General features: G+C 42.4%; 50 protein-coding genes (1 of these 50 running past the window's edge). 30 read left to right on the forward strand and 20 right to left on the reverse strand.

What is annotated here, in order from left to right:
- From E0485_RS13830 to E0485_RS25925, 3 genes are all read left to right on the forward strand, one after another.
- The coding region (locus E0485_RS13830) for an IS3 family transposase (RefSeq protein ID WP_132418653.1) at window positions 1–203 on the forward strand (203 nt) is incomplete at its 5' end.
- A gap of 6 nt (window positions 204–209) precedes the next feature.
- The gene (locus E0485_RS13835; RefSeq protein WP_132418654.1) at window positions 210–578 is read left to right on the forward strand and encodes a DDE-type integrase/transposase/recombinase; all 369 of its coding nucleotides are present in this window, start codon (window positions 210–212) and stop codon (window positions 576–578) included.
- Between the two features lie 3 nt (window positions 579–581).
- A complete protein-coding gene (locus E0485_RS25925) occupies window positions 582–677 on the forward strand; it encodes an IS3 family transposase (protein ID WP_132418655.1) in 96 nt (31 codons plus the stop codon).
- A 77-nt stretch (window positions 678–754) separates the two neighbouring features.
- Here the strand turns inward: E0485_RS25925 and E0485_RS13845 are convergent, their stop codons facing one another.
- From E0485_RS13845 to E0485_RS13875, 7 genes are all read right to left on the reverse strand, one after another.
- Complete coding sequence (locus E0485_RS13845) at window positions 755–1543, reverse strand: response regulator transcription factor (protein WP_132418656.1); 789 nt, start codon at window positions 1541–1543, stop codon at window positions 755–757.
- Entirely contained in the window at window positions 1536–3239 is a 1704-nt protein-coding gene (locus tag E0485_RS13850; protein WP_132418657.1) for a sensor histidine kinase, read from the reverse strand. The genes E0485_RS13845 and E0485_RS13850 overlap by 8 nt, the downstream gene beginning before the upstream one ends.
- Before the next feature lie 154 nt (window positions 3240–3393).
- The gene (locus E0485_RS13855) at window positions 3394–5049 is read right to left on the reverse strand and encodes an ABC transporter permease (protein WP_132418658.1); all 1656 of its coding nucleotides are present in this window, start codon (window positions 5047–5049) and stop codon (window positions 3394–3396) included.
- Window positions 5046–6146, reverse strand: a complete 1101-nt coding sequence (locus E0485_RS13860; RefSeq protein ID WP_132418659.1) for an ABC transporter ATP-binding protein — start codon at window positions 6144–6146, stop codon at window positions 5046–5048. The genes E0485_RS13855 and E0485_RS13860 overlap by 4 nt, the downstream gene beginning before the upstream one ends.
- Window positions 6147–6174: 28 nt before the next feature.
- The gene (locus E0485_RS13865) at window positions 6175–7194 is read right to left on the reverse strand and encodes an extracellular solute-binding protein (RefSeq protein ID WP_132418660.1); all 1020 of its coding nucleotides are present in this window, start codon (window positions 7192–7194) and stop codon (window positions 6175–6177) included.
- A 194-nt stretch (window positions 7195–7388) separates the two neighbouring features.
- On the reverse strand, window positions 7389–10331 hold the full coding sequence (locus E0485_RS13870) for a DEAD/DEAH box helicase (RefSeq protein ID WP_132418661.1): 2943 nt from the start codon (window positions 10329–10331) through the stop codon (window positions 7389–7391).
- Entirely contained in the window at window positions 10328–11938 is a 1611-nt protein-coding gene (locus E0485_RS13875; RefSeq protein WP_132418662.1) for an SWIM zinc finger family protein, read from the reverse strand. Before E0485_RS13875 ends, E0485_RS13870 begins: the two co-directional genes overlap by 4 nt.
- 138 nt (window positions 11939–12076) lie before the next feature.
- On the opposite strand from E0485_RS13875, the gene E0485_RS13880 reads away from it, so the two are divergent.
- On the forward strand, window positions 12077–13108 hold the full coding sequence (locus E0485_RS13880) for an FUSC family protein (RefSeq protein ID WP_132418663.1): 1032 nt from the start codon (window positions 12077–12079) through the stop codon (window positions 13106–13108).
- 232 nt (window positions 13109–13340) lie between these two features.
- Window positions 13341–14501: an AI-2E family transporter gene (locus E0485_RS13885; RefSeq protein WP_132418664.1), complete on the forward strand. Its 1161-nt coding sequence runs from the start codon at window positions 13341–13343 to the stop codon at window positions 14499–14501.
- A gap of 51 nt (window positions 14502–14552) precedes the next feature.
- Here E0485_RS13885 and E0485_RS13890 read toward each other — a convergent pair whose 3' ends face one another.
- Window positions 14553–15377: a helix-turn-helix domain-containing protein gene (locus E0485_RS13890; RefSeq protein ID WP_235857570.1), complete on the reverse strand. Its 825-nt coding sequence runs from the start codon at window positions 15375–15377 to the stop codon at window positions 14553–14555.
- A gap of 125 nt (window positions 15378–15502) precedes the next feature.
- On the opposite strand from E0485_RS13890, the gene E0485_RS13895 reads away from it, so the two are divergent.
- Window positions 15503–15952, forward strand: coding sequence for an SRPBCC family protein (locus E0485_RS13895; protein ID WP_132418665.1), 450 nt, complete (start codon window positions 15503–15505; stop codon window positions 15950–15952).
- 93 nt (window positions 15953–16045) lie between these two features.
- Here the strand turns inward: E0485_RS13895 and E0485_RS13900 are convergent, their stop codons facing one another.
- Window positions 16046–17056: a S41 family peptidase gene (locus E0485_RS13900; protein WP_132418666.1), complete on the reverse strand. Its 1011-nt coding sequence runs from the start codon at window positions 17054–17056 to the stop codon at window positions 16046–16048.
- Between the two features lie 148 nt (window positions 17057–17204).
- Between E0485_RS13900 and E0485_RS13905 the strand changes: the two genes are divergently transcribed.
- The 3 genes from E0485_RS13905 (at window position 17205) to E0485_RS13915 (ending at window position 20049) form a co-directional block, all read left to right on the forward strand.
- Window positions 17205–18584 (forward strand): tryptophanase, encoded by a 1380-nt coding sequence (locus E0485_RS13905; protein ID WP_132418667.1) that lies wholly within the window; start codon window positions 17205–17207, stop codon window positions 18582–18584.
- Between the two features lie 243 nt (window positions 18585–18827).
- On the forward strand, window positions 18828–19664 hold the full coding sequence (locus tag E0485_RS13910; protein ID WP_132418668.1) for an MBL fold metallo-hydrolase: 837 nt from the start codon (window positions 18828–18830) through the stop codon (window positions 19662–19664).
- A 58-nt stretch (window positions 19665–19722) separates the two neighbouring features.
- On the forward strand, window positions 19723–20049 hold the full coding sequence (locus E0485_RS13915; protein ID WP_132418669.1) for an SCP2 sterol-binding domain-containing protein: 327 nt from the start codon (window positions 19723–19725) through the stop codon (window positions 20047–20049).
- A 2-nt stretch (window positions 20050–20051) separates the two neighbouring features.
- Here E0485_RS13915 and E0485_RS13920 read toward each other — a convergent pair whose 3' ends face one another.
- The gene (locus E0485_RS13920; protein WP_132418670.1) at window positions 20052–22082 is read right to left on the reverse strand and encodes a tetratricopeptide repeat protein; all 2031 of its coding nucleotides are present in this window, start codon (window positions 22080–22082) and stop codon (window positions 20052–20054) included.
- 215 nt (window positions 22083–22297) lie between these two features.
- Here E0485_RS13920 and E0485_RS13925 point away from each other — a divergent pair, with 215 nt between their 5' ends.
- From E0485_RS13925 to kamA, 11 genes are all read left to right on the forward strand, one after another.
- Window positions 22298–22621, forward strand: a complete 324-nt coding sequence (locus E0485_RS13925) for a DUF3870 domain-containing protein (RefSeq protein WP_132418671.1) — start codon at window positions 22298–22300, stop codon at window positions 22619–22621.
- Between the two features lie 171 nt (window positions 22622–22792).
- Window positions 22793–23458: a CoA transferase subunit A gene (locus tag E0485_RS13930; protein ID WP_132418672.1), complete on the forward strand. Its 666-nt coding sequence runs from the start codon at window positions 22793–22795 to the stop codon at window positions 23456–23458.
- The gene (locus E0485_RS13935) at window positions 23451–24101 is read left to right on the forward strand and encodes a 3-oxoacid CoA-transferase subunit B (protein ID WP_132418673.1); all 651 of its coding nucleotides are present in this window, start codon (window positions 23451–23453) and stop codon (window positions 24099–24101) included. The genes E0485_RS13930 and E0485_RS13935 overlap by 8 nt, the downstream gene beginning before the upstream one ends.
- Complete coding sequence (locus E0485_RS13940) at window positions 24092–25282, forward strand: thiolase family protein (RefSeq protein WP_132418674.1); 1191 nt, start codon at window positions 24092–24094, stop codon at window positions 25280–25282. The genes E0485_RS13935 and E0485_RS13940 overlap by 10 nt, the downstream gene beginning before the upstream one ends.
- Window positions 25270–26661, forward strand: a complete 1392-nt coding sequence (locus E0485_RS13945; RefSeq protein WP_132418675.1) for an aminotransferase family protein — start codon at window positions 25270–25272, stop codon at window positions 26659–26661. Before E0485_RS13940 ends, E0485_RS13945 begins: the two co-directional genes overlap by 13 nt.
- A gap of 261 nt (window positions 26662–26922) precedes the next feature.
- Window positions 26923–28227, forward strand: coding sequence for an aspartate aminotransferase family protein (locus E0485_RS13950; protein WP_235857571.1), 1305 nt, complete (start codon window positions 26923–26925; stop codon window positions 28225–28227).
- 8 nt (window positions 28228–28235) lie between these two features.
- Entirely contained in the window at window positions 28236–29666 is a 1431-nt protein-coding gene (locus E0485_RS13955) for an aldehyde dehydrogenase family protein (protein WP_132418676.1), read from the forward strand.
- 24 nt (window positions 29667–29690) lie between these two features.
- Window positions 29691–31184, forward strand: a complete 1494-nt coding sequence (locus tag E0485_RS13960; RefSeq protein ID WP_132418677.1) for a M81 family metallopeptidase — start codon at window positions 29691–29693, stop codon at window positions 31182–31184.
- Between the two features lie 12 nt (window positions 31185–31196).
- Window positions 31197–31673 carry a GNAT family N-acetyltransferase gene (locus E0485_RS13965; RefSeq protein WP_235857572.1) on the forward strand — a complete coding sequence of 159 codons (477 nt, stop codon included), beginning with the start codon at window positions 31197–31199 and terminating at the stop codon, window positions 31671–31673.
- Between the two features lie 139 nt (window positions 31674–31812).
- Window positions 31813–33234 (forward strand): sigma-54 interaction domain-containing protein, encoded by a 1422-nt coding sequence (locus E0485_RS13970; RefSeq protein ID WP_235857573.1) that lies wholly within the window; start codon window positions 31813–31815, stop codon window positions 33232–33234.
- Between the two features lie 216 nt (window positions 33235–33450).
- Entirely contained in the window at window positions 33451–34866 is a 1416-nt protein-coding gene (gene kamA, locus E0485_RS13975; RefSeq protein WP_132418679.1) for a lysine 2,3-aminomutase, read from the forward strand.
- Between the two features lie 22 nt (window positions 34867–34888).
- Here kamA and E0485_RS13980 read toward each other — a convergent pair whose 3' ends face one another.
- Entirely contained in the window at window positions 34889–35698 is an 810-nt protein-coding gene (locus E0485_RS13980) for a hypothetical protein (protein WP_132418680.1), read from the reverse strand.
- Between the two features lie 591 nt (window positions 35699–36289).
- Here E0485_RS13980 and secA2 point away from each other — a divergent pair.
- Together secA2 and hflX are read left to right on the forward strand one after the other, a co-directional pair.
- Window positions 36290–38590, forward strand: coding sequence for an accessory Sec system translocase SecA2 (gene secA2 / locus E0485_RS13985; protein WP_235857574.1), 2301 nt, complete (start codon window positions 36290–36292; stop codon window positions 38588–38590).
- A 579-nt stretch (window positions 38591–39169) separates the two neighbouring features.
- Window positions 39170–40438 (forward strand): GTPase HflX, encoded by a 1269-nt coding sequence (gene hflX / locus E0485_RS13990; protein WP_132418681.1) that lies wholly within the window; start codon window positions 39170–39172, stop codon window positions 40436–40438.
- Window positions 40439–40493: 55 nt separating this feature from the next.
- Here hflX and E0485_RS13995 read toward each other — a convergent pair whose 3' ends face one another.
- Window positions 40494–40916, reverse strand: coding sequence for an SHOCT domain-containing protein (locus E0485_RS13995; protein WP_132418682.1), 423 nt, complete (start codon window positions 40914–40916; stop codon window positions 40494–40496).
- Between the two features lie 391 nt (window positions 40917–41307).
- On the opposite strand from E0485_RS13995, the gene E0485_RS14000 reads away from it, so the two are divergent.
- The 7 genes from E0485_RS14000 (at window position 41308) to E0485_RS14030 (ending at window position 46206) form a co-directional block, all read left to right on the forward strand.
- Entirely contained in the window at window positions 41308–41508 is a 201-nt protein-coding gene (locus E0485_RS14000; RefSeq protein ID WP_132418683.1) for a cold-shock protein, read from the forward strand.
- A gap of 148 nt (window positions 41509–41656) precedes the next feature.
- Window positions 41657–41893 carry a DUF6953 family protein gene (locus E0485_RS14005; RefSeq protein WP_165921181.1) on the forward strand — a complete coding sequence of 79 codons (237 nt, stop codon included), beginning with the start codon at window positions 41657–41659 and terminating at the stop codon, window positions 41891–41893.
- A 148-nt stretch (window positions 41894–42041) separates the two neighbouring features.
- Window positions 42042–42389, forward strand: a complete 348-nt coding sequence (locus E0485_RS14010) for a hypothetical protein (RefSeq protein WP_132418684.1) — start codon at window positions 42042–42044, stop codon at window positions 42387–42389.
- A 112-nt stretch (window positions 42390–42501) separates the two neighbouring features.
- Window positions 42502–42996, forward strand: coding sequence for a cation:proton antiporter regulatory subunit (locus tag E0485_RS14015; protein ID WP_132418685.1), 495 nt, complete (start codon window positions 42502–42504; stop codon window positions 42994–42996).
- A gap of 3 nt (window positions 42997–42999) precedes the next feature.
- Window positions 43000–44241, forward strand: a complete 1242-nt coding sequence (locus E0485_RS14020; RefSeq protein ID WP_132418686.1) for a cation:proton antiporter — start codon at window positions 43000–43002, stop codon at window positions 44239–44241.
- Between the two features lie 18 nt (window positions 44242–44259).
- Window positions 44260–45066: a YitT family protein gene (locus E0485_RS14025; protein ID WP_132418687.1), complete on the forward strand. Its 807-nt coding sequence runs from the start codon at window positions 44260–44262 to the stop codon at window positions 45064–45066.
- 81 nt (window positions 45067–45147) lie between these two features.
- Window positions 45148–46206, forward strand: coding sequence for a nucleoid-associated protein (locus E0485_RS14030; protein ID WP_132418688.1), 1059 nt, complete (start codon window positions 45148–45150; stop codon window positions 46204–46206).
- 53 nt (window positions 46207–46259) lie between these two features.
- Here E0485_RS14030 and E0485_RS14035 read toward each other — a convergent pair whose 3' ends face one another.
- The 4 genes from E0485_RS14035 to E0485_RS14050 all read right to left on the reverse strand — a co-directional run bounded on the left by E0485_RS14035 (window position 46260) and on the right by E0485_RS14050 (window position 52325).
- Window positions 46260–48383 carry a methyl-accepting chemotaxis protein gene (locus E0485_RS14035; RefSeq protein WP_132418689.1) on the reverse strand — a complete coding sequence of 708 codons (2124 nt, stop codon included), beginning with the start codon at window positions 48381–48383 and terminating at the stop codon, window positions 46260–46262.
- 112 nt (window positions 48384–48495) lie between these two features.
- Window positions 48496–49029, reverse strand: a complete 534-nt coding sequence (locus E0485_RS14040; protein ID WP_132418690.1) for a hypothetical protein — start codon at window positions 49027–49029, stop codon at window positions 48496–48498.
- A 244-nt stretch (window positions 49030–49273) separates the two neighbouring features.
- Complete coding sequence (locus E0485_RS14045) at window positions 49274–51397, reverse strand: UvrD-helicase domain-containing protein (RefSeq protein ID WP_235857575.1); 2124 nt, start codon at window positions 51395–51397, stop codon at window positions 49274–49276.
- Between the two features lie 256 nt (window positions 51398–51653).
- On the reverse strand, window positions 51654–52325 hold the full coding sequence (locus tag E0485_RS14050) for a M50 family metallopeptidase (protein ID WP_132418692.1): 672 nt from the start codon (window positions 52323–52325) through the stop codon (window positions 51654–51656).
- A 164-nt stretch (window positions 52326–52489) separates the two neighbouring features.
- Here E0485_RS14050 and E0485_RS14055 point away from each other — a divergent pair, with 164 nt between their 5' ends.
- Window positions 52490–53221 (forward strand): C40 family peptidase, encoded by a 732-nt coding sequence (locus E0485_RS14055; protein ID WP_132418693.1) that lies wholly within the window; start codon window positions 52490–52492, stop codon window positions 53219–53221.
- Between the two features lie 227 nt (window positions 53222–53448).
- Here E0485_RS14055 and opp4C read toward each other — a convergent pair whose 3' ends face one another.
- The 4 genes in view from opp4C to E0485_RS14075 are tightly spaced (at most 29 nt apart) and all read right to left on the reverse strand, a layout consistent with a single transcriptional unit that may run on beyond the window.
- Window positions 53449–54357: an oligopeptide ABC transporter permease gene (gene opp4C, locus E0485_RS14060; protein WP_407944850.1), complete on the reverse strand. Its 909-nt coding sequence runs from the start codon at window positions 54355–54357 to the stop codon at window positions 53449–53451.
- A gap of 19 nt (window positions 54358–54376) precedes the next feature.
- A complete protein-coding gene (gene opp4B / locus E0485_RS14065) occupies window positions 54377–55342 on the reverse strand; it encodes an oligopeptide ABC transporter permease (protein ID WP_132418694.1) in 966 nt (321 codons plus the stop codon).
- An 18-nt stretch (window positions 55343–55360) separates the two neighbouring features.
- Complete coding sequence (gene opp4A, locus E0485_RS14070) at window positions 55361–57124, reverse strand: oligopeptide ABC transporter substrate-binding protein (RefSeq protein ID WP_235857576.1); 1764 nt, start codon at window positions 57122–57124, stop codon at window positions 55361–55363.
- A 29-nt stretch (window positions 57125–57153) separates the two neighbouring features.
- Window positions 57154–57671: the 3' portion of an ABC transporter ATP-binding protein gene (locus tag E0485_RS14075; protein WP_132418695.1), read on the reverse strand. Its footprint extends 478 nt past the window's final position; 518 of the gene's 996 nt are visible here — the last part of the coding sequence; the start codon falls outside the window, past its right edge — the gene reads right to left on this strand; its stop codon occupies window positions 57154–57156.

Genomic DNA, 57671 nt, shown 5'->3' on the forward strand with positions numbered 1-57671 from the left:
CTCATCCCTACTTCGGGTATATTCGCATGGTGGATGCCTTAGCAGAGGCTGGTCACCTCGTGAATCACAAGAAAGTATGGCGCCTCATGAAGGATTTAAAAATCCAATCGGTCATTCGAAGGAAGCGAAGAACATCCAATTACACGCCTTCTGTCGTGTATCCAAATCGTTTAAAACGCAAGTTTCATGCAACAGCACCCTAGCAAAAAATGGTTACGGATATTACTTACATTTCAGATGGTTCGAAGTTCTATTATCTGTCTGTTATTCAAGATCTATTTAACAATGAAATTGTCGCTTGGCAATTATCTGAAAGAAACGACGTGGAACTTGTGCTTGATACTGTTGAACGGTGGACAAGAAAAAGAGACGTAGCGGAAGCTGTTCTCCATTCGGATCAAGGCTTCCAGTATACGTCTCAGGCGTACAACACGCGATTAGAAGCATTCGGCGTTAAAGGCAGCCACTCTCGCAAAGCAACCTGCCTGGATAACGCATGCATCGAATCCTTTTTTTCGCATCTCAAGACAGAGAAGTTGTATCTTAAACAGTGTAAATCAGGAACTAACATTCATTAAGCCGTGGAAGATTATATTTACTTTTATAACTACCAACGGTTTCAATCTAAACTGAAAAAACGCGCACCGATTGAGTATCGATGCGCGCTGGCAGCATAGCTTTTTTCATCTGTCTACTTGACAGGGGTATGACCAAGTAGACAGGGTTTTGTCATACTTTTTACGTAGGAATGCGTCTAATAGTTCTTCGTACTGTAATGCTCCTGATATTGACTCGGGGTGCAATTTGTGTACTTTTTAAAAATGCTAATGAAGTACTTGTAATCGCTAAAGCCTGTATCCAGAGCGATTGTGTATACTTTGCCATTGCCTTCTTTGAGCAGTTCCATCGCTTTATGGATGCGGTAGCGGTTCACGAATTCATTGAAGGTATAGCTGGTTTCAGCTTTGAACTTGTGATTTAAATAATAGGCGCTCAGTTCAAGCGGCTCAACGAGATCATGAATGCTGATTTTCTGAGCGTAATTCTCCTGCACATAGGAAATCATGCGTGCAATATTTTTGGAAGTCTTCGTTTCTTTGCCGAGAAGCTGACTGCTAATCACCTCTTCTTGCTCCTCAGTGTGATTAGAAATAATCTCATATTTACGGATGAGATCAACCTTAGACTTAGCGGATTCAAGTGCTTCAATCAGCTGATCATCCTCTAACGGTTTGACGAGGAATTCGGTCACACCTAAGTGGATGGCCTGCTTCGCTAAGTGAAATTCACTGTAGCCCGAAATAATGATACTGCTAAAAGTATGCTTTGACTGCGCCTCCCGAATCATCGAGATTCCATCCATAATCGGCATGTTGATATCTGTAATGACAATATCCGGTTTAAGCTCAGCAATTTTCTCTAAGCCATCTTGTCCATTAATAGCTTCTTCCACAACGATGCAATCGTATTTCACCCAATCGATACTATATTTAATTCCTCTACGGATCATATCTTCATCTTCTACCAGCAAGATCTTAAACATGGTCATCACTCCGTTCATAAGGAATGGTTAGTGTAACACATGTGCCTTGACCATGCGCACTGCTGATCTGAATTCCTGAATCCTCACCATATAGCAGCACTAAGCGGCGATGGACATTATAGAGTCCGATATGTGATGTGGTGTTGCTCTGACTTTGTAAAATGTGATTCACTTCCTTAAGCTTGTCCTCACTCATCCCTTGGCCGTTATCATGAACCTCCAGAATGAGATTGTCTTCTGATATATAAATCCGAATTTCGATCATCAAATTGTTCTGGTTCTGATAACCATACTTAATCGAATTCTCAATAATCGATTGCAGCAGGAGTTTGGGAACGTATACATGATAGGTTTCCTCATCCATCATAATTTGGTATTTTAATCTATCATTGAATCGAATATGCTGGAGCTTGAGATAATCGCGCACATAATTCATATCATCCTTCAGCTTAACGCTGCGATCATGTCCGATGCTGTATCGAAGCAATCTGGATAGAATCATAACAATTTCCTGCGCTTGATTCACATCGATCTTAATGGCATAACGAAGCGTCTCTAGAACGTTGAAAATAAAATGTGGATGGAATTGAGACTGCAGCTGCTTCACTTCGATAATCGTGCTTAACTCGGAAAGCTCTCTGTTTCTCTTCAGCAAATGCTGTAATCGATAGAGCATCGTATTATATTCATGGCTCAGAGTTTCAAACTCGTCTCCTGTCTTGATATCGACATAACTATCGAGCTTGCCTTTTCTCAGGCTATCTAACGAGTTAACGAATTTAATGATCGATTCCGAGTTACGCGAGGACATTTTATTCGACAGGTATTGGATCATGAACCAGAGTAATAAACATGTCGCAACAATAAAAAGTGTCACCGAATAGTAGGAATACTGCTCTGCTTTATAGGAATTCAGTGTAAATACTTGAAGCGGCGTGTTCGCTATACGTTTATTGAACATGTAGTAGGACCCTTTATTTAACTGAACATGTCCCTGGTTATCGAGCTTAGGCTGAAATTTATTCAGCACACCCTTCGTAATATTGCTTGTAGTGGCAATAATGCTATTATGCTCATCGGTAATCATCGCAATTTCATTGTTTTGTTCGAAAATCACTTTCTGAAAATCAGATTCAAATAACTGATAAATGAGGTAGCCAATCGTTTGATTATCCTTTAAGATGGCTTTGCTGAACGTATAGCTTGTAGTGCGGTCATGTGAGTAACGAAAGCTGTTCATTTCGGTTATCGTCTCAGTCGGCTTAAGCTCCATGCGATGAATAAGATTGCTAAACGAAAAGTCTGAATTTAAAGCATCAGGAGGGGCGGTTGTCGCAAGGAAGACCCCATTTTTATCAACGATATGAAAAATACTTTTGACCGTTTGCTGATTGTTGAAATCGTAGAATTCGGAGTATACCTTCTCACCATCTAAATGTGTGCTAACATAATTCACGACTGATGGAGCGGCTGCCATACGATTTACTTCATCATCATATTGATGATAAACATCGGCAATCGTGCGGCTAATCTTTTGCGCGGCTAAATTTGTTTTTTGGGTTAAGTTTATTCTTTCATTCACAATTGTGAAAATAACAAACAAGATAATTAATATGGCAAAAGGAATCATCGTATAGATGCGAAACAAGTGACGGGTTGATTCTTTAAAATTCCTTTTTTTCTTTTTATTAAACATGTTGCCTCCACTTACAATTAGGCTTTGTGTACATTATACCTATCTCTGAGCTCGGAGTAAGTTAAGCTAAACACAGTTGTCAATAAGTTCCACAAATTAAAACAAGTCGGTCCTCATGCAATAAGGTACCGACTTGAATGTGTTGAGATAGCAATTAGAGTGATACTTCTTTTTGCCCGGAAAGCTTGAGGAAGACGAGAAGTGAAATGACGGTAATGACGGTTAGGATCGTTGATAATGCTGCCGCGACGCCATAGTTTCCTCGAATAACCTCGGTATAGATAGCAACTGTAACGGTTTTCGTTTTACCCGTATATAAGATAATGGATGTACTTAATTCGGTAATGATTGTAACCCAGCTAAGGATTGCACCTGAGACGACACCTGCTAACATCATCGGAAGCGTAATCTTGAAGAATGTTCTCATCTGAGAAGCTCCAAGGCTGATCGCCGCTTCCTCAATCCCACCGTTAATCTGATGCAGAATGGCTGCACTTGAGCGAATTGTATAGGGCAGACGCCGAATCACGAACGAGATAATCATGATAAGTGCAGTACCACTTAGTGCAAGTGGTTTGTCATTGAAGGTAATGAGCAAAGCAATACCTAGAATGGAACCAGGGACAATATAAGGGAACATGGTGAAAATATCAAGCGTATTTGTCAATGCATTCTTACGGCGAACCGTTACATAAGCAATTAGAATCGCAAGTAGAATAATGACAATTAGCGATACGATCGCAAGAATGAACGTATTGGTAATAACGCCGCCAATATTGTTAAAAGCATCCTGATAGCTCTTAAGTGAGAAGCCTTCAACGAAAATACGACCGTTGGTTTTTAAGAATGAAGTATAAATCACGTATAACTGCGGTAGTAACGCAATTAAAGTATAAAGATAAATAACGGAATGTGCTGCAATGTTGCCGATTCCTGATTTTTTCTTAGGCTCAATCGGGTGCAATGCACTCATCGTAAAGGATTTCTTATTGGATACGTATTTCTGCAGTAAGAAGATCGTTGTTGCAAATAGGACAACGATTACACTAATCGCAGCTGCGAAGCCGTCGTCTCCGCCAACTTCACTAATAAACTCGTTAAAGATAAGAACAGGAACTGTTTTAAAACCTTCACCAATCAGCATCGGAGTACCAAAGTCAGCAAGTGCACGCATGAATACTAGCAAACCACCTGCCAACAAGGTTGGTGTAATCAGTGGAAGCAGAACCTTGCGCATTTTACTAAAGCCTTTGTAGCCCATACTTTCTGCGGCTTCCATTAGGGATTGGTCAACGTTCTTAAGCGCACCTGATACATACATAAAGATAAGTGGAACCATCTGTAAGGTTAATACGACTAGAATACCAGTAAAGCCATATATATCAGGCATTGTAAACCCAAATACATTCTTGACGAATTTGGTAATAACGCCATTTCTACCTAAGAGCAGGATCCAAGAGTAAGCGCCAATGAATGGTGCTGACATCGATGAGATCAGAATCATAATTCGGATGGTAGAATTGAATTTAATTTTGATCGTTGCCATGAGATAGGCAAGCGGTGTTGCAATGAGGGCAGCAAGTGCTGTCACACACACCGTTACTTTAATACTGTTGAATAATGCAGTTAAATAGTACGGTTTACTGAAAAATTTAGTGAAATAAGCAAGTGAAAATTCACCTGTTGTGCCATTGTAGAAACTCTTAAATAGCATTGTAAATAAAGGTAGTCCTAGAAAAAGAATATAGAAGATAAAGATTAGAAGTGAAATGTTCGTCCAGACGTCAAATCGTTTGCGCGTATCATTCATGATTGAACGCTCCCTGTGTAATTCAATTCACCTGCAGCATCGTAAACATTAATTTTATCTGTCTTCACTTTTAGATAGATGATTTCACCTGGCTCAAGAATTTGCGTTGTTTTGGATTCTTGCGTGATTTCAATGCGCTGACCGGATTCAAGGTCTACAAAATAATGTGTGTTCTGGCCTAAGAATACGCTGTGTACAATAGTAGCTCTCATGCCCGTCTGATCTTCTGTCATAATGAATTCTTCAGGACGAACGGAGATTTTTACATTAAGTGAAGCTTGTGGTTTAGGTAGGCGTATATTAGACATAGTCTCGGAATATCCCGCATTGAACTGCAAGCGATATTGATCTGCTTCTTGCGTTAATGTTCCTTCAATAATGTTCGTACGACCGATAAAGGTAGCAACGAATACATTGGCTGGACGTTGATAAATTTCTTGCGGCGTTCCAAGATGCTGAATGATGCCTGATTTCATAACGGCGATTCGATCAGATACGGCCATTGCTTCTTCTTGATCATGTGTTACGTATACGGTCGTGATGCCAACTTCTCTTTGAATATCTTTGATGGCATTACGCATATCGATCCGAAGCTTTGCATCCAGATTGGATAAAGGTTCATCCATTAGAAGCACATCTGGTCGGATTACAATCGCTCTAGCGAGCGCCACACGCTGCTGTTGACCGCCTGATAGATTCTTAGGCATACGATCTTTGTACTGCTCGATTTGGACGACTTTCAGGATGTCGTCAACTTTGGAAGCAATTTCTTCCTTGGAAATCTTGCGATTCTCAAGTCCGAATGCAATATTTCCTTTAACTGTTAAGTGAGGGAAGATCGCGTAGCTCTGGAACACCATACCGATATTCCTTTTACCAGGCTCTACCTCATTAATAACACGTTCATTAAAGCGAATCGTTCCGCCTTCGATACTGTTAAAACCAGCGATCATGCGAAGCAATGTTGTTTTCCCGCAACCTGAAGGACCCAGAAGGGTGAAGAACTCACCCTTCTTAATCTCCAGGGACAACTCAGGAATGACGGTTGTGTCTGCGTATTTTTTGACTAGATCTTTGATGGTTATCGTCACACTCATGGATGTCACCTATTTCTATTTAGATTATTTATTTGCTTGTGTATACTTCAGTGTACTTCTCGATGATTTTGGCTTTGTTCTTACTTACATAACTTGTGTCTTCATCGATCATTTTGAACTGGTCGTAAGGTGTCATATAGTCTCCAAGCTTCGTATCTTGACGAAGAGGTCTATTTGTTAATTGGGTACCAAATGCATCTTGTGCTTCTTGGGAAAGAATGAAATCAATGAATTTCTTCGCGTTGTCCATATGTGGAGCATCTTTGATAATGCCTGATGCTGCATCAAGGAATACGGCGCCTTCTTTTGGATACACAACTTCGACAGGTGCACCGTTTCTTACATATGTGCTCGAAGGATCTTCATAAGTTAGGCCAACGACATATTCACCATCCGCAACACTCTTGTGAACGGCGCCAGAACCACTTGCAACTTTGCCATCAAGGTTCTTTATAAGGTCACTTACATAGTTCCAACCTGCTTCACTTTCATAATCGCCGCCCATAGCTTTAAGCATATTGGTAAGTTGAGCAAAGGCGGAGCTTGAGCTCGCTGGATCCGCAGAAGCAATTTTACCTTTCAGCGCTGGATTAAGCAGGTCAGCGTAGCTATCGATTTTTATATCGCCAATTAAATTTTTATTTACAAGAAGTACACTTCCGTCGGAAATATACGGTGTAGCAAATCCTGATTTGTTGCGATGACCTTCGATCAAGAATTCATCGTTAGGTGAAACATATGGCTCGTATAGATCTTCATGTTCAAGATAGCCAGCCATTGAGCCGCCGAACATAACATCTGCGTACGGATTTTTCTTTTCGGATTGTAAACGCTTAATAATTTCACCAGTACCAGCAGTTACAAGTTCAACAGTAATTCCTGTTTCCTTCTCGAACATTGGGATAATGGTCTTGATGATTTCTTCACTATTTGGACTGTAGACGACAAGCTTGTTTGATGAAGCTCCATCAGAATCGCCATTACCACAACCGCTTAGAGCCCCCACAAATAACGTACAAGCAAGCAGCAAGCTGGACAATTTTTTCATATTAATTCACTCCTAAAATGAGTTGGATTTAAGTGCAACTTGATTGTAGCAGGAATGATATCGCTTACAAATCCCATAATTCGCAAACATCGTCTAATATTCGCAACCTATTTTTTTGAAAAAAGGGGATAAAGAGTGCAAAAAGACCGCCCCTATTGCTAGTGAGCGGTCATAATAAGCTTTTCAGTGATTAATTATCCATTCCAATCACGTCGTAATGTAAATAGATCCTTCAGCGCATCGTTTGACAGCTCCGTAATCCAAGCCTCAGAGCTGGTAATGACGTTATCGCTTAGCTGCTGCTTGGCTTCAAGCATTTCGTCGATGCGTTCCTCAAGTGTTCCGATCGAAATGAATTTGTGCACCTGCACATCCTTGGTTTGCCCCATACGATAGGCACGGTCCGTGGCCTGATTCTCAACGGCGGGGTTCCACCAACGATCATAATGGAACACATGATTAGCTGCGGTAAGGTTCAGACCAACGCCACCTGCTTTGATCGATAAGATGAACACATTCGGCTGTTCAGCGGGCGGCAGCGTCTGCGATTGGAACTGTTCGATCATGCGGTCACGAGCGGTTTTGGACGTACTGCCATTTAAATAAAGTATTGGCTCCTGAAGTTCTTGCTGAAGGACACGCTGCAGAATTTCACCCATACCGATATACTGGGTAAAAATAAGACAGCGCTCATTCTCCTCCCGTATCTCCTTAATCATATCCAGTAGACGCTCTAGCTTGGATGAACGGTTAATCAACACTGTCATATCCCGGTCTGGGTGAGCAGTAGCGTCGCTGGTCACCTCGCTAAATGATTCCTTTGTAAGCAGCAACGGATGATCACAAAGCTGCTTAAGCTGAGTAAGCGCAGCAAGAATTGCTCCCTTGCGTTCGATGCCTTCGAGTTTAGCCATCCGCTGCATCAACTCAGTAACTGTTTGATCATATAAAGTACCCTGCTCGGCTGTAAGGTGAACATAGGTTTTCATTTCGTTCTTATCTGGCAAATCGAGCTGAATGGCAGGATCTTTTTTCTTGCGGCGGAGCATAAATGGCTTTACGAGCTTCTGCAAATCTTGCGTGCGCTCCTCGTTATGTTCTTTTTCAATCGCATTCGCGAATCTTGCATTAAATCCACGCATGGTGCCGAGATAACCTGGATTGATAAAATCATAAATTGACCATAGTTCAGATAGTCGATTCTCAATCGGAGTTCCCGTCAACGCAATACGATGATTGGCAGGGAAACTACGTACGGCCGAGGATTGCTTGGTTTGCGCGTTTTTAATATTTTGCGCTTCATCCAGGCAAATGGACGTCCATGTATAACGCTTAAGCAGCTCTTCGTCAAGCGTCGCAGTGGCATACGAAGTAAGCACAATATCGGCCTGAATGACTTCTTCGTAGAACGCTTCATCATTCATTCGCTTGCTTCCGTAATGAAGCATGATCTTCAGCGATGGCGCAAAACGGCTTAGTTCCTTCTGCCAATTCCCGAGAACAGAAGTCGGACAGATCAGCAAGGAAGGGAAATTCGTACCTGACTCCTCGGCAGCTTCTTTAATATGCATTAAGTAACTGATGTATTGGATAGTTTTACCGAGACCCATATCATCTGCAAGACAAGCGCCAAGTCCAAATCGACGTAAAAAAGTTAGCCAAGCAAATCCATCGCGCTGATAAGACCGAAGCTCAGCCTTTAACTCAGCAGGCACGTCTAGTTGCGGCCACTCCTTTTGCTGCGTGATTTGTCTCATAAGTTGAATCAAATGCGAATTTAACTCTACCTCTAACTGAATCTGATTGGCGTTCTCTTCCTGTACTGCAGGTGAAGCGCCACCAGAGCTTTCGCCATTGCCTAGCAAATGCAATTGGAGAACATCTTGGAAGGATAGCCCCTCCATATTGTCTACGCCTGCCATCGCTTTGCGAATCTGGCCTAGTAAGACAGGATCAAGTGGAATCCATTGTCCACGAAAATGAACTAATCGTTCATTACGTGCGACTAGCTCTCTGAACTCAGCTTCTGAAAGATCCATTTCTCCAATTGAAATTCGCCAGTCAAAATCAACAATCGAATCGAGACCGAACAGCGATTTGCCTTTGCTGCTGCCCACTTCTGAGCGTACTTGAGCACGCACACGAGGTTTCTTCCGGCTTGCGGCTTCCCACCATGCAGGGAGCAGAACCTGCCACCCTGCTTCAAGCAGATGAAGGCTATCGATCGTCAGGAATTGCCACACGGCTTGATCGCTTAAATCTGCATTTAGCACATTCTCCTTATCACCTGACAGGAGTTCGGCAGGTAAACTAGTGCGAAGGTGTTCAAGCCAACTATTTGCACGTTCATGCACATGCTGGGACCAAGTAGAAGGCCATGTGCCGAATGCTTGTCCATCCTCAGCAAGACGAATTGGGATCAGGATCGTCTGATCGAGCTTATCTTGCAGAAGAAGCTTAATTTGCCATGCTGGTATATGATCATCAGGCTCGACTAATTGCAGCAGTGGACGGAAAGGCGCCAAATCTGCTTTCCAACCAATGGCCATTAACCAGCCTTGCTCGTCTAAACCAGCAGTTGCTGTATGGTTATCTGCAAATAACAAAGGATACTCTCTTTGTAAATCCGCAATTGACGTGTCTGTAGCATAATACTGCTGCTTCACGAGGTCTGAGAAAGCTGCCTTTAGCCCAATTAGCTCATCCGATTCAGGCTCAAAAATTTCTACTAACTCTTGTTCTTGGGAATGATCCCATGTCCAAGCTAGCGTATGTGCCCGATAAGCGGAATAGCTCGGCAGATAATTGCGTTCTTCCAGGTTTGCCATAAGCGTAGGCGCCAGTTGAAGCAGTTGCGCTGCTTCCTCGCTCCAATTCCATTCGATATGCTGAAGTAATTTGCATGCTGCAAAGAAAGGTATGACTTGCTCGGATGGAAGTACGACAAGGTCGATATCTTGAGAGGTCTGAACCACTAGCTCAGTGCCATAGAAGGATGCTTCATGCCATGCAAATAATCGTTGCTTCAGTTTAAGGCCTGGTACATAGCCTAGAGTCGGTGTCGTCCCATAAATAAGGGCATCACCCAATGAACTAAGACGGATATGCACCGTTATGGATTCTGTGTATTGGCTCATGGTAGAAGGTTTCCTTTCTGCAATTCCTCCTGTAGTGCACGCAATCGGCTATTGCGACTGATAAGTGAAGCCATGTATTGCTCGAATCGTCCCTCAAGCTTTAGTCTGCGATATAGCTTGGATAGTCGTTTAAGCAGCTTAACGGCTGCCTTATAACCAGCTCTATTTTTCAAAAGAATATATCTCTCTACACCTTGATGATAGAATGGGAGCAGCAATTCAGGTGCATTCTTCTCAATAGGCTGTAGAATGCTCAGACGAAAGTCGAGCGGTTCCTCACCCATACTTAAGTGATAATCCATCCATTGTGACCATTTCTCATGTGTAATTAGAGCATTTAAATAAAATTTCTTGGAATAGGGCAGCATTAGTCCTAGTGTATCGATCATCCGATCCTCAGCCTCTGGCAAATGATCGGTGACTGTACTCCAGTAAATCATGTATTGGTTCAAATGATTGGGTCGAATTAAGTTAAGGAATGGGCCAGTTTTGGCTAACCAATCAGTAGTTCTCGACCAGTTCTCCGATTCGGTAAGCAAGTGGAAGATCGGAGTTAAATCGTCCAAATAAATGCTGTCATTATTGCTTGCATCTTGAAGTAAATCCCAGGCTTCTTGATCTTGTACAAGATAGAAATGCATCAAGCTAAGAGCTAGATTCCAAGGGAGTTTAGCAAGTTTCTCACCTAAGTCCGTATCGGCCATTCGCAAATGAAAGAGCTCATCTTCATACAGCTTCGTATGATCTAGATTAGGCTGGATCCATTGCTGCCAAAGCTGGATATAGAATTGATAATAATACTTTCGATTTTTAGGTTCCGTCAGCATTCGGCTGCGTAAATAAGTTAGGGTGTCTGTTACATACTGATAGCTTGTCTCAGTAGAGAAGCTCAGCTTGTTCGCATAGATCATGCCTATTGATTTATATAGCATGTCTGCTGTAATTTGGGTGTAGTACCCTATAGCTGTCCCTGTTGACTGCTCGAACAGTTTATTGAACACAAATAAATGAGTATGCAATTTATATAATTGGTCCATTACCTCAGGAAGTGCTGGCTGAATAAGATGCAGCTCGTTCAGAACTTCTTTTACATATTGCTCATTGCGAGTATATCGATCCATCGATTTTGTACATTGCTCAAATAACGTATGCCACTCGGCAATGGACATGTTGGGAATGCGACTCGCTTGTTCTTTTAAATTAGCGAGTTGTGCTTGCTCTGCCATAGCTAATTGTAGTTTAGCTTGTGGGGTCGTCTGTACATATTTGTTCATTCTCGATACGACTTTCGCGTTCACAAGCGCATGGACGGGACGTTCATTTAAATTGGCGAATGCAAGAAGAACTGCGATCATATGTTTGCAGTCATTTTGAACGGGACATGAACATAGATTGGTGCTAAACGCATCCAAATGGATTTTTACCTTATAGCCTTCAGATCCTACTACCTTAGCATCGATACATGAACCTGTTACGGATAAGGATTGGACACGCCCTTGCTTGTAATATTGAAACCCGCGGTTTATGGTCGTTTCATTGTAATGTCTAGCAACGTAAGTAAGAATTTTCTGCCAAAGTATATCATCTATGGTATGGGTTTGTGACATGATGAATCCTCTCGAACTTGAATAAATTTGGAATCGACAATTCACTTTATTATAGCAATAATTTGGACAGCTTGTTGAAAGGCTTGTCAAATTGTATAATTTTCCTACAACACTGACCCATAAGAGGAGGGAGAAGTCATGACATTCGGAGCCCGTATTGTCAAAACAGGAATCGCTGTTACCTTAGCCTTATATATCAGCATGTGGCTGAATTTTACTCCTCCCGTGATTGCTGCTGTTGCCGCTATTTTTGCGATGCAGCCCTCTATTTATCGGTCATGGCGTTATTTTCTTGAACAGATCCAGACCATTACCTTCGGTGCGGTTATTGCAATGGTTGGAGGTATGCTGTTATCGAATTCGCCGATCGCCGTTGGGGTCGTATGTATTCTCGTCATTATGCTATGCATCAAGCTCAAAATGGTAGATACCATTGGATTGACACTCGTTACCGTAGTTGCAGTTATGGAAGCTTCCGGTCAATGGGATTTTGCACTAAATCGATTTTTACTGAGTGTCATTGGAATTGTAGCTGCTTTTGCCATTAATATCATCTTCGTGCCACCTAAGCCGAAAGAGCAGTTTACGGATCAGATTCACACTGCCTTCACACAGTTATCGTTATTGCTGCGCACCGTTATATCGGATGAAATGAAAGAGAAAGTATTCCGTGAACAGAAGCATACGCTGAAGGAAAGCTTGAATTCACTCGGAGACAAGTACAAGCTGCTGGAGGAAGACCTTAAAAGGCTGAAGCGGGCCAAATATCGCAGATCAAGGCAGTTAATCGTATATAGACAGATGCTGTATTCTTTGGAAAAAGGCCATGAGGTGCTTGAAGCGGTGCAAGAGCATTATTTTCAAGCGGATCGGACGACTGAAATCAATAAGATCTACGATCGCCATTTGGAGAAGCTTATTAAGTTTCATGAGCATGTGCTCCTTAAGTTTGAAAACAAGTTGAAACAGGATAGCTGGAATGCCGTGCCAATTGATGAAACAAACGGCCACTTTATTAAGCTGGCTACTTCCTACAGTGCTGAGGAGTATCAAGGAGCAGAACGACTCGTTATCGTGGCAGCCGCTATGTATGAGTATGGCTATCAAACAGCAAGACTGGATCGACTGGTCAATCATATGGATTCGAATGAAGAAGCGAAAGAAGATTAGCTTTAAATGATAAACCTGCCAAAGCATTTGCCTTGGTAGGTTTATTGCATTTTTACTGAATTCCAAACAAAAAGATGGTGGATCGAAACTTATAGGGACGCAAATACGTAGTGATAGTTGGAATAGCCTGCGGCATGGAATGATTCCTTGCTTAATAGATTGGATGTTTGCCATTTAGGCAATGCTGTGTAATATTGATCGATTTATTATTTAGATCAGGAGTGGATAGGAATTGGAGTTTAACAAGAAAAATATAAAACATTTATTAGGAATCATCACCTTTGCGATTGTGCTGTTCTGGTCACTGCAGAATTTACAATCGGTAGCCAGCTTCACCTCAACCCTATTAGGCCTATTAGCGCCGTTCATCATTGGACTGAGTATAGCGTTTATCATCAATGTTCCAATGAAGGTGCTTGAGAACAGACTGTTTTCTTTTAAAGGAATGCGTAACAATAAGACAGTTCAAGTGCTGAAACGACCGGTAAGCATGGTTCTCACGATTTTGATCATTTTCGCGATCATTTATATCGTGCTGGTGCTGATTATTCCAGAGCTTATTACGACAATCGGCATTCTGAAAAATGGGGTTCCGAAGTTTCTGGCACAGGTACAGGACGAGATCAATAAGCTTGCAGTGCAGTATCCTGAGATTACTTCATGGCTGACGACAAGGGAGCTGGACTGGAACAGTATCGGTGAATCGATCTTTAAATTTCTACGTAATGGTGCGACTAGTCTTGTGAATTCTACGTTCAACATTGCGACTTCTGTGTTCAGTATTGTATTCAATTTTGTATTAGGTCTTGTATTTGCGATTTATATTTTGCTGCAAAAAGAAACGCTCGCAGTACAGCTCAAAAAATTGCTGTACGCGTATTTGCCAGAGTCAAGGTCAGATCGAATTGTATCCATCTCAACTCTTTCCAATCGCATTTTCTCAAATTTTTTAACGGGTCAATGTACGGAGGCGCTAATTCTGGGTGCCCTTTGTTTTGTTGGCATGCTGATCTTCCAGTTTCCTTATGCACTTATGATTTCCGTTCTAATTGGATTTACAGCGCTCATTCCCGTATTCGGCGCTTTCATTGGGCTTGGCGTAGGCGCTTTTCTAATTTTCGTTACAGATCCGATACAGGCACTATGGTTCGTGATCTTCATTACAGTGCTGCAGCAGATCGAAGGAAATCTTATTTATCCACGTGTCGTTGGATCTTCTGTTGGTTTGCCTGGCTTATGGGTACTCGTTGCCGTTATGCTTGGCGGAAGTATGTTCGGCGTTATGGGGATGCTCATCAGTGTGCCGTTATGTTCTGTTCTCTACGCATTGCTTAGAGAATCGGTAGGCAAGAAGCTCGATGCGAAGAAAATATCGAGACAAAAACTTCAGTAAAATTAATCAACCCGATCTCTTGATAGATCGGGTTTGTCGTCTAGGCATAGTTTAGATAGGCTGTCGTTGTTTAATATACTCGTCAGGAGTAAGTCCGATAATGGATTTAAAATCTTTGATAAAATGAGACTGATCATAATACCCAAGATCATTCGAGAGGTTGATTAAATCATTATAATCATTATAGTCCATAGATTCTGCGGCATTCTGCAAACGATTGATCTTGATTACCCATTTAGGGGGAACTCCTACGTATTGGTTGAATAGGCGCTGGAGTTGTCTTGCATTGATGTCGAAGTAATCACTTACTTGATCGACTCGGGTAAGATCTTGATTCGTACTTATATAGTCAACGATTTGATTAACAAGCATAACGCTAGGGTCAGGGCTCGGTAATTTCGGGAATAAATAGAATTCAGCACATTCTGCCATCTTGCTTGCGTCTTGAATGGTTAGTAGTTCTGCCTCAATACGTGACGGAGTGATAGGGGTAATAGTATGAATCGGCATGGAACGATTGGTTAATTGAGATAGCGGTATTTGGACAAAAGGATACAGACCTCCAGGTCTGAATTTTACCCCGCATACGGAACCTTTGCCTTCTATACGATGTGTGAACTTGTGGCTGGAGACACCATAGATCGCCGTTTGATTAGGCTCAACGACTAAATTTGCACAAGGATTAGGAATTACAGCTTGTACGTGTTCATCTCGCTCACAGAGATCCCATTGAATAATCCAAAAATGCTTAACAAAGTAATTCAGTTCTGGAGAGGATGGAGCATGTCTGGTGAGTTTGAATTTTTGCTCACCTTGCTGGAGCTTTAGAATGCCCATGCTTGGTTGAATACTTGGTTTTGAAGCTGCCTTCCTCAAATGGTTTCACACTCCATGTCGTGTTTTTACAATACGTTCTAGATCACTCTTTATATACTCACAGTATCAAGAGTTTGCAGTTACTGCAAATCTGGTTCAAGTAACATGAAACAGGAGGGATAGGAATGGAATTGAAATATGAGATGTATATTGATGGACAACCTGAACAGATATGGGAGACACTTGTCTCACTAGAAGGAACTCGTCAAGTGTTCTATGACTGTGTTATACAGTCTTCTTTCGTGCCGGGAGAAGCTTTTGCGTATGTTGGACCTGGTAATGATGGGGACGATACTGTTCATCTATATGGGACGGTACTTGCATTCGAGCCTAACCGCAAATTTAGCTATATCGAGCACCCAGGTCAGTCATATCACGCCAATCATGCGGAATTGCAGTCAAGAGTTACCTTTCTGTTAGAGAAAGTAGGGGGATGCACGAAGCTAACCCTGGTAAATGATGAATGGACGGAGAATCACCCTTCATTTTCAAATGCTGAGCATAATTGGTGGATGATTCTAAGCAATATCAAAACGTATGTTGAGACAGGCAAAACACTTGATTTTGGTTGGTAATTCATACAATTAAAGAAACCTTTCCTAGTTTGAAGGAGTTGCTTAGCTAAGCCCTTCATGTAGGAGAGGTTTCTTCGTACATAGGCTTACGGATTAATTTAACCCCTTTAATGCCTCTTCAGCTTCTTCTAGGATCTTACGATGAATAGAGTTCTGCTCGTCGCGTTCCTTGGTGTTCTTGATAACATGCTGGAGTGCATGGGTATAAGCTGTGTTATAGGCTTCTTCCTTGGAGGTCAGAATATCGGGTTGTACGCCTACACCTTCCCAATTCATTTGATTAACGGGATTAATGGAACGTCCATTTGGAATGAAGGTATGAAAATGATCGTGCAGAATGTATTCCGTGCCTGGATTTGCGCCACCACCCGTTACTTCTCCAAAAATGGTGACACGCTTTAATTGCTGCAGATTATAGGCAAATTCTTCTGCGGCCGAGAAGGTAAAATTGCTAGTTAATAGGTAAACTGGTTTATCCAAGTATCTGCTTCCAGGTATGTATGGCAGCGTCCAGGATTGGAAAAGCTGATCATCGGTTCGGAAGTACATGCTATTGAGATGAATAGGCTCGGGTGTGAAGAAATAGCTGCATAGCAGGGCTACCGTTCCCGGATAACCTCCTCCATTATGACGCAAATCAATGATGAGTGCAGACGTATCGGATAGAAGATTCATTGCAGCCACGATTTTACTTCCACTATATTCAGGATTATGAAAGTTCCGAAGGTCGAAGTAACCGATATTGCCTGCAAGTCGTTCAACCTTATATACCCCATAGTTAATATGTGTCAGGCGTTCTTTGTCATCAAAGATCGAAATGGCTTCTTCTTCTTCGTTTTCATGCAGGGTAAGGACATCCTCGCTATAACGTAATCTTAGATGCTTATCGCCGTTAAACTCTCTCATATGTTCGTTCAAGGTTGCAACTAACTCGGCTGCCGTATGAAGATGTGAATATTCATTGTTCTCATATCGTTCACGGATACGCTGAACGACCAAATTTGCTATATCAGGAAAAATATAAATTGCTGGTAGTTTATCTATTATGCCTGTAATGACTTGCTCACGTATTTGATCATTTATGATCATTTCTTCCGCCTTCATTGAACACTTCCCCCTTTTAATAAATGGATAATTTTCTTAATTATAATCTAATTGCCTGAATTGTAAAAAAATGATTTATAGTTTTATGGATTTATACGCCATTTATGAATAATATGCTATAAGGGATTTGTGAAGGAGGTATGTAAACATGAGATTCGCAGAGCCGTTCAAAATTAAAATGGTTGAGCCACTAAACATTATTTCGCGTGAAGAGCGCGAGAAAGCGTTAGAAACTGCCGGATACAATCCGTTTTTACTAAGAGCGGATGAAGTTTACATCGATTTATTATCAGATAGTGGTACTGGCGCGATGAGTGATAACCAGTGGGCAGGTATGATGTTAGGAGACGAATCATATGCAGGTAGCCGCAACTACTACAACCTTTGCGATGCTGTCAAAGACATTATTGGCTACAATTATATCATACCGACTCACCAAGGCCGTGGAGCCGAAAAAATATTATTCCCGCTTCTTGTGAAAAAGGGCCAATATGTTCTGAGCAACTGGCACTTCGATACAACCCGCGCGCACGTTGACCTTGCAGGAGGACATGCCATTGACCTTGTAACGGACAAAGCGTTTGATACAACTGCTCCTTATCCGTTCAAAGGGAACTTCGATACAGATAAGCTACGCGTAACAATTGCTGAAAAGGGAAAGGAAAATATCGCATTCGTGCTGATCACGATTACCAATAACAGTGCAGGTGGTCAACCGGTTTCGATGGAGAATATTCGTGAAGTAGCTGCAATTGCCAAAGAAAACCACATCCGCGTATTCATTGATGCCGCACGCTTTGCAGAGAATGCGTACTTCATTAAGAAGCGCGAAGCAGGTTATGAGAATAAAGAAATCGTTGATATCGTGCATGAAATGTTCTCTTACGCGGAAGGATTCACCATGAGTGCGAAGAAAGACGCGCTTGTAAACATTGGTGGTCTGTTAGCCTTTAAAGATGATGAAGAGTTATATACATTAGCTCGATCAATGACAGTTCCGATGGAAGGATTCCCGACTTACGGTGGCCTAGCCGGGCGCGATATGGAAGCGCTCGCTCGCGGGCTTCGCGAAGGTGTGGGCGAGCAATACCTCGCTTACCGAATAGGACAAGTTGAATACCTAGGTAAACGTCTTGAAGAAGGCGGAATTCCGTTCCAGACACCGACGGGCGGTCACGCAGTATTCGTCGACGCGAAGAAAATGCTTCCGCATATTCAAGGGGTGGAGTTCCCAGCACAAGTATTAGCGAATGAATTATATCTTGAAGCAGGCATCCGCGGCGTTGAGATCGGTTCCTTCCTTCTTGGACGTGATGCAACGACAGGTGAACAGCTAGAAAGTAAACTGGAACTGCTGCGCTTAACGATTCCGCGCCGGGTATACACGAACAACCATATGGACGTGATCGCAGACGCATTAATCGCAATTAAAGAACGGGCGCATACATTAGTAGGACTAGAGTTCACTTATGAACCACCAATTTTGCGCCACTTTACAGCACGTTTGAAACCGATTCAAAAGGAGTAATTGAGGAGTTATTGCGGGTAGCCAAGGTTCACGACGTTTGTTCGGAATTTGGTTGTTATTGCTTCGGCTGACATATAAAATAACCAATCTCTGAGAAGCGTATCGGTGGTTGGTTATTTGGCATTCCGTTGTCATCTATACGAAGGCTAGTATGATCAGGTAGAATAAGGAAGTGAGAATTTAAGCAGAGAGATGCACTTTTCGTACCAAACTCTTATTCTAGTTAGATGAGGTGACGTCAGGATGAAAATGAAATATTTAGGTACTGCAGCAGCAGAAGGATGGCCAGCGCTGTTCTGTCAATGTGAAGCATGCGCTAAGGCTAAGCAGCTTGGCGGCAAGAATGTCCGTACAAGATCTCAGTGTATTGTTGATGATACGCTGCTCATTGATTTTCCGCCTGACACTTATATGCATATGTTGAATAATCAGATTGATTTGCCTCACATCGAGCATCTAATCGTAACGCATACGCATCAAGATCATTTTTACCCACTTGATCTTATTTTAAGAGGATTCCCTTACGCACATGTACTAGACAGGAGCAAACTACATATTTACGGCAATGATCAGGTAGGAACAATGTATGACAGCGCATTAGCAGCAGAAGGCGATTCATCAGATGTTAGAGAGCTTGTCGAATTTCACGAAGTGACGGCGTTCCACCCGTTTCAGGCAGGAGAATATACGATAACACCACTTCTAGCCAGTCACGATAAAAGAGAGAAATGCTATATCTATATCATCGAACGTGCAGGTAAGCGAATCCTTTATGGCAATGATACGGGTAATTTTCCAGAAGCGACTTGGGAATATTTAGGAAATAATAATTTCCGATTTGATCTTGCCAGCTATGATTGCACACTTATTATGTATCCAGAAGGAAAGAACCATATGGGACTTTCGGATACGGTACAGGTTACGCAGCGTTTGAAAGAATTGAACTGTGTGGATGAACATACGAGATACATCCTTACCCATTTCTCTCACAATGGAAGCTTAATGCATGAAGAAATAGAGCAAGAAGCAGCTAAGCACGGATTTGGAGTGGCGTATGACGGGTTTGAAATTGAATTCTAGTCAGATCAAGTTATAATATTAGATAATTCAGATAATATTTAGCGAAAGGAATGAAGTTATGAGTTATATAGCACATTTGGAGGCATTTATTGAGCAAACAAGGCAGAATCCTGAGCCGATAAAGTCATTGCATTATGTTTATCAGTTTAATTTGGATCAGGAAGCACCTTTTCAAATTCGCTTCGACAACGGGGTTGTGGAATTATTAGAAGGCACTCCACTTGAGGCGGTTTGCACATTATCGCTCTCGTCGGCAAATTTCATCAAGCTGCTGCATGATGAGCTTAATACGACGATGGCATTCATGATGGGCTCGCTCAAAGTGGAGGGCCGAATGGGTCTAGCGCTTAAACTGCAGGAAGCTCTAAAGCACTACAGAAAGTAAACCTAATGTAAGGTATAGCCCTTGCCTGTGTTTGGCATCTGCTTCCAAGTGTCGGATTCTGGGTTCATGGTGGTACTAGAGGTGCCATACATTCTGGATAGCTTGGTTTCAGCAGCTCCAAGGACAGTCTCGTTAAGTCCGTTCAAATCACGCAATAAGGTAAGCTTGGATTCGAGCGATTTATCAGGATCTAGGTATAATGCCCATTGCACTAAGCATTCTATACATTCACTGAATTCAATTCGATTAAAGTAGATATAGGCTTTATATAAATAGCTTGCATGATGAAAAGCATTGATGGTCAGCACGCGATTGAACATTTTGAGTGCAAGCTCTTCCTGACTCAATTGATAGTGGATCAGCCCAAGATGATAGTAGCCGTTACTTCGCTCAGGCTGCAATCTGATGTATTGCTCTGCATCGATTTGGGCCTTGTCATATTGATCCATGGAATAGTAAGTATAGCTACGTAGATTGTACAGACTGTCGCTAGACGGGTCTTGTTCCAGCCCAAGCGTACAATCTTCCGTTGCTTGCTCATAATTGCCTAGCTCAATATAGCATTCAGCTCGTTCCTCATAGAGTGCTGCATCGTGTTGATTCCGTTCAATCGCTTTAGTAAAGGCATCAATAGCAGCATCCCAGTTGCTCATTCCTCTAAGCACATACCCGGAAGCTTTAAAGAAGTAGGCGGTTTCTGACAGGTTAGGATCAGCGCTTGCAGCTTGCTGGAGATCAAGCCAAGCTTCGTCATATTTATTTTGCTTATAGTAGATATAACTTCTTTTCATATAGGCATCTGCACTATTATCTAAGGACAGCGCAGTTGTATAGGCTTGCAATGCCAGATCATCCTGTTGCAATTCTTGATAGATCTCGCCTTGCTGAATAAAGTTCAAATGATCGTCATCTTCCAAAGCAAGCAGTCTCTGATTGACCTTAAGCGCTTCGTCATAACGGCCGAGTCGGATGTAAGAATCAGCAATTCGGTAGCAGGTAATAGGTGAATCGCTCTCCTTGCGATCAAGCTCCAAGAGTACGCCAAGTGCACGTTCTTCATCATGCTGCTCGCGATAGAGTGTGTATTTCTCATAGTAGGCACGTGATAAGCCCGGCTCAAGCTGCAGCACGTGATCAAAATCTTCTTCTGCTTCCTGCCAATTATGAGCATATCGATGGAATACGCCTCTTCTTAAATAAAGATCTACCGTACCCGGATAGAGCTGTATCGCTTCGCTAATTGCAGCTATTGCACTAGTGAAATCTTGTTTCTGTGTATATAAGTTAGCCAGATCCCATCTGAAAGAATACGTGCTGCGAATCCGCCCTCGGAAGGATTGGAACGCACTATAGGAATAGTTGGTTCTTTGTACGAGCATGGCAAGACCGTGATCAGGCTGCGACTCATATTCATCCGCAATCTTGATGCCCTTCTGCAGATAAGTGATCGCTTCATCTACTCTGTCTAGGCAATCCAATACATGTGACATGCCTAGATAATAGTTTGGAATGTCGCTGCCTGGTAATTGAAACGCCTGTTCCATGGCATCCAGAGCTTCCTCATACTGGCGGTTATCATAATAGACCATCGCTAATTCATAGTAAGTCGTAAGGACTGTATCGATATCCTCCCGTTTAATACTTTCTCTTAAGTTATAGGCAGCTTCCTCATATCTGCCCAAATCTCTAAAGGTAATACCACGCGTATACCAAGGAAGATAGTAATCTTTATTACGCTCTAAGGCTTCATCCAGATCCTGAAGCGCTTCTTCCTCACGATCAAGCTCACGCAAAATATTAGCCCTTCTCAGGTAAGCGCTATGTGCGCCAGTATCATCGATAATTTGGGATATTCTAATGAGCGCCTCATCCGGGCGATTCAGATTATGCAGTGCTTCGGCTAGTTCAAGTTTTTGGGAAATTTCCTTGATCTCAGATTCGCCCTTTAAGTAATATTTAACGGCTTGCTCGACTTGTCTTTTCTTAAAATAACGATGTCCTAATTTGACATATATTTTTTTTATGATTCTCATTGGGGTACACTCCTACAAATCACTCTATAGTGAAACAATGTATATATTTTACTATGTATTTTATCATTGGGATACTCTTAATCATGACAATCAATAGGAGGATATAATCTAATAAAGCATAAAAATACTGAAAATTTAGATAAATAGTTGACGGATTTCAAAGGAAGTTCTATAATTATTTTACAAATATTTCTAAACTAAAAGGTCGTCTATTCATGGAACAGTTGAAATCAGTGCTCGTTACAGGATATTCCAAAGCACCGCAAGGTACTTCCATGTATGAGATGTTCAAGCATGCGGGAATCGTTCTGGAAATCGATATGGAAACGCATACAATAATCAATGCGGAGTTTACGTTTATTGCGCAATTAACGAAGGATTTCTTCCGCAGACTGATCGTTGGCTATCCCTTAACGGATGGGATTGAGCCTCTTATTGCACGTATTCAAGATCATTACTATGCGCCATCTCAACAAGCGATCATTGTCGCCTTGCAGTCAGCTGTTCAAAGGTATTGGGATGTCGGGAGAACTAAATAACGTTGGTTACAATGAAGTGGAGAGATAACCTCTCTCCATGGTCTCATTAGAACCTAGTGTTTCAAGGTATGAGAATAACTTGTTTATTCTTGGTTCTTTGATTTGCTAGGTTCTTTCTTATTTGTGCGAGCGAGAAGAGCGGTTTTACCATCACTAAAAAGGGAGGATGCCATGGGAACGTATATTGCTGCTAAGGATGCTGTATCCGTCATTCAAAGTGGAAGCTCGATCATGGTTGGAGGATTTGGTTTAGTAGGTAGTCCCCTAACGCTGATTGAGCAATTGTTGCAAGTTCCTGTTAAGGATTTGACGATTATTAGCAATAATCTCGGTGAGCCGGGTAAAGGACTGGGCAGATTATTGCTCGAAAAGCGGGTGAAGAAGGCGATTGGTTCTTTTTTCACCTCCAATCCCGATGTTGTGAAGGCTTATCAAGCAGGTGAGCTGGAGATTGAGCTGATTCCGCAAGGAACGCTGTCAGAGGCCATACGCGCTGGTGGAGCAGGATTAGGCGGTATCTACGTGCTGGCAGGCGTTGGCACAGATCTGGAGGCGGGCAAAGAAACAAGAGTGATCCGTGACAAAACATATTTATTACAGCCTTCGCTAAGGGCGAATGTTGCATTAATTAAAGCGCATAAGGCAGATCGATTAGGTAATCTAGTCTACCGCAAGTCAGCTCGTAATTTTAATCCGAATATGGCGACAGCAGCAGATTTAGTCATTGCTGAGGTTGATGAAATCGTTGAAGTCGGAGAGCTGTCTCCAGAAGAGATCGTCACTCCACATTTGTTCGTCGACTATTTTACCTTAACAGGAGGGAGCGCTCATGGATGATAAGCAACGAATAGCTGCGCGAATTGCAAAGGAATTAAAGCATGGCGACATTGTCAATCTGGGAATAGGCATACCGACGATGGTTGTTGATTATTTGCCACAAGACGTTTCAGTATTCATTCATTCGGAAAATGGGATTCTTGGCGTTGGGCCAACACCAAGTCCATCTGAGGTCGATCCGGATCTCGTTAATGCAGGCAAACAGCCTGTAACAGTAATGACAGGCGCAGCTTATTTTGATAGTGCTTCTTCTTTTGCCATGATTCGTGGAGGGCACATTGATGTCTCCATCTTGGGTGCGCTGCAAGTGGATGAACAGGGACGAATTGCGAACTGGGCAGTACCTGGTGCAAGTGTGCTTGGAGTTGGGGGCGCGATGGATCTGCTGGAAGGCTCCAAGAAAGTGATCGTCGCAACTACGCATTGTACGAAAGAAGGAAAGCCTAAGCTTCTGGGGCAGGTAGATTATCCGCTTACCTCTTTACGTAGAGTGGATTTGATAGTAACAGAGCTGGCGTTATTTAAGGTGACGAATGAGGGTTTGATCTTAATGGAAATGTCGCCAAAGGCAAGCTTGGAAGAAATAAGAAGTAAAACGGAAGCATCCTTCCAGATAGGTGGTGAGCTTGTACAGTGGTCGTAATTGTGAATGCGCTTCGGACGGCAATTGGTAAATATGGCGGAGCTTTGGCTGCTACGACACCAGAGGATATGGCAGCTACGGTCATGCGCAATAATTTAGCTTTATCTGCATGTCGACCTGATATTGTGGATGAAATCATTATCGGGCAGACCAAACAAAGCGCACATACGCCGAATATCGCTAGAGTGGCTTCTCTGATTGCTGATTTCCCTAAAGAAGTCAGCGCTTATACGGTACACCGACAATGCGGGTCAGGCATGCAGGCCGTGCACAATGCATACATGGCCATTCGAACAGGCCAATCGGAGGTTGTGCTAGCTGGTGGCGTAGAGAGTATGTCGCAAGCGCCATACTATATGGTCGGTGGACGCTTCGGCATGAATGCTGGAAATACCATTTTGTATGATTCTAATACGGAGAGTCAACCACGCTCGCAGCCTATCGATAAATATGGCTCATTCGTTATGGGAGAGACGGCTGAATACTTGGCGAACAAATATGAGATTACACGTGAAGAGCAAGATGAGTTCGCTTATCGCAGTCAGCTTAAAGCTAAACGTGCGATTGAAGCGGGACAATTCCATGAGGAGATCGTACCTATTGAGGTTAAAGAAGGCAAGAACGGGGTTCGTTTATTTGCGTCAGATGAGTTTCCAAGAGAAACAAGCGTCGATAAGCTGGCGAAACTGACACCTGTGTTTCAAAAGGATGGATCCGTGACAGCAGGCAATTCCACAGGACGCAATGACGGAGCATCCATGCTGCTTATGATGAGTGAAGCGAAGGCGCTCAGCCTAGGCCTAACACCGCTCGCGATTATTCGAGGGATTGGAACGGGTGGGACACATCCAATGGAGATGGGATTAGGACCGATACCAGCTTCAATTAAAGCGCTTCGTGCCTCCTCATTAACGATGCAGGACATGGGATTAATTGAGCTGAATGAAGCCTTTGCTGCTCAAAGCCTTGCGGTGATTAAGGAATGGGGCATTACGGAGGAACGTGTGAACGTGAATGGCGGTGCAATTGCGCTAGGGCATCCCCTTGGCTGTACAGGCGCGAGAATTCTAACAACCCTTGTACACGAAATGCATAAACGAGACATACAGTATGGCTTAGCAACGCTTTGTATTGCAGGTGGGCAAGGAATCGCGACGGTGGTGGAACGATGGAAATCTTAGATGGTACAAAAAGGAAAGATCCGCTTCAAAAACATGATCCTATATTTCATCGTGATTTTAGCAAAAAGTATCCCGTGATTGATTATGGCAAAGGTGTTTATTTATTTGATACCGATAGCAAAAAATATCTAGATGCTTCTTCAGGTGCAGTCGCTGCAAATCTGGGTCATGGGATTGAAGCCATTGCAGATGCAATGGCTGAGCAGGCCAAAAAAGCTGCCTTCGTTCATACGCTGCGATTCGAGACGCAGGTTCAGTATGAACTAGCGAGGGAGATCAGTGACATGGCTCCTGATCCACTCCGTTATGTTTATTTTACCTCTGGCGGTTCGGAGGCAAACGAAAGCGCATTGAAGCTTGCTCGGCAATATCACCGAGATCGTGGCAATAAGGAGAAGTATCTGAATATCGGCAGATGGCAATCGTATCACGGGAATACGATGGGCTCCCTATCTGTAGGCGGTGATGTGAAGAGGCGACAGCCCTATACGCCAAGCTTAATCAAAACAGATCACGTCTACTCCCCCTATTGTCATAGATGTCCATACCATCAGAACGAGGAACATTGTGGTCGAAGTGAGCAGCTGCATTGCGTAGGCGAATTAGAGCGCTTAATCATCGAGACGGGTCCCGAATTCATTTCATCCTTCATCTGCGAGCCGATTGTCGGCAGTCAGCAGGGCGCTGTCGTTCCGCCTGAGGATTATTTGAAGCAGGTTAGAGCACTATGCGATCGTTACGATATTCTAATGATAGTTGATGAGGTGATGACAGGGTTTGGAAGAACAGGGACGCATTTTGCAATCGAGCAGTTTGGCGCTATTCCAGACATTCTTACTTTTGGCAAAGGGGTTTCAGGTGGCTATGCACCGCTTGCGGGGATGATCGTGTCAGAGCATGTTGTTGAGAGCTTGAAGCGGAACGGTCAGGGTAAATTCATTCATGGATTTACTTTTAGTGGGCATCCCGTTTCGGTTGCAGCAGGTCTAGCTGCAGTTCGATACTATAAGGATCAGCGAGTGCTGGATAATTGCCGTAAGCAGGGGGAGTACTTAGTGCAAGCATTGCAAGTACTACAAGCAAGACATCGCAGCATCGGGCAAATCCGAGGGAGGGGACTGCTTGTCGGCTTCGAACTCATGAAGGATCGGGATCAAGATGTATTCTATCCACCTGAATATGGTGCATCGGAATTGCTGAATCAGCAGGCGATGAAATTAGGAGCGATTTTCTACCCGGGTGCAGGAACGATAGATGGCAAGCAGGGGGATCATTTATTGATTGGCCCTCCATTAACAATTACTAGTGATGAGATGAATGAAGTCATTCATATACTCGATTTAGCATTAACCGAGTTTGAGCAATTGGATCAAGTTTAGTGGCTCAAACCAATAATCAGTGCTTGAGAAATAGCGGACGGAGCGGAGAGGACGGAATCGTTCTGGAGAAGCGTTAGCGGTCGCCTTTGTCAGCGAATTTCTACCCTCTAATGGCTAATCTGATCAGGAAATTTGGTGACAACAGCGATCGTAAGAATGATCCGTCCTCGCAGCGGTCACTACGTAGGTATCAAGCACTTATTTTATGTTGAGCCAGTTTTGCTTTTAACAATTAGTGAATAAAGGAGACGTGAAGGGACAATGACAGAGAAAAGTAAAGTAATGGATTTGCATGCAATGGCGCTAAAGCATATTTCACCTGTAATGACCCGTATAACCGATTTAGTCATTGAGAGAGCGCATGGGGCCAATTTCTGGACGACTGATGGTGTAAAATATATTGATTTCGTCTCAGGCGTTGCCGTGAATGCGATAGGGCATACGCATCCTGAGGTGGTAGAGGCGATTCAGAAGCAAGCTGGCGAACTCATACATTTGGGCTTGAACTATGGCTATTTTGAAAGCACCGTTAGACTTGCACATAAGCTTGCCGAGATTACACCGGGCAATCTGGATACGGTATTCTTCAGCAATTCAGGAGCGGAAGCAATTGAAGGTGCGATTAAATTAGCGCGAAGTGCAACGAAGAGACCGAATATCATTGCATTCGAAGGGTCCTTCCACGGCAGAACATTAGGGGCTACGTCGATCACGGCGTCAAGCTCCAAGTATCGCAAATATTACGAACCGCTTGTAGGCGGCGTGTATCATGTTCCATATCCGTATTCATTGCAATTAGATGTAGATTCGGAGGAAGAAGCAACGCAGTATTGCCTAAAGCGTCTTCGCAAATTATTTGACTTGCAGGTCGATCCCTCTCAGGTTGCAGCGATTATCATAGAGCCTGTCCTTGGAGAAGGTGGCTACGTACCGGCACCGCCTGCTTTCCTGATGGAGCTACGTGCGATTGCGGATAAATACGGCATTTTACTTATTTTTGATGAGATTCAGACAGGATTCGGGAGAACGGGAGCGATGTTCGCTGCCGAGCACTCGGGAGTTACGCCAGACATTCTGGTGATGGCTAAAGCATTATCTGCTGGAATGCCGCTTGGAGCTATTATCGCTCGCAGAGAGCTGCATGATAAGTGGGAGACAGGTACGCATGGTTCTACATTCGGCGGTAATCCAGTATCTTGTGCTGCTGCACTTGCAAGCATTCGCGTAATTGAACGGGAGAAATTAGTTGAGCGTTCCCATACGCTGGGCAAACGAATTGTTGCTAATTTGCAGGAGCAAATCGGTGATTTGCCTCAGATCGCTGAAATTAGAGGTCTAGGTATGATGATCGGCATTGAATTCCAAGGTGATGCAGCGCTAACGCCTGCTGCAGCTGTAGCTGCAATTCGCACAGAAGCGCTTAAGCATCAATTGCTCGTTACCAGCTGTGGCGTTTATGGTCAAACGATCCGCTTGATGCTGCCTTTGAATATCGATGAGCATGTATTGAATGAAGGGTTATCCATCTTGGTTAACGCCATTCATACTGTCATTGAGAGAAGGTGACCGTGACCGTGATTACAGGCAATTATATTAATGGAGCATGGCAGGAGGCAGACAATTGGCAGACGTTCAACAGCATGAATCCTGCAAATGGCGAGATCGTTGGCACATTCGTCATGTCGCCAAAAGAGAACATTGGGGAAGCAGTAGAAGCTGCGCATAAGGCATTTAAAGCCTGGCGCCGAGTTCCAGCTCCGCAGCGTGCAGATTATCTATGGAAGCTGGCAGATGTTCTGCAAGCACGCAAGCCACAACTGGCAGAGATGATGACGCTTGAAATGGGTAAAGTTATCGCTGAGTCCAATGGAGAAGTTGATACCATTATTGCATTCTGCAAATATATGGCAGGTGAAGGTAGGAGGATGTTCGGTCAGACAGTGCCATCTGGCGCCGTGGATCGTACCATAATGACGGTTCGGGAACCGCTAGGTGTGGTTGCTTGTATTACACCTTGGAATTTCCCTCTGGCACTTGCTTCTTACAAAATATTCTCCGCCCTCGTAGCGGGCAATACGATCGTATGGAAACCGTCCTCGGATGTGTCTGCGTGCGCTAAGCTCTTCATGGAAGCGATCGTTGAAATTGGTTTGCCGAACGGCGTATTTAATGTGGTCTTCGGCTCAGGAAGCCGAGTGGGTAATTGGCTCACGGAGCATCCAGATGTGAAGGTCATTGCTTTTACAGGTTCGACAGAAGTTGGCAAGAAGCTAGCTGAAGCTGCAGGACGCAATCTCAAACGGATCTCCTTGGAGCTTGGCGGTAAGAATTCGGTTATCGTGCTGAAGGATGCGGATCTGGACTTAGCTGCAGCAGGCATTACTCGCTCTGCGTTCGCAACTTCGGGGCAGCGCTGCACAGCAGCAAGTCGGGTAATTGTAGAGGCTTCTATCCAAGAAGAGCTAGAGAAGCGAATTGTGGAGCTTGCGACAAAGCTTAAGGTTGGCAATGGACTAGAAGCGGGAATCGATATGGGACCACTGACCAATGCTAAGCAATTACGGACAGTGGAGCAGTATGTTGAGGTGGCGCTTCAAGAAGGTGGCACAATTCTATGTGGGGGGCAAGCAGCTTCTCTTGGCAGTTTATTCTATATGCCGACCGTGATCACGAACGTAGAGAGGCATCATCGGATTGCCAGGGAGGAAGTATTTGGCCCGGTGCTAGCGATTATGACGGCTGAGAGCTACGAAGATGCGATTGCGATTAACAATGATACGGAGTATGGATTATCTAGCTCAATCTATACGAATAGCCTTCATTATGCGAATCGTGCAGCGAAAGATCTGGAATCAGGACTCGTTTATATTAATAATGGGACCTCCAATGCAGAGACAGGACTCGCTTTTGGCGGGATGAAGAATTCGGGTAATGGGCATCGGGAAGTGTCTCATCAGGCGTTTGATGTGATGACCGAGTGGAAGACAATCTATACGAACTATTGATGGACTCGGGGGAAGGAGAAGAATATGAGAAAACGCATAGGAATCGCCTTTTTCTATCATGAGTCGCATACATTTAGCCCAGTGAAGACTGGCATTCAGTCTTTCTATGAAGAGGGTTATTATAAAGGCAGAGAAATTCTGACAGCATATCGAGGAACGAAAACAGAGGTTGGCGGCTTCATCGATGTTTTAGAACAAGCGGAGCAGGCAATTATACCGCTTGTGTGTGCAGCTGCTATTCCTTCAGGGGTCGTTACCTTCGATGCATATGAAGAAATCAAGACAGCCATGTTAACAGCTATCGCTGAAGCGGGTAAGCTCGATGGTTTGCTTCTTGCACTTCATGGCGCTATGGTTGTAGAGGGGGTTAGCGACCCTGAAAGTGAGCTGCTTTCGGAAATTCGAGAACAAATTGGCGCAGACATTCCAATTGCGGCAACACTTGATATGCATGCGAATGTGAGCAGTCGGATGCTAACTTTTACACCGCTATTCTTTGGTTTCAAAACCTATCCGCATATCGACATGTATGAACAAGGGGTTCGAGCGGCTCAAACATTGCTCTTTCATATGGCAACCAAGCAGCCCATTTATGCTTCATTTCGCAAGCTAGCCCTGATGCTGCCGAGTGTCAATATGCGCACGGCTGAAGGCCCGATGGCTGATCTCATGCAAGCTGCAATTGAAGCGGAGCGCAATCCGCATATCATAAGTGCGACTGTCCTTGGCGGCTTTCCTTACTGTGATATACCAGAAGCGGGCGCAAGTGTAATTGTCGTATCGACGGATCAGACAATTGGTGACGCTGTGTCTGATGCGCTTGCAGCGCAGTTATGGGCTGCTCGTGATCAATTCGTGATGCAATTGCCATCAATTCCAGAGGCTATTGCATTAGCTCAGCAAATAGAGGCTGATAAGCCTATTGCCATTGCAGATATTGCAGACAATCCCCTTAGTGGTGGAACAGGTGATACAACTGGTCTGCTGCGGGAGCTGCTCCTTCGAGATGAGGATCATGCATTGTTCGGAGCTATGTATGATCCCGAATCCTTGCAAGCATGCATGAATGCAGGGGTTGGCGCGCAGTTGAAGCTGCAATTAGGAGGTAGGCTAGCTCCCGAATACGGAGAGCCAGTAGAGGTTATAGCAGAAGTGATAAAGCTCTCGGACGGCAGATTCCATAATACGGGTCCGATGAATACTGGGCTTGGGATTGATACCAAAGGTGCTGCACATATTCGTGTTCGGAAGCTGGACATTTTATTAACGGGCAGGGCGCTATCAGCGAATGACATTGAATTGTTCCGGCATATTGGGATTGAACCGACATTGTATAAACTGTTGGCCCTAAAGGTAAAAAACCATTTTCGCGCAGCTTTCGATCCGATTGTAAGTGAGGTTATTTATACGGACGGACCAGGTCTTGCCTCTAATGTATTTAAGCATTTTACTTATCATCATATTCCGCGCCCCATATGGCCAATAGATGACATCGACAGCTTACCATTAATCGAATAAGGAGTAGAGAATATGACGAGCTCTTTTTATTTTGCAACACCTGATCATTTAACGGTTGATATGTTGGATTTAATGAAACAGCTAGAAGTTGAAGCGTTTGGCAGCGACGGTGCCGTTGATGAATGGGGACTTGTTCCGATTGCTCGCAACGGTCGATTACTACTGATGTATGAAAAAGGGGATGAACGTCCCGTTGCCGTCTGCGAATTGCTGCGTGACTATCGCAAGCCTGATTTGGCGTATATCTACGGGTATTATGTCCGCCCTGACAAGCAAGGCAAAGGATATGGCAAGGTGTTGTTTGATCATTTGTTCCCGATGCTTATTCAGGATCAATTCACGGAGGTTTGCTTAACGGTTAAACCGAGCAATATAGGAGCCGTTAAACTATATGAACGGGTCGGCTTTGAAGTAGCAGAAACAAGACAGGATGAATATGGCGAAGGCTCGGATCGCTATTATATGGTGAAGAAGCTGGATACACTGTAATGACGAAACCCATCTGACATTGATCAGGTGGGTTCTTGTTGAGACTTGAAGCAAAGAAGGTTATGATGGAATAAAATACATTATTTGGAACGTCGCAAAATGTAAGTGCTTACAAATGCGGAATGGGGTGAACATACACTTGAAGGATTGGGCATCTCAGTTTGAATGGATATTAAGCATGATCGATGTGGGTGTGCATATGGTCGATCATGAAGGCGTAACTGTGTATTACAATGAAACGATGGCAAATATAGATGGCTTAGATCGAGCGCAGGTGCTTGGGCTCAATGTATTTGAGCTGTTTCCATCATTAACGAGTGAAACGAGTACCTTGCATCTCGTGCTGCAAACAGGTGAGCGAATTGCGGATAAGCTCCAAACCTATGTGAATATGCAGGGGAAACAGATTACCTCCATTAATAGCACCTATCCTCTTTATGAAGGTGATGTGATGGTTGGTGCTGTTGAGATTGCAAAGGATATTTCGAATGTGATGAGTATGTACGATCAGATTCTGGATTTAAATAAACAGCTAACTGTTTCCAAGCAACGTAATAAATCTTCCGTCGGGACAGCCGATTACCATTTTGGTGATATGATAGGTCAAGATCCAGCTTTCCTTAAAGCTGTTTCCATTGCTAAGAAGGCTGCGCGTTCACCGTCCCCTGTATTAATTTATGGTTCTACGGGAACGGGTAAAGAGCTAGTAGCGCAAAGCATTCATAATGCAAGCAGCAGACGAAATCAGCCTTTTATTGCTCAGAACTGCGCAGCTGTTCCCAAGGAGCTAATGGAAGCCTTGCTATTTGGTACGAATAGGGGCGCTTTTACAGGATCGATTGATCGGCAAGGGATATTCGAGCAGGCGAATGGGGGAACGTTATTTTTTGATGAGCTGAACAATCTCGATCTATCCTTACAGGCTAAGCTATTGCGTGTTCTCCAAGATGGCAAAATCAGGCGGATCGGTGGAATGACCGAGCAGAAGGTGGATGTTCGGATTATTGCTGCTATGAATATTCCACCGCAAGAAGCGTTGGATAAAGGAATTTTGCGCTCGGACTTATTTTTTCGATTAAATGTCGTTCACATCGAGCTTCCTTCATTAGTAGAGCGACTGAGCGATATTCCACTGCTCGTGGATCATTGCATTGAGCGCTGCAATGAGCTGTTCGGTACCCATGTTCGTGGTATTCGTGACGCAGCCTTGCAGCGACTAATGAGATTCAAATGGCCAGGCAGCATACGCGAGCTGATGCATGCAATTGAATCAGCATTCAATATTATGGAACCAGGCTACGATCTGCTGGAAGAGCATCATCTTCCTGATTTTCTGTTCGAGCCGCAGCCTGAAGTAGTTGCACCACTCGCACGTCTTAAGCCAGCACTACATCCTATTAGCGATATTGGATTGCCAAGTATGCTCGATCAATTTGAACGTGATGTCATCCTGTCTGTCTTCGAGCAATGTGCAGGGAACATTAGCCAAACTGCGCAAGCACTCGGATTGAAACGACAGGCTTTGCAATATAAATTGAATAAGCATGGAATTACGAAGTGATTATATTACGAAGTGATTATAGATGTGACAGATTTTTGGCAGCAAAAAAATAAAGAGCCGCCAGATTTTTGGCATGCAGGAGAGGGTGAACCTCTCTTTTTTATTCCAATAATCCACTTAAATGGGCGATTATCCGATTTTAAATAATTGGCATGGAACTTGCTTATTAATTCAAGGTATAAGCATGCGAAATATTTTGAATGAGGAGTAATGACTATGTCCATATCGGAAGAAAGCTTGAAGAAAGAACTTCGTCTTGGCGGGCGTCGCCATTATACAGAAATTGAACTATATAAAGATGTGCCTGAGGAAAAATGGAATGACTGGCTGTGGCAATTATCCAATACGATTCGATCGCTTGAGGAGCTCAAGCAGGTTGTGAATCTTACACCTGATGAAGAAGAAGGTGTACGCATATCCACACGCACGATTCCGCTTAACATTACGCCGTATTATGCTTCACTTATGAATCCAGATGATCCTAGATGTCCGATTCGGATGCAATCTGTCCCTTTGTCGGCAGAGATTCTGAAGACGAAATATGATATGGAGGATCCTTTGCAGGAAGATGAAGATTCACCTACACCAGGATTAACGCATCGTTATCCAGATCGCGTATTGTTCCTCGTGACGAATCAATGCTCGATGTATTGCCGTTATTGCACCCGCCGTCGCTTCTCCGGTCAGGTTGGCATGAGTGTGCCGAAGAAGCAGCTGGATGATGCTATCGATTATATTCGCAGAACGCCAGAGGTGCGAGATGTCCTGCTCTCAGGCGGTGATGGCTTGCTCATTAATGATGTGACTTTAGAGTACATTCTCAGCAATTTAAGAGCAATTCCACATGTGGAGATTATTCGGATCGGTACAAGAGCACCTGTTGTGTTCCCTCAGCGGATTACGGAGAATTTGTGCGCGATTCTACGCAAGTATCACCCGATCTGGCTGAACACGCATTTTAACCATTCGCTTGAAATTACCGAAGAAGCTGCCAAGGCTTGTGATATGCTCTCGCTTGCTGGCGTTCCGCTTGGCAATCAGAGCGTTATCTTGGCTGGTGTCAACGACAGCACGCATATTATGAAAAAACTCATGCACGATCTCGTGAAAATCCGTGTTCGTCCTTATTATATTTATCAATGCGATTTATCAGAAGGTATTGGTCATTTCCGTGCTCCTGTATCCAAAGGACTTGAAATAATGGAGAATCTACGTGGTCATACATCTGGTTATGCTGTACCAACCTTTGTTGTAGATGCTCCTGGTGGCGGAGGCAAAATCGCACTTTCACCGAACTATCTAATTTCCCAAAGTCCAGATAAAGTCGTATTGCGGAATTTTGAAGGCGTTATCACCACCTATCCAGAGCCTAAGAATTATGTGCCAGGTCGTGCGGATGAATACTTCAATGAAGTGTATGGCATTACGAAGCAGCCTGAGTCTGTAGGGATCGCCGCACTGATGAAGGATGAACAGTTCAATCTTGTGCCTGAGGGGCTCAAACGAATTCATAAGCGCCATGATTATGAAATAACTGAGAATCATATGACACTCAAGGATAAGCGCAAGCAAAGAGATAACAATAAAGAAAAATACAAGGCTAGAATGAAAGTAAATGTGAGCGAAGAATAATAGACAATGCGAGAAAACAAATTTATGGAATCTGGGATTTGGCCTTCATTATGATCGTGTTAATTTGTTTTTCAGACTGATGGATCGCTTGCTTATGATTATTCATTGTACGATCAAGCGAGACGAGACTCGCTAATGAATCAGAAGTCGCTTGTGGAGTACCTTTCTTCACTACTTGCAGAAAGCTGCTCCATTTCTCACCAACTTGCTTATTAAGATCGCTTATAGCGGTCTTTTTTGTTTTGATTTGGGCTTTGATCGGATCGATACCCGCAATCGTATCTCGAATAGATTGAACTTTCTTGGCAGTTTCCTCTTTAGTTGATTTAAGCGATTTCTCTTTAACACTGATGTCAGCTTTAACAATTTGAGTAGTAATCTGCACACTGTCGATTTGCATTTGAATCAGTGCTGCTAAACTTTTATCTTTTTGCTTATTGGCAGCGGTGAGCTGCTCTTTGAGTGCTTTACCTAGAGTGGTTAATGGTTGGAGTTTGGTCTTTGCTTGATCTACTTGAGCTTGCAGCTTGGTTATCTTATCTGCATTAATCAGCTTTATCTGTTTCTTAACGGTGGATAAATCCTCATTATTATTGCTATTTAATTTGCGAGTAAGGTCATCCCATTTCTCATTATCTTTTTGGATAGACATGAGATCATCGAAGTTAGTGGTGATCGTCTTAGCCAGCTTGGTATCTGCGGATTCAATCATTTTGGTAAGTGCAGATTTGGTTGTGTTCGATACTTCAATCTTTGCGGCTGATACGGTTGAGGTAATCATGAGCATGGAGATGATTGTACTGAGGATAATCAGGAATCGAGCTTTTGTCATCAAATAGACCTCCCATTCTTATTGAAAAAGTGTATAGCGACGCCAAAAAAGCACCTGCAACCAAGGTATCCATTTACCTTAATTACGAGGTGCTTCCATCGTACGCTATTTGTGATGCTTTATTGGTATCAATATATCGCACTCATTTATGGAAGTCAAGCTTTTCCTTTATACAAAGAAACTGGAAATAAACGTCCAGATTTTGGTACAATAGGTTCAATCATTTAAGAGAAGGAAGGGAATAAATATGGTGATAGGGATCAGTCTGCTTATGCTTCTTTTCTGTCTGCCTTTATTTCCTTATCGCTTCTTATATAACTTCCAATTGGATCGTACCCATACGCCTATTTGCTATTTATTATTAATGGAGAATACTGCGACTCTCCTAATGTGTACTCTCGTATATTCAATCATTGATGGGGGCGTATGGATTCAAATTTCAAACCATGCGATCCAGTCACTAGATATTTTATATGAATTAGGTCTAATCCTTACCATCTTATATCAAATGATCAAGGAACCTGAAACTCTTCTGTGGACATCAGCTAATGATTCATTATTGACTGTTATGGACCAAGAGGAGGATTTGCTATGGAAACCTATCGATCTACAAAGCTTCTCGAACGGATGCATGAGAGGCTTGTTAAGCATAAACTTAAAGCTTATGAAGCAAGGCTTAGCCAAATTAAACAAATTCGATTGGAGGAATTGTCTGATCGAGAGCTACAAGAGAGTTCACTACACTTACGACAAGAAGCTCTTCAAGGGAGAGTGCTTGATGATTTGTTAGTGGAAGCTTATGCAATAGGGATTGAAGCGTTCTGGCGCATTAAGCGTATTCGCCTATACGATGTACAGATCATCGCTGGGATAGCCCTGCATGAAGGCAAGCTGATCGAGATGCAGACAGGCGAAGGAAAGACATTCGCTGCAGTATTGCCTGCATACTTAAACGCACTGACTGGTAAGGGAGTGCATGTGCTTACTTTTAATGATTATTTGGCTCGGCGCGATTGTGAATGGTTATCTCCCCTATTTGAATTTCTAGGGTTGTCGGTTGGTTATATTCAAGAGCGGATGAGCTTGCAAGATCGACAGGTGGCATATGCTGTGGATATTACCTATTCAACGGCTAAGCAAGCAGGCTTTGATTATTTGAAGGATTCCATATGCTATGAGGTCAGTTCGCTTGTGCAGAGACCTTTTCATTATGCAATCGTGGATGAGGCGGATTCGATTTTATTGGATGAAGCACGAATTCCACTCGTGATTGCAGGTGAAGAAGCGGCTGATCATCATGTGAATTGGCGTACATTGTCCGATGTCGTGCAGCAGTACTTAAGAGAAGGGATCGATTATGAAACCGATGAGTACAAGCGCAACGTCTACTTTACGGAGAGTGGAATGGATCTTGTTGAAGCGATTCTTCATTGTGGCAACCTGTATGATGAAGAGAATGCCGAATTGCTTGCCGCGCTTCATACCGTTCTACATGCAGAGGCATTATTGCAGAGGGACGTCGATTACATCGTGTCAGATGGCCAAATCTTGCTCGTAGATGAGTTCACAGGCCGAGTTGCGGATAAACGACATTATCCAGACGGTATTCACGAAGCCGTTGAGGCGAAAGAAGGAATTCTATCACGGGGCAAAGGTACAATTCTTAGTTCGATTACACTTCAACATCTAATGAGTCAATACGCAAAGCTGTCTGGCATGACAGCAACTGCGAAAGCGGCGGAAGATGAATTTAGACAAACCTATTGCCTGGAAGTGGTAATCATTCCACCCAATAAACCCTGTAGAAGAAGAGATCATCCTCATCTAATCTATACTCATCAAAAGGCCAAATATCAAGCTATGCTTGCAGACATTGTAGATGTTCATCGTACAGGTCGACCGATCCTTATCGGAACGTCAAGTGTTGAGGAATCGGATCAGCTTGCGAATCAGCTCAAGTTGTTAGGTGTCGCATGTTCTGTTCTGAATGCAAGAAATGATGAGATGGAAGCGGCTATTATTGCATGCGCAGGACAGTATGGTGCCGTTACTGTGTCTACGAACATGGCAGGCCGTGGAGTCGATATTGCTTTAGGTGGAGGGAATGCGGAGGAATATGCGGCAGTTGCTAAGCTTGGAGGCTTATATGTAATGGGTACCTCGTTACATGAGAGTATTCGGATCGATCATCAACTGCGAGGGCGTGCAGGCAGACAAGGAGATCCAGGGAGCACAAGATTTTATGTAAGCTTAGAAGATGAGCTTATACAACGATATGGCATTTATCATGTAATCCCCGAAGAATACGAATATTTAAGGCAGGATGAACCACTTAAAGATCCTGTCATTCATAAGGCTATTGCGCACATTCAACGTGTGATGGTCGGCCAGCATCAAGAAATTCGAGCCACCTTAAATAAATATTCAGATATTGTAGAGGAACAGCGGCAACTTCTATGTACAAGAAGATATCAAATTCTTACTGATCAATTGCAACTAAACTTTTTGGCCAATCGGATGCCGGATAAGTATCAACAAGTCTGTACACGATATGGGGAGCTGTCTGCTAAGAAACTAGAGAAGCGCATAACGTTGTTAGCTATGGATCGCTGCTTCGCTGATTATTTAGATTATATGGCTTATGTAAAGGAAGGCATTCATCTTGAAAGTATCAGTAACAAGAATCCACTTGATGAATTTCATCGCCAGATCATTACCTATTACGAACAGTTATCCTCTCGGATAGAAGACCGCATTCTTAGTGGTTTTCAAGCATTTGAGTTAACGAATGAGGAGATGGATTTAAATCAGGAAGAACTCAGAGTTCCATCAGCGACATGGACGTATATGATTAATGATCAATTTTTTTCAAACCGAATCAACCTTTTTTGAAAATTGTTTGTCTGAATTGGATAGCTTTGACATCCGACATAACGTACTGTAATATAGAAGCATATTACAAGAGGAGGCCTTCAGAAATGTACAATAACACTCTTTGCATGGTTTCAGGACGATTAAGATAATTAGGTTCGAACAAAACGCATCCGTCTTTAAAGACGGTTTAACCGTTTCTTTTGGTTCCATAAGAAACATGTTCGTCCCTAGGACTGCATAGTCGTATTTCTTATGGGTTTTGTTTGTTATACCTGTTTATTGAATCAAACGTCATGATCCACAATGAGTGAAGGTGTACGGCCTCGCGGATATTTACTGTCTCTATAGAGACAGTTAGTTTTCTGGTTTCACAACCCAATTGGGTTGTGCTAGTAGCATGCAACTCTTCCTTCTACTAGAGGATGAGCTGCTCTACTTGTGTACACAAGGATTATTGTGTTTAGAGCTATACGTTTGAAGCAAAATATACAGGCATGGACGAACAAAGCCGATTAAGGTGCTGTTATCCATGCTTTTTTCTGTATTATAAATGCGTTATCGGAATTGGTTTGATATACGAAAGGTCGGGATTAATTAATGGAACAAACGCAGAAGGCGATATTAGTTGGTGTAAATTTAAATAATCAAAGCGATTATGAATTCGATTATTCGATGGAAGAGCTATCAAATTTGACAGAAGCCTGCGACGTCGAGGTCGTGGGTCAGATCACGCAGAACTTGCAGAAGGTCAATAGCTCCCATTATATTGGAACAGGAAAAATTCAAGAGGTAGCAGCGCTGCTTGAGGAACGCGAAGGGAATATCGTTATTTTCAATGATGAGCTGTCACCTTCCCAAATTCGCAATTTAGAAGCTGATCTTGATTGTAAGGTGATTGATCGTACCATACTTATTCTGGATATTTTTGCGTCGCGGGCTAAGACGCGTGAAGCGCAACTGCAGGTTGAAGTTGCACAGCTTCAATATATGCTGCCCCGTCTAGTCGGTTTACGTGAATCATTGGGAAGACAGGGTGGTGGTGGTGTTGGCACAAAGAACAAGGGTGTCGGGGAGACGAAGCTGGAGCTGGACCGCCGCAGAATCGAAGAAAAGATCAGCATACTGAGCAAAGAGTTGGAGGCACTTGTCGCTCATCGTCAGACACAACGTAAGAAACGGAAGAAGAATGAAGTATCTGTGGTTTCACTCGTAGGATATACGAATGCGGGAAAATCCACGATTATGAATGCGATGGTGGAAAGGCATAGTCAGACAGAGGCTAAACAGGTTTTTGAAAAGGATATGCTGTTTGCAACATTGGAAACCTCCGTACGTAGCATCGAGCTGCCGGATAATAAATCATTCCTGCTCACAGATACTGTAGGCTTTGTAAGCAAGCTTCCGCATCATCTAGTGAAGGCATTCCGTTCTACGCTTGAAGAAGTAGCAGAAGCAGATTTGCTTATTCATGTTGTGGATTATTCGAATCCAAATTATAAGCAGCTTATTCAGATTACGCAGGATACGCTGAAGGATATTGGTATTGAGAATATCCCAACGATCTATGCATACAACAAGGCGGATTTGGTTGAAATTGAGATTCCTTCTTTGCAGGGGGAGACGGTCTATCTTTCGGCAAAGCAAAGAATTGGGATTGATGAGCTTATCGAATTGATCCGCAAACATATTTTCAAAGATTATGTGCAGTGTAAAATGTTAATTCCGTACGATGAGGGCGGGCTCGTATCTTATTTTAATGATCACGCTAAAATCCTATCTACAGACTATGAGAATGAAGGTACAATGCTGACACTCGAGTGTAAACGAAGCGATATGGAGAAATATCAGAAATTTGTTTTGGAATAATTTAAGATATAACATTAAACCACCTCATCTGAGGTGGTTTATGTATGAAATCCTGCTATAACTGTCCGTATACACTACCCGTGATGACAGATGCAAGCTCTGCTTTTTGCGCTTCATAGACCTCAGCTGTTATGCTGCCGCTTGCAAGTCGCTGATCTAACTGCTCAGTCATTTGTGAAGTTTGAAGTTTAATCACTTGCTCAATATCTGCCTCATGATCAGATGCAATATCGGCTAATGTTTGACCGTTGCTAAGAGCACTGTACATTTCTTCATCAGAGGATAAACCAAGTATCTGAAGTAATGGATCTTTAGCAACAATATGATCCGCTTGTCCATTCTCATCACGCTGATTTGTGACACTATCGGTTTGATCAGTTGAAGATAATGTATTTATATTTTCATTGTTCCATAATGCTGCACTTAGTGCGATAGTAAATGCCATCGTTCCTACCATAAACATTCTTCTAGGGCTCATTCGAATATTCACTCCTATGTGATAAAATTTATAATATTACGCAGAGGATTCATATATAATAGTAATACGTAACAGTAATGATTATGTTTCAGCTTCCATAACACCATTGTAAAGAACAAATCATAAAATAAGCTTAAAAATAAGATAAAATAGGTTAAAATTATATGTAATTGGGTATGCTTATTGGATGCCAGGTAGAGAAAAAATACAATTTATAGATCACTTGCGCATCTGAATTAACTATGCTACAATGTAATCAATGTAACAAAGAAACCTTAACTCACGTGTTGGAAAGGGTGTCATTTGTACAATGATAGCTTTTCCAATATGTGAGTTTTATTGATTTACAATAAAAAGTCCATGTTAATTTAATTTTTGGAGGTTTTTCATAATGGAAACAGGTACAGTTAAATGGTTTAACGCAGAAAAAGGTTTTGGTTTTATCGAAGTTGAAGGTGGAAACGATGTATTCGTACACTTCTCCGCAATCACTGGCGATGGCTTCAAAACTTTGGACGAAGGCCAACGCGTTGAGTTCAACGTAGTTCAAGGCAACCGTGGTCCACAAGCTGAGAACGTTGTTAAATTGTAATTAACCTAAACTGCCTTTAACTTAGTTAAAGGCAGTTTTGTTTAAGAAACGATATTTAACATCCGAAGCGTCCCTTCTTTTATTAGAAGGGGCGCTTTATTTGATATTATAGAATTTATAACTTTCGTCTTGATAAGAGGTGAGAATTTTGACCGTTACGGCGCAAGAAGTTGCAGAGTGGATGCTGCAAGAGCTTAAATCAGCAGGTATTCTTTATCAAAGTAATGCTGTTGATTATATTCGTACCCATTTCGGAGAACAATTTATTTATGTGAATGACAATGGTAATCAGTCGATCGATAAGGAAGTTAAGAAGCTGTTCAAGAAAATGCATGGCGGCCGTGCTGCTTGGGAAAGAGATGGCTTCTTCTGGGGCTGGAGCTAATAAATCGATTATTTTAAACACCCTGATTTCAAAGGCACTAGCTCAAGCTGGTGCTTTTTGACATGCATGTATGGAGGAAAAAGGTTTGGATATGCTTACCACTCTATGTTATCCTTAAATAGACACTACATAAGGAGGTGAAGATAGCGTGAACTTAAGGCAATCTGGGTTTGTTAAGCTGCTCACATTTATTTTGATCATACTAGCGATGGTCTTTGCTGTACACACGCCTGGCGTCGAGAAGTTAACGACTGAGACTAACCAGGAAATCAACGTCCAAGAAAATAAAAGATCCATGGCTAGACTAACTTCCTCTTCTATTAAGTTGAAACGACTTATAGACAAGATGAGTATGCTGAGCATTCTTGTTTATTTGTATTCCTCAATCTGTTATGTTCTATTAACCTCAGTATTGTTGTATTACCCTTCCATTGCGCGAATAAAGAAGCGTCTATTATTACGTCCCATTAAGTTTACTTCTCAATACTTAAATTAATTTTAAATTACGAACCTGTTAAGGTTTATTTAACATGTCAAAATTTATCAATAGATAAGTTTTATTTGTCGTGGGCACAAAGTCTAATATGAAAATTGGAGGCAGTATTTACATGAACATTCGGGAGTCTGTACTACCAGGCATAGGCAAAAAGTATGAGCTATACACCCGTAGCGGAGAGAATTTAACGGTCATTATCCATGATGATGGCAGGCGAGAGCTATTTCAATACGATCCTGAGGATAAGGAGCAATGCCATTCTTTAATTACGATTGATGATGATGAAGCAAGACAACTTTCTGCGATTATTGGTGGGATGACTTATAAGCCTAAGATGGTCGAAACGATTGAGGTTGCGCTGGATGATCTCATTATTGAGTGGTACAAGGTCGAGTTGCATTTTAAAAGTGTAGGCATGTCCATTGGTGATTTGAATGTACGCCAAACAACAGGGGTTACGATAATAGCTGCAATTGAAAAGAACAGCGATAAGCATATTAATCCTGGTCCTGATTATGTCCTTAAAGCGGACTCAACGGTCGTTGTTCTTGGAGAGAGACAGCATCAGAAGCAGATTAAACAGATTTTGTTGAATGGAAGTGGTTAATAGATGAATGAATTGATATTTGAGGTTGGATTGGCGATTGCCTTAATTGCAATTGCGGGCTTAGTATCGGCTAAATTGCGTTTCTCCGTTATTCCTTTTTATATTATTGTGGGGATGGCGGTTGGTCCTCATGCATTAGACTTCGGATCCTTTAACTTGCAGTTTATTCATAGCACACCCTTTATTGAATTCATGGGGCGCATAGGGATTATCTTCTTACTATTTTATCTGGGGCTGGAATTCTCGGTAGGAAGACTTATTAAATCAGGGCGATCTATTGTTCTGGGTGGTACGATTTATATTTTGATCAATTTTACCTTGGGTTTTCTATTTGGTTGGTTCGCAGGGTTCCCGCTTGCAGAAACATTAGTCATTGCAGGAGTTACGACAAGTTCATCCACTGCGATTGTGGCTAAAGTACTGGTTGATCTCAAAAGAACTGCGAATCGCGAAACCGAAATGATTCTCGGTATCATTATGTTTGAAGACGTCTTTCTGGCGGTCTATATATCAATCCTGTCAGGACTCGTATTAAGTGGATCGACGAGCTTGGGAGGGATTGCGTTATCTGCATTAACTGCATTTGGCTTCATGTTAATTGTGTTAATTGTAGGACGCAAAGCAGCTCCACTGCTTAATAAGGTATTGAACATTCGATCCAATGAGCTATTTATTTTAGTTGTGTTTGGTTTTCTATTCCTCGTTGCAGGCTTCTCAGAGACGATCCATGTAGCTGAGGCGATCGGTGCATTGCTTGCGGGTCTTGTGCTTGCCGAGACTATTCACATGAAAAGAATCGAGCATTTGATTCTTCCTTTCCGTGATTTTTTTGGCGCCATCTTCTTCTTTAGCTTCGGTCTAACGATTAATCCACTTGAGCTTGGAGGAGCAATCTGGCTGTCCCTTATTGCGGTTGTAATTACACTGATCGGAAACTTTACTGCAGGGATGATAGCGGGCAGGGTTGTTGGATTAACGCCTAAAGCTTCATCGAATATTGGATTAACGATTGTAGCTAGGGGAGAGTTCTCGATTATTATTGCAAACATTGCTAAGGCTGGTGGATTACTAGCGATTGTTCAACCGTTTGCAGCTTTATATGTATTGATACTAGCGATATTAGGCCCTTTACTTACGAAGGAATCCAAGTACGTTTATATAACATTAGATAAGGTATTTAAGTTTGAAAAGCGAAAGCTTATAAGGGAGCAGAAGCTCGCTTTAGAAAAAAACAGTAAAATCTAACAGAAGGAGGATTGCTACTTGTCCCATATCAAAGATCTATTTATCGTTAGACTTCTTCTTGTTATCGTTGGTGCTATTCTGGCGGCAATTGGTCTGGAATTATTCCTTATTCCTCATGCGATTATTGTAGGAGGGGCTACTGGTCTCTCCGCAATATTGGCTTATTGGACCGATATGAGAGTAGGATTTGTTCTATTTATGATTAATTTGCCATTCATCTTGTTATCCTATCGAAGACTAAGCAAGCAGTTTGTTGGTATTACGGTAATTAGTTTATTTGTTTTTGCGCTAAGTGCAATTATTCTTCATCCTTATCCATCTCTGATCGAAGACGCTGCTATCGCTGCTATTTGCGGTGGGTTAGCTCTTGGTGTGGGGATCGGTCTAGCTGTTCGGTTCGGAGGCTCTTTAGATGCTACTGAGAATTCGATTCGCGCAGCGTCGCCTGCTATGCTAGCCTCAGGTCCGCGAATTAAACTGCTGAACACCCTGATATTGTTAAGTGCGGGCTTTGTGTTCGGATGGATTCAGGCGTTATACTCCACAGTTGCTTATTTATTGGCTGTTGAGATGGTGAGCTTAATGTTGCGAGGTTTAAGCTTCAAACGTACGATCTGGATTCGAAGCAAGCATACAGAGGAGATATGTCTAGTACTTAAATCGAGCTTGAATATGCAGCTGAGTTATTTGCCTGATTCATTTGCAGATGACTCGAATGGAGAGGCGGTATTATCGGCTACGATTCATCTATTAGAACTTTCTAGAATTAAATCTATTGTGATCGGGCTTGATCCTGATGCATCGTTTCATACGGGATCGGCCTAGCACTCCATAAATCACCGTTTCCTCCTGCACTATTTTCAAGTAAAATGAAGAGACTTGATTATAGAAAGTAGGCATGTATTCGTGATCGATTTGTCAGGGGTTCAAATTCGAGAAATGATTATTCATAAAGTAGGTAATAAAGCGAGGGAGGAAGGGGTTATCGTATCCAGAGAGCCCTATGAAATTGCAGACGACGAAATTCATAAGGTGCTGCTCAAATATTTCCTTGCTAGCTTCAAGTTTGAGACGTTCTATAAGTTTCAACATGAAGCAGATCTTGCGCTTAATGAAATTTATACGTATTCCGATAAAATTTTCAAAAACAGCGCTTCTTTCCATGAGCAATCTGTTCATATACTTCGGCATTTGTACGAGCAATCCACTCATCCAAAGGTCAAAGCGGGTGAGCTGTATATCGTTCATTTTAGCAATATCGTTTATAACAACTTTAATTTAGATGCAATTGGAATCTTTAAGTCGGAGAATAAAGATGTGTTCTTGCAGGTGAATGAGCATGCTGGCTCAGGCTTTCATGTACGCTCCGAGCAAGGGATTAATATCAAAAAGCTGGATAAAGGCTGCCTAATTCTCAATTACAATGCGAATGCAGGCTATGCAGTAAGTATTGTTGATCTTGTGAAAAAAGGAAATGAAGAGGCTGCTTATTGGAAGGAAGATTTCCTCAAAGTGACTTTGCTAGAGGATGAGAATTATTTAACGGATCAATATGTCCGGATGTGCTCGAACTTCTATGATGATGTGATTGCACCATCAACAGAGCAGACGGATAAGAAAGAAAAGCTGATGTTTATTAATGAGACGATTCAGTATTTTGCCCGTAATGAGCAGTTTGTTGCCGATGATTTCACAGAGCAGGTGATTCAAGAGCCGGAGCATATTCAGATTTTCAAAGCCTATAAGGAATCTTATGAAGAAATGAATGAGCTTCCCGTTGTTGCTGAATTTCCAATTTCACAGGTCGCTCTTCGCAAAGTGAAGCGTGAATTTAAGAATGATATTCAACTAGATACGGATATCGAGATTAAAGTGAAGAATGAGAGCTTCGAGTATTTGGAAAGAGGCTATGACGAAGAGAAGCGGATGCACTTTTACAAAGTATACTTCAATAATGAAGCATAGCGCATACAACAAAGAGAACCGTCTTAATGACGGTTCTCTTTATTTAACGCTGCTTATACTTTAAATTTATTAATTTCGAGCTGAAGCTGCTCTACAATTGTGCCAAGGGATTTAGCTGATTCGGATACGGATTCCATCGTCGCAAGCTGCTTATCTGTAATCTCTGAGACATTCTTTGTCGATAAGAACACATTGTGAGATGTAGCCACAGTTTGCTCCATGGAGGCATTGACCTCTTCAGTGGAAGCTGACATTTGCTCTGTCGTTGCAGAGACCTCCTGCAGCTTATCTGAGATGACCTGTGTATTTGTAGCAATCGTTAAGAATACCTCATTAACTTGATGCATCATCGCTTGTCCTTGCTGAACGTAAGAGGTGTTCTCCTTCATGCAAGCTACCGCTTTGTTTACTGTCCGCTGCATGATTGTGATCAACTCTTGTATATGGCTCGAGGATTGCTTGGTCTGTTCGGCAAGCTTCTTCACCTCGCCTGCAACTACAGCAAAGCCTTTACCGTGAACGCCTGCACGAGCAGCTTCAATTGCTGCATTCAGGGATAACATATTGGTCTGATTCGCAATGTCAGCAATAAAACCTACAATATCGCCAACTTTTTTAGATTGGTCATTCAGTTCATTCATGACATGCCCCATTTGATCTGTAATGTTGTGAAGGGCTTCCATTTGAACGAATGCTTGATCTACTGTCTGTTTACCATGCTCCACTTGTTGTTCAGCAGAGATCGACAATTCGGATACTATGCCTGCGCTTTCAGCAATTTGCTGCACACCTAGTGACATCTGTTCCATCGATGCAGCAACTTCCTCGGATGTCTGCTTCTGAATCTCCGCAATATCTGCAATCTGCTGCATATTACTTGCTGTCATGCTACCTGAGTCTGTCAATTCACCAGAGACAACTTGCAATTCCTTAGAGGAAACAGCAAGGCGCTTGGAGATATCCTGATTCAATTGCACCATTCGAGTAAAAGACTCCGACATCGCATTAAACGAGCTGCCAATTGTTCTTAGCTCATCCTTCGTATTTAGATGAACACGTGCAGTCAAATCACCAGTAGCAAGATGATTTGCAGCGCTCTCTAAACTGCGGATCGTATCCTTAACGGATCGATAGAATGCAAGGCATAAATACATGACAACGAAAGCTACAATTACGATTGCGATCAGCAGCATATTACGATTCCATATGGCATTGTGCTGACTTTCGTCGAGTATTTGATTAATGGTTGAAATATCTGCCTGATAGAATTTATCAACAGATGTAACCGTTTCCAAGGTTAAAGATTCTTTAAACGTCTCTGAGTTAAAGAAGGCGGGTATTCCATTAATAACTGCCTTATTCAAAGTACTTTGGAAATTTTGGATTGCATCATTCATATTTTGTATTTCTTGCCCTAACTTATCTTCAATGAGCTTATTATTCTTCATAGAGATTTGCAGACTATAGTTGGCATAACTGCTATATGAATCTGTCGTTTCATATAGAGAGATCATCGTGGATTTATCCGCGACCGATAAGTTGCGATCATTAACAGCCGTATAGGCGAGAGTGCCCGCTTGTCCAATTTTATCAATTATAGGTGGCAGGTTATTTACGACAGAATCGATTAAATAATAGCTGTCTATATCTGGGTTTAGAATAAGCTCATACTGATTGGCAATGCTCTTCATATATAGCATAAAATCGTTCGTAAAGTTTCGGTGGAATTCCATACTATCTAGCGGACTGCCAGGGTTCTTGGTAAATTCATCCCATTGGGTAATGAGACTACTCCACTGTTCTGAAGATTCAATATCAGTACTAGCTGTAAATTTATTGATTCGATTGCTGATCTCGTAAAGAGCTGTTTCATTCGCAGCAAGAGGCTCCTTGGCAGCGTCCTCACCTTTTAGTAAACGATTGGACAGCGACCTGTGCTCTTGTAGTTTGACTAAATATTCATTCAGAGTTGAAATATGTGCAATACCTTGCTTCTCTACCGATTTAACTTGAATTTCTGTTTGCAAGGATTGGATCAGCGTATAGATCATGACCATCAAAGGAATGAATAGGACGATACCAATAAACAAGAACTTTTGCATATAATTCAAACGATTCATCAAAACAACAGCTGGCTTTAGTATGACCCCAAGATTCACGTGCCGTTTGCGATTCATAGCAACACCTCTAGTATTATTTTGTGACAATAAGTTAATCAATCAATAGTTCCATATTAAAAATAATAATATTTTCTGTCAACAATTAGTGAAAATATTAGCATTTTTCTGTCTATTTTAGTCTAAATTGCTCTGAACTATGTTGATTGGGCGTTCTAACCAAACCCTTGATCAACGTCTGCCCCTGGATATGGAAATAAACAATTTGTAAATCTCCCCAACTTTCATCTTTTCCTTGGATAGATTGAAGGTAAAATTCGATTCGATATTGTCCGTCTTCTAAAGTACCCAAGTTGAACGGTAGGGGTTGAGGTTTGTGTGGATCGACGTGGTCGTTGAATAGTTCCCCAGACGAAACTGGATACAAGTAGCGCCCATCTTTAAGAGACTTCAATTCAAACCATAGCCTGACTTTCTTGTCAGTAGTCTTGTTAAGCAATATGGTTAACTCTCCGCTCACTTGTTTGGCAGCATCGATTTTTAAAGAATCTTCTATATTGGAATTGAATGCTAGTGGTTGGTAGTACTTGTCGTTTATGAGGCGGCCATTCTTGCTCATCCCAAAATACTCATTAATTATAAAAGAAGCTGCAAAGATCAGTAGGATGCCTAATATAAATAAGATCGCTTTGGTCGAACGCTTCATCACATCGCCCCCTGTATCTTTTGCCTGCAATTCATGCAGTCTAAACAACGCCAGCAGCTCATGTGAACTGCTTTGCCTGCATCCTGTGCAGTCTAATTCCGAATTTAGAAGCAAATTCATTAACTCGGGTTAATTTGAATGTATAGAATGCAGGCAAACATTCATTTTGGGCTAGATTAGCTCGTTTGACTGTACAAAATGCAGGCTGGCAACAGTGGTCGATCTTCGAATGCCTGAACAATGCCTATCGCGGTACCTCTTTGCTCCCCTTGATCATAGCTGCTTGGCATAGTGGACAGGGCTTGTCTGGAAGCTCAGCTTCCTTCTGGCTGCTGATTCTAGACCAAGCGTTGCATGTTTTACTCGAGCAGATCCATGCGTCTACGAGATTGCTAGGCGAATCTGCTTGGAAGGCAGAGGTAATGAATCTGGAGATCTCCGCTTTACCTCCTCTGTAGTACATAGGCGAACTGATCGTTAGCTCCTCCTGAGCTCTAGTAATGGCTACGTAAGCAAGTCTGCGTTCTTCTTCAATGGCTGCTTGGCTTCTAGGCTGCTCCTTCTGCTTGCTTGGAATTTGCTTCATACGTCCCGCATCAATCGCGGAGCTGTGAGGAAGACTGCCTTCTATAGCGCCAATAAGGAAGATGGAAGGGAATTCGAGACCTTTGGACTTATGAATGGTCATAAGCACAATTCGGTCCTCTTGCTGATCCTGTCTGCTTCGATTCGTATGTTGCTTTTTGGAAGTTAACTCATTAACGAAAGCTAAGAATTCTTCAATAGTGCCAAATCTTTTGGCAGAAGACTCCAGTTCATCTAATGTTTCTTTAAGCATTTCCTTATGCTCGGTGATAGGAGTTCTCTCATTCGCTTCGATGAATGTGTCATAGAAGCTTGTACGAATCAACTTGATCGCTTCAAGTGGTTTCATATTGGGCAGATTGCGAATAAGCTCCAGTCTTTCCTTGACCTTCTCTTTCTGAAAATCCTTCAGCTCAGGATAGGATAATAAATGAGCAAGGGGTCCTTTCTTCTTCTGCTTTGATTCCTGCTGATGGATATAAGCCATTCCTTTGTCTCGATTGATATATAAGGAGGTTACCACACTCTCCAATGCATCAAAGTCTCGTTTATTCAAGGATAAGCGCATGTGATTGATAACAGGCTTAATGAGCCAGTGCTCATAGAGCATCAAGCCATCGCCATACTCTATATAAGGAATGCCCTGCAGCACAAGCTGCTCAAGAATTGCTCGGTTATAGCTAGTCGTTCGGTATAGAATGGCATAGTCTCTATAGCGACGCTGTCCTTGCTCGACTTCCATGCTAATTTGTTGGAGTATAAACGCTGCTTCTTCATCGGCATGGCTTGGTCGCATATACCTTGGAATCAGCTCGCTAGACTTGCTGGCTTGCAGAGTTTTGGGTGCTCTTCCTTGATTATGTTTGATCACCTCATTCCCAAGTCCGACAATGCTCGTCGTAGAACGATAATTAATATCTAGCGTGATCGTCTGCGCTTCAGGATACACTATGTCAAAATCTAAAATAAACTCGCTTCTTGCGCCATTAAACGAGTAGATCGTCTGGTCATCATCACCGACAACCATTAGATTATGATGGGGTTGAACGAGCATTCGGATGAGCTTATATTGCAAGCAGTTCGTATCCTGGAATTCGTCTACCATTACATAATCGAAGCGCTGCTGAATAGCTTCTAGCAAAGTAGGATCGCTCTCGAGCATCTGATAGGCGAGTAGAAGGATGTCGTCAAAATCAATTTTGTTGTTTGCCGTTTTCCACTCTTCATATTGGATAAATATTTGCTTTATTTCCTTCTCTGTATCTGTGTTCTCGGGCAACTTATTAATATCGACTAGATTCATTTTGTAGGTCGATAGCAAAGTAAGGAGATTCTCAGGCTGATAAGTGGAATTCTGAATTCCCATGCGTCGCATGATGATCTTGAGCATGAGATGCTGATTCAAAGTTTCACTATAAATGTCCTGCTTAATTCCCTGTGCTCGTAGCAGCCGCAGAAACAAAGAATGGAAAGTTTGCGCTTGAATGCTATTCGCATCTCTCATGGGTATACTAGGCAGCTGTGTGATCCGTTCTCTCATTTCAGCAGCAGCTTTGCTAGAGAAGGTCACGAGTAGAATGCGTCTCGGATTAACTTGTCGTACAGATATCAGATAACCAGTTCGACAGACGAGCACGGATGTCTTGCCTGAGCCTGCTCCTGCTAGTGTTAGTAATGGACCTTGACTATGACGCACAGCATCAATCTGCGGTTTATTGAGTTCGATCCCAAGCCGTTCCAATTGCCGAAAATAAGCAGCGTCCTGGTCTGTATTTGTAACCAACTCTTTACTTGTATATGTAGAACACATTGCTGCGTGGGGAATTGGATGATGGCTATTGCCTAATGGGGTATTGTGTAAGATCGGTGTTGCAGTGTCTAAATTGTTCATACCTAGATTATAGCATGATACGTAATTGATTATTTCTTATTATAGAATTTATAACACTCCTTTCATCAATTTCTTAGAATACTTTAAGAAACGCATCTGTCTTTTAAAGACGGATGCGTTTCTACTTGTAGGATGTATATGGCAGCGACTACGCTTCACGCTTTGGATTTAAGAATAGAGCAATCGATTTGCCAGCGCACCAGATAGCGATCACGGTAAATAAGAGCGACCAAATAATCGCCGGGATAAAGGTAATTCGGCTTAAATTCGCCGCATCGCCTGCACTTGCAGGAGAAGTGATGGACAGGAAAGCCAAATACATCGGGCCAATAACCGATTCAACAAGGCAAATAAACGAGATTAGCAAATAGTAGAAATCACGCACCCATTTCCATGGCAATAAATAAGCCCCGATGTTTAGCGCTATGAATCCAATGCACCAAAAGACGCCAAATGCATTGCGTACAAAGAACAGAACACAGATCAACGTGAGAATCGTTAATCCTATCAGACCTTTGCGATGTTGATTGCGATTGTATAACCAGAATAGGACAATCGTTAATATCGCCGATAGAATATAGCCTGCTAATGCGATTGGGATGAACTGCCACCTCTCATTGACATACGAATACGTAACTCCACTATGATTTGAGAATAAGTAGATAAAATGTACTTTCCCAGAAAGTACCAACGTCAGTAAAGCATGCCCAAATTCATGAATTAATGTTTCCACATTGCGGAAGAAAGAAGAGAATGGAATTAGTTCCGTCAAAACGGCTGTACCTATGATGATACCTAAGGTTTTCCACCATTTATTCATGTGCAAATCTCCTTGTTTGGCGAAGTTATTTTTTTTGGATTTCATAAATCTAATATAGCATACTCTTTTAAAGTTACCAGGTTTTGGAGTGACCAATAGGTAAAATTGTCCCTTATACTTAAACGCAGGTGACGACCTAAAAAACATACTAGGAGGATACAGACATGAAGAAGTTTTGGCTGTCCGCATTGGTAGCAGTACTAATGTTCATTGGTCTCTCTCAGGCCTCTGTTACTTATGCGGCTGCAAGTACAAGCACTATTATTACGACAGGATCGCCTTACCTGAAATCAGCGCCATACACCCAACAAGGTAAAACCTATGGAGTTGTACCGAAGGGAACTAAATTAGATGTTCTCGAAAAAACAAATCAGTATTATGTTAAAGTAAAGTATAAGAGCCAGACAGGTTATATCTCAACAAAGTATATTCAGTATCAAGATAAAGAAGCTAGCCCTTCTAATCCAAATGCAAAGCCAGAAAACTGGGAGAAGGTAGCAGATCGTATAATTGCGAATGCCAAGAAATTGCAGAGTAAAGTAAAATATCAATATGGCAAATACGATGAGAAGAATTTCATATTCGACTGTTCTTCGTTTACCGCTTATTTGTACAAGCAGGAAGGCATCAATATGAAATGGGGAGCGCGTGCCCAGTTCCAAGGTGCTACAGAGATTTCGAAATCCCAGCTTAGAAAAGGAGACCTCGTCTTTATTTCCACAAACAAAACAGCTGGCTACAAAGACAAAGTACAAAAAATCGGACATGTTGGTATTTATATTGGCGATAATAAAATCATCCATAATCTATCACCAGAGAAAGATGTTACTATTAGTGATCTTAACAGCACTTGGTATAAGAATCATTATGTTACAGCTGCTCGCATTATCAAGTAAAACAAACAAATCCCTGCTCTGAGTAATCAGAGGCGGGGATTTTTATTTAAAGAAGTTGTTTTAAAGGTAAACTAAATCCTCTTCGAATGAATCTAGAGAAGACTAATGATACTGATGATGGAATGGGTGAGTCCTCATAACATAAGAAAGTCCTCAATCAACTTTATTGATTAGAGGACTTTCTTGATTTTTGTCTATGAGGACAGTGAAGGTGTTTCTTCTTGCTTCTATGTTTTTTTGGGATTAAAGGCGATTTTCAAACCTTCACCTACGAAGTTAATGGCTAGAATGGTACCCGTGATTAGAATGCCTGAAGGTGCCCATACCCACCATTGATTCTTGATAACTTCAGGTGAGATCGCATCTGACATCATATTTCCCCAACTAGGCACGTTAGCAGGAACGCCAAAGCCTAGATAACTAAGACCCGTCTCAGCTGCAATCATGCTTGCGATAATTAGGATCGCTTGGACAATTACGGTTGAGATTACATTAGGTAGCAAATGCTTTGTAATAACTTTGAAGGGACTACAGCCAATGGATATCGCACTGAGAATGTATTCGTTTTCCTTCTCAGACAGTATTTTGCCTCGTACAAGGCGTGCTGCGCCTCCCCAGCTTAACACACTAATGACGAAAATTAAGATACCAACGCCGGATTCTGTGAATATGGTTTTGAGCACAATGACGAAGATAAGAAAAGGAAAGATTAGGACAAAATCGGTAAAGCGCATTAAGGCACTATCAATTTTACCTCCATAAAATCCTGCAACCGCACCTACGAATGTGCCAAATGTAGTAACGAAAAAGCTGATGGAGAAAGCGATAAGCAGGGTAGTTTGACCTCCATATAGTAAACGAGTCAGAATATCTCGTCCACCTTTATCTGTTCCGAGCCAATGTTCAGCAGACGGTGGTTTATTGATCAATCGGAGGTTAATTTTAACTGGGTCGTTTGACGTTAGTAGTGGCGCTAAAATACATACTAAAGCAACAATAAGAATAAAGGATAAACTAATGACAGCTTGTCTATTACTTATAAAATGCTTAAAGGCAATTAACCATGGAGAAGCATGTTTCTTGGGCGAAAGGGCAGTAGCTGACTTCACCGATTGAGGGGTTGTTGTCATATTCATCTTGTTATCTCCTTTCGCTTCAGCGAATGCGTATGCGTGGATCTACTAGTCCATATAGTAAGTCGGATACTAAGTTACCGATTAGAGTCGTGACAGATAACAATAACGATATTGTCATAACAACAGAGTAGTCACGATTGAAGACGGAGGCAATGAAAAGCGATCCAACACCTGGGTAAGTGAATATCGTCTCTACAATAATAGCGCCACCTAATAATCCGCCTAAATCAAGACCAATGAATGTCACCATCGGGATCATGGAATTACGCAATATATGGCGGTTGTAAATTCTAGATTCAGGTGTTCCCTTCGCCATAGCAGTACGAACATAGTCCTTACGACTGCTTTCGATGATGTCATTTCTCAAGAATTGTGTATAGGCTGCTGTACTAAAGCCTCCAAGTACGATAGCTGGCAGAATGGTATGATAAAGCTTGCTCATATAGAAATCTAAGGTTCCCTCTTCCACACCAACACTGATTGTACCGCTAATCGGAACCCAGTCGAGCTTGATGGCGAATACATATAACGCTACGATACTTAGAACGAATGTTGGAATCGCATAAGCGAAATAATTGAAGCCAATAATGGCATCATCCGCCAGTGTACCTGGACGCTTACCAGAGAAGAGACCCATCATATAAGACAGTATATAAGTAACGAGAAGCGAAGTAACAGCAAGCAACAATGTGTTTCCAAGTCGTTGACCGAGTAATTCGATGACAGGCATTTTATGAATGAACGATTGTCCGAAATCACCTTGGAATGCACCTTTGAGCCAATTCCAGTATTGACTAATAATTGAGTCGTTGTATCCAAGCAATTCTCGCATTTCTGCGACATATTCGGGCTTCGTATTTGTCGGATCGATCATACCCGTTAGGGCATCCCCTGGCATAAGCTTCGCCAGGGAAAAGACCACTATCGAGATTAGAAAGAGCAAGGGCAGCATACCTACAAGTCTTCGAAGCGTGAAATTAAGCATGTGAGTAAGCCCCCTTGGTTATTGTTTCACCCACCATTTATGAACGTCAGTTTGATTACCGAATGAGTTCGTATGCACGCCTTGTAGACGTTTATTAATTACATTGACGTCAATTGGTGCATTTAAGTACATCATTGGAACTTCTTCATTTACGATTTTTTGCCAATCAGCATAAACCTGTTTACGGTAGTTCTGATCAAATGCTTTTTCGCCAATACCTTCACTAATTAACTTCTCTGATTCAGGTGTAAACCAACGAGGGAAGTTCCAGAAATCATTGCTTCTCCATAGACCAGATGGATCTGGATCACTTGCCATAATCCATGCGCCCATGAATAGTTCAACAGATGGATCATCATTCTCAACCAAATCATAGAATGTGTTCATTTCTTTCAGTGCGCCACCATTTAATTTCACATCAAGCCCAACTTCACGGAACATTTGGATAATGGCTTGTGCACGTGGCTCAGCAATCTCAGAGCCGGACATTGCATCGAAGTTTATTGTTAATTTCTTGCCTTGTGGATCCTCACGCATGCCATCTCCGTTAATATCCTTGTAACCTGCTTCGTCAAGCATCTTCTTCGCCTTGTCAGGATCGTAGGCATAATTGTTAATTTGGTCAGTTGGTACCATCGCCCAACTTACAGTTGGCATTGGGACTGAAACAGGAACTCCCAAGCCATTCGAGAAGGCATCGATAAGGCCTTGACGATCTAGCGAATAGTACATCGCTTGACGCAATTTCTTATCTGCAAACTTGGATTTTGGATCTACAACTATTTTCTCATTCTTCTTATCCCATTTACCTAACTTAAAACCAATGTAGGAGAAAGATAGTGAAGGTTCCTTCTTAATCTCAACGTTCGCTAGTTTCTCAACATCTTTATATTGGCTATTAGGGATTTGCATGATATCGATTTCACCTTTTTCTAGCAAGCTGGTAGCTAAGGCACCATCAACTACTTTGTATACAACGCCGTCCAGAAGCGGCTTTCCTTGCCAATAGTCATCATTACGTACTAATTCAACAAATTCCCCCGGTTGGATTTTCTTAACTTTGAATGGTCCAAGACCAATTGGATTCTTACGAACTTGATCGGAGTTCGGCATGTCTTTGATCGCAACGCCTGTAAAATATTTCTTGTTCATTGGATAATTCCAAAGGTTATCTAGTGTATTAACTGCTGCTTCCTTCACAGTTATTTCAATTGTATAAGGATCGATTACTTTAATACCGGAGATTTCTTTGGCTTTGCCATCACGGTATTCTTCTACACCTTGAATCATTTCTACGTTAGAGTAACGTGATCCTTTGGCTTCGGTATATTCTTTACTTGCAATTACCTCAAGCGCAAATTTCCAGTCTTCGACTGTTAACTCGTCACCGTTATGCCACTTAACACCTTTCTTGATTGAGAAAGTAAATACTTTGTGATCAGCTGATTCTTTCCATTCAGCAAGATTCGGATAGGTTTTGAGATCGTCCCCTGTCTTGAAGAAGCTGTCTGCCATGAATCCAAGAACCAGACTGTCATCTTCCCCGCCGTACCAAGCGGGATCAAATACACCCTTGAATGGCTGGGTGAACCCATATGTAATTGTACCTCCTGGTTGTGGCCCTTCTGGCTTCGGTGTAGGCGTTGGAGCGGAAGTAGCTACTGATTCTACGGGTGCTGTTGTGGTAGTAGGTGTTGGATTGGCAGTTTTATCGCTGCAGCCGGCTAAGAAAGCGGTGATTAATAGCATTAATGATAATACGAATAATGCTGACTTTTTCAAAACACATTCCTCCCTTTTTAGAAAATAATTTAATATAAATGACAGGCTACCTGGTGATCAGGTGCCACCTGTTTCAACAGGGGACGTACTTCACTGCATTCTGGTTTAGCATATCTGCAGCGTGGATGAAAGGAGCAGCCAGATGGCGGACTCGCTGGGCTTGGCACATCACCTTGCAGAATAATTCGTTGACTGCGTTTTGAAGGATCAGGGACAGGGACAGCGGACATTAAAGCTTGTGTATATGGATGCAGGGGCTTCGCAAATAAGCTATGTTTATCTGTGAGCTCTACCATTCTGCCTAAGTACATGACACCAATTCGATCACTGATATGTTTAACTACACTAAGATCATGTGCAATGAATAAATAAGATAACTGAAAATCAACTTGCAAATCCTGCATCAGATTCAATACTTGCGATTGGATGGATACGTCGAGAGCTGATACAGGTTCATCTGCGAGGATTAGCTTCGGTTTAAGGGCAAGGGCTCTAGCAATTCCAATACGCTGACGCTGCCCCCCCGAAAACTCATGTGGATATTTAT

This window comes from Paenibacillus albiflavus (assembly GCF_004344915.1).
Taxonomy (GTDB): domain Bacteria; phylum Bacillota; class Bacilli; order Paenibacillales; family NBRC-103111; genus Paenibacillus_AM; species Paenibacillus_AM albiflavus.

What these genes read in the sequence shown, in the direction of transcription:
- E0485_RS13925 (WP_132418671.1), top strand. Translation starts at nt 22,298, where the DNA reads ATGGAACAGTTGAAATCAGTGCTCGTTACAGGATATTCCAAAGCACCG.
- E0485_RS14015 (WP_132418685.1), top strand. Translation starts at nt 42,502, where the DNA reads ATGAACATTCGGGAGTCTGTACTACCAGGCATAGGCAAAAAGTATGAG.
- E0485_RS13855 (WP_132418658.1), bottom strand. Translation starts at nt 5,049, where the DNA reads ATGAATGATACGCGCAAACGATTTGACGTCTGGACGAACATTTCACTT.
- E0485_RS13860 (WP_132418659.1), bottom strand. Translation starts at nt 6,146, where the DNA reads ATGAGTGTGACGATAACCATCAAAGATCTAGTCAAAAAATACGCAGAC.
- E0485_RS13910 (WP_132418668.1), top strand. Translation starts at nt 18,828, where the DNA reads ATGAAAATGAAATATTTAGGTACTGCAGCAGCAGAAGGATGGCCAGCG.
- E0485_RS13880 (WP_132418663.1), top strand. Translation starts at nt 12,077, where the DNA reads ATGACATTCGGAGCCCGTATTGTCAAAACAGGAATCGCTGTTACCTTA.
- E0485_RS14035 (WP_132418689.1), bottom strand. Translation starts at nt 48,383, where the DNA reads ATGAATCGCAAACGGCACGTGAATCTTGGGGTCATACTAAAGCCAGCT.
- opp4B (WP_132418694.1), bottom strand. Translation starts at nt 55,342, where the DNA reads ATGCTTAATTTCACGCTTCGAAGACTTGTAGGTATGCTGCCCTTGCTC.
- E0485_RS13845 (WP_132418656.1), bottom strand. Translation starts at nt 1,543, where the DNA reads ATGTTTAAGATCTTGCTGGTAGAAGATGAAGATATGATCCGTAGAGGA.
- opp4C (WP_407944850.1), bottom strand. Translation starts at nt 54,357, where the DNA reads ATGAATATGACAACAACCCCTCAATCGGTGAAGTCAGCTACTGCCCTT.
- E0485_RS14020 (WP_132418686.1), top strand. Translation starts at nt 43,000, where the DNA reads ATGAATGAATTGATATTTGAGGTTGGATTGGCGATTGCCTTAATTGCA.
- kamA (WP_132418679.1), top strand. Translation starts at nt 33,451, where the DNA reads ATGTCCATATCGGAAGAAAGCTTGAAGAAAGAACTTCGTCTTGGCGGG.
- E0485_RS13935 (WP_132418673.1), top strand. Translation starts at nt 23,451, where the DNA reads ATGGATGATAAGCAACGAATAGCTGCGCGAATTGCAAAGGAATTAAAG.
- E0485_RS13875 (WP_132418662.1), bottom strand. Translation starts at nt 11,938, where the DNA reads ATGTCACAAACCCATACCATAGATGATATACTTTGGCAGAAAATTCTT.
- hflX (WP_132418681.1), top strand. Translation starts at nt 39,170, where the DNA reads ATGGAACAAACGCAGAAGGCGATATTAGTTGGTGTAAATTTAAATAAT.
- E0485_RS14040 (WP_132418690.1), bottom strand. Translation starts at nt 49,029, where the DNA reads ATGAAGCGTTCGACCAAAGCGATCTTATTTATATTAGGCATCCTACTG.
- E0485_RS13980 (WP_132418680.1), bottom strand. Translation starts at nt 35,698, where the DNA reads ATGACAAAAGCTCGATTCCTGATTATCCTCAGTACAATCATCTCCATG.
- secA2 (WP_235857574.1), top strand. Translation starts at nt 36,290, where the DNA reads ATGGAAACCTATCGATCTACAAAGCTTCTCGAACGGATGCATGAGAGG.
- E0485_RS13960 (WP_132418677.1), top strand. Translation starts at nt 29,691, where the DNA reads ATGAGAAAACGCATAGGAATCGCCTTTTTCTATCATGAGTCGCATACA.
- E0485_RS13930 (WP_132418672.1), top strand. Translation starts at nt 22,793, where the DNA reads ATGGGAACGTATATTGCTGCTAAGGATGCTGTATCCGTCATTCAAAGT.
- E0485_RS14050 (WP_132418692.1), bottom strand. Translation starts at nt 52,325, where the DNA reads ATGAATAAATGGTGGAAAACCTTAGGTATCATCATAGGTACAGCCGTT.
- E0485_RS13900 (WP_132418666.1), bottom strand. Translation starts at nt 17,056, where the DNA reads ATGAAGGCGGAAGAAATGATCATAAATGATCAAATACGTGAGCAAGTC.
- E0485_RS13945 (WP_132418675.1), top strand. Translation starts at nt 25,270, where the DNA reads ATGGAAATCTTAGATGGTACAAAAAGGAAAGATCCGCTTCAAAAACAT.
- E0485_RS13865 (WP_132418660.1), bottom strand. Translation starts at nt 7,194, where the DNA reads ATGAAAAAATTGTCCAGCTTGCTGCTTGCTTGTACGTTATTTGTGGGG.
- E0485_RS13950 (WP_235857571.1), top strand. Translation starts at nt 26,923, where the DNA reads ATGACAGAGAAAAGTAAAGTAATGGATTTGCATGCAATGGCGCTAAAG.
- E0485_RS13895 (WP_132418665.1), top strand. Translation starts at nt 15,503, where the DNA reads ATGGAATTGAAATATGAGATGTATATTGATGGACAACCTGAACAGATA.
- E0485_RS14055 (WP_132418693.1), top strand. Translation starts at nt 52,490, where the DNA reads ATGAAGAAGTTTTGGCTGTCCGCATTGGTAGCAGTACTAATGTTCATT.
- E0485_RS13835 (WP_132418654.1), top strand. Translation starts at nt 210, where the DNA reads ATGGTTACGGATATTACTTACATTTCAGATGGTTCGAAGTTCTATTAT.
- E0485_RS13915 (WP_132418669.1), top strand. Translation starts at nt 19,723, where the DNA reads ATGAGTTATATAGCACATTTGGAGGCATTTATTGAGCAAACAAGGCAG.
- E0485_RS14000 (WP_132418683.1), top strand. Translation starts at nt 41,308, where the DNA reads ATGGAAACAGGTACAGTTAAATGGTTTAACGCAGAAAAAGGTTTTGGT.
- E0485_RS13995 (WP_132418682.1), bottom strand. Translation starts at nt 40,916, where the DNA reads ATGAGCCCTAGAAGAATGTTTATGGTAGGAACGATGGCATTTACTATC.
- E0485_RS13850 (WP_132418657.1), bottom strand. Translation starts at nt 3,239, where the DNA reads ATGTTTAATAAAAAGAAAAAAAGGAATTTTAAAGAATCAACCCGTCAC.
- E0485_RS13870 (WP_132418661.1), bottom strand. Translation starts at nt 10,331, where the DNA reads ATGAGCCAATACACAGAATCCATAACGGTGCATATCCGTCTTAGTTCA.
- E0485_RS13965 (WP_235857572.1), top strand. Translation starts at nt 31,197, where the DNA reads ATGACGAGCTCTTTTTATTTTGCAACACCTGATCATTTAACGGTTGAT.
- E0485_RS13920 (WP_132418670.1), bottom strand. Translation starts at nt 22,082, where the DNA reads ATGAGAATCATAAAAAAAATATATGTCAAATTAGGACATCGTTATTTT.
- E0485_RS13905 (WP_132418667.1), top strand. Translation starts at nt 17,205, where the DNA reads ATGAGATTCGCAGAGCCGTTCAAAATTAAAATGGTTGAGCCACTAAAC.